We start from the raw sequence: 46,372 nt of genomic DNA, 5'->3' as shown, positions 1-46,372 counted from the left end.
CGGTGCCGAGCATCAGCGCTGCGGTCAGGGGCATGCCGAACAGGGCCAGGAGGACCCCGAGGATCAAGCCGGTGCACAGCACTTGCAGGCTGCCCAGGCCAAACACCACGTGGCGCAGGGCAAGCATCTTCGACAAGGAGAACTCCAGGCCCAGGGAGAACAGCAGGAATACCACCCCCAGTTCCGCCAGGTCGGGCAGGTCCTCACTGTCGTTGACCCAGTCCAGCGCAGTGGGGCCGACCATCAGGCCCACCGACAGATAGCCCAGCACCGGGGGCAGGCTCAGGCGCCGGAACAACGCAATCACCACCAGCGAGGAGGCAAGAATGATCAGCAGATTGGCAAACAACGGGCATCTCCGGACAGGGGGCGGGCAAGGCAAGCCTAGAGGCAAAAAAGGCGCGAGGATTACCCGGGCCGCAGAGAGTGACGCTGATTCAGGTCATTGTTTGTCGAGAATGTCTCATATTCATGAGCCTTCGCTATGCTCAGAAACTGTCGATAAAGGCGGTGCCCGGGTGACGGGGTTATCCACAGGACCCTGCCAGTGAGGTGTCGGAGAGGTGTATGGAGCGTCTGTATTCACTGCAAGGGTTGCGGGGCGCCGCGGTGTTGGGCGTGGTGCTGTTCCACATGATGTCGGTGGAAATCAAGTATTCGGGCGGTGACATCCTGCTGCCGGTCATGCTGAATTTCTTCCAGCTCGGGGTCGACCTGTTCTTTGTCATCAGCGGCTTCGTGATGGTCATCGTCAGTCGTGGGCGCTTTCAGAAAACCGTCGAGACCCAGCGCTTCCTGTTCAACCGCCTGTCCCGGATTTACCCCACCTACTGGCTGTATTTCTTCATCACCCTGGGGGTGTATCTGTGGCAGCCGGCGCTGGTGAACAGCTCCCACGGCGGCTCCAACCTGTGGATGTCCTTCCTGCTGCTGCCCAATGACCGGGTGCTGCTGGTGATGGTGGCCTGGTCGCTGCTGTTCGAGCTGTGGTTCTACCTGATGTTCACCCTGTTCCTGTTCTTCAAGGAAAAGCGCCTGCCGCTGATCCTGCTGCTGTGGGCGGTGGCGCTGGTGCTGTTCAACCTGCTGCAGAACTGGCAGGACTATTCCCCGGCGCTGAAGATCATCCTCCATCCCTACGCCCTGGAGTTCATTGCCGGCAGTGCCCTGGCGCTGTTCTTCTACGGACCCCATAGCGCCAGGGTGCCGACGGCGCTGGTCTGGGTCGCGCTGGCGGCGGCTCTGCTGGTGGGGTTTCCGCTGATCTACGCCTACCAGCTGTTCTTCACCGAGGGCTTGCCGAGGATGCTCGCGGTGGGCCTGACCTTCGGTACCCTGACCCTGTCCCTGGCCTTGCTGGAGCGGCGGCAACTGATCCGTATGCCAGGGTTTCTTACAGCCACCGGTGATATGTCCTACACCATCTATCTATCCCACTTACTGGTGCTGGGGGTCGTCGGCCGGGCCTGGCAGGTGATCGGCGCCTGGCCCGAGAGCTATGTGGATAACCTGGCCTTCATCGTGCTGATGATGACGGCGGTGGTCTGCTATGGCTGGGTTGGCTATCACTTTTATGAAAAGCCGATCCTCGATCGTGCCACGGCCTACTGCAAGCGCCGGTTCAGTACCGCCCCCCGTCGCAAACACTACGATCCGGTGTAGTCGTCCGGTCCTTCCTGCTTACTCGGGTAGCCATCGATGCCGAAAGTGCTCAACGCAAACCTCGACGCGCTGAAAGTCCTGCTGGCGGTGATGGTGGTGGCGCTGCACTGCAAGCTGCTGGGGGGCAATTACACCTGGGTCGGCTACTTGCTGTGCAACGGCCTGTTCCGGGTGGCGGTGCCGACGTTCTTCATCATCAACGGCTACTACCTCTTCCAGACCCTGGAGAGCGGCCACTCCTTCGCCCAGTGGTTCAAGCGCGGCCTTCTGCTCTACCTGTTCTGGATGCTGGTCTACAGCCCGCAGTACATCGACCCGAGCACGATCGCCAGCCTGGGCGGGGTGCTGGGGGTCGTGAAGAAGCTGCTGATCGGCTATTTCCACCTCTGGTACCTGGTGGGCATGCTCGGCGGCGCAGCGATGCTGCTGGTGCTGCGTCGCTGGCGTTCAAGTGCGCTGATCGGCCTGGCCCTGACGGCGTTCCTCATCGGTCTGGGCCTGCAGTACGCGCGGGTCTACTACGAACTGCCCAACGGCTTTCTCCAGCACTTCAATCAGAACGACTACACCGCGCGCAATTTCCTGTTCATGGGCTTCCCGTTCATGGCCATCGGCTTTCTTTGTGCCCGGCATCGCTTGGCAGAGCGGCTCAGCCGGCGCGGGGTGTGCTGCTGGCTAGTGCTGGGGTTGGGGCTGATCCTGGCCGAGGCGGCGCTGAACTTCGCCCTGCGCGCCGATGTAGAGCAGAATTTCGACTTCCTCGCCTCGTTGCTGGTTATTGCCCCGGCCCTGTTCCTGTTGCCCCAGGTGTACTTCCGGGCCTCCCGGAGCAACTTCGCGGCCAAGCTGTCTTCGGCGGTGTATTACGTGCATCCCTGGTTCATCTTCGGCGCCTTGTCCCTGGGCATGGCCTATGGCAACGGCATGGCCGGGCTGGTCCTGCTGCTGGCCTTTGGCGTTGCGCCGCTGTTGATCATGGCCAGTCGCCGGGTCCGTTTCATTCTCTGAGGGCGCTTGGTCGACGGCTTTTTCTCTCGGGCCTAGAATAGGCACCTGTTCTTTTTTGGTTGCCCAGTCATGCCCCCTGAATGCCAATTGTTCGGCACCCTTGGATGCCACCTGTGCGAACTGGCCGAGGCCGAGCTGATGCCCCTGGTGGAGCACGGCCTGATGGTCGAACTGGTGGATATCGCCGACAGCCAGCAACTGTTCGACAGCTACGGCCTGCGCATCCCGGTACTGCGCCGGGTGGATACCGGCGCCGAGCTGGGCTGGCCCTTCGACGCCGAGCAAGTGGTGGCCTTCCTGCGCTGATGCACCAGGGGGGGGGCGGGCAGGGTTTCCGCCCGTCGCTCATCGTGCGAATTCATTGGCGAGAGCTCTCGATTGGTTTACTGTATGCATATACAGCTATCGAGGAGTCTCGCCATGTCTCTCACTTTCCTGACCGGTACCGAACGCTCGCAACCGATGCCAGCCCGCTTTGCGCCGCTGGGTGACAGCGAGCCTGCCGCGTTGGCCGATGGTCCCAGCGGCAGCGGTTTTTCCCTCGACCGGACCCTGGGCCTGGGCGCGCCGCAGATCCATGGCCTGCTGGTGGACGATGACAACCTGCTGGGGTTCGGCATCTACCCCGGTGACCGGTTGATCGTCGACCGCTCGGCCACTCCGGCGGTCGACCAGTACCTGGTGGTTCGGGCCCAGGGCGCCAGCGAATACTCGCTGCGCCTGCTGGCGCCCGATCCTCGTGGCGGCTTGCTGCTCAAGGCGGCGCGCCCTTCAATCCCCTCCATCGTTCTGGATGACCTGGGCTCGATCGAGATCTGGGGCGTGGTGTTGTGGGTGGTCAGTTATGTGGGGCGCAAGCAGCCCTGATGAGTGTGGTGGACGCTTCAAACCGTTAAAGGAATAGATGATGGTCAATGTCGAACAACTGAAAAACAGCGTGAACAGCATGCCCACCGATGTGGTGCGTGAAGCGGTGCTTGAGCTGCGCCTGGACGGGTTGGTCACCGAAGGCAAGACGCCTTTCAACAAGCTGCACTTCAACACCTGCTTTGCCGAGATCGAAGCCTTGTTCCAGCGTGCGGGCTACCACCGGCAACTGGACGTGGTGGGTTATCAGGGGCTGTTGTACGCCCTCTACGATCCGGGCCGCTGGGAGGCGGTGGATGTATTGCGCTGGCTCAAGGAGTTCACCGAGGCCGCGGCCCAGGCCAAGCAGTCCTGCGCCTGAAACCTCGCAAACTGTTCCTAGGTTCCTTGTGGCGGCTGTTGGATAATGCCGCCCTGCATTGATCCTTCGAGCTTTTTGTATGTCATCCGCACCTTTTTCCGCTGCACAGCATCAGGCCAGTACCCTGTACCTGCCCCCGGGCTCCTGGGCGACGGTGCTGGATTGTCTGTGTGATCACTTCAAGGCCATCAGCCGCGAGCAGTGGCTGGACCGTATCGCCCGTGGCCGGGTGCTGGACGGGCAGGGCCAGCCCATCAGTCTGGAGCTGGCCTATCGCGAAGGCTTGAGGATTCACTACTTTCGCGAGGTGCCGGATGAAAAGGTGATTCCGGTCGAGGAAACCATCCTCTACGCCGATGAGCATCTGGTGGTGGCGGACAAGCCGCACTTTTTGCCGGTGACCCCGGCAGGAGAGTACGTCGAGCAGACGTTGCTGCGGCGCTTGATCCGGCGCCTGGGCAACCCGCACCTAGTGCCCCTGCATCGTATCGACCGGCATACGGCTGGGCTGGTGCTGTTCTCCGCGAACCCAGACAGTCGCTCGGCCTATCAGGCGCTGTTTCCCACCCGCAAGATAGAAAAACGCTACGAGGCGATTGCCGCTGCCTTGCCGCAGTTGAACTTTCCGCTGCTGCACAAGAGCCGGCTGGTGGACGGTGAGCCCTTCTTCCGCATGCAGGAAGCGCAGGGGCCAAGCAATACCGAAACAGCCATCGAGGTCAGGGAGAAACACGGCGAGCTGTGGCGTTACGCCCTGTACCCGGTCACGGGCAAGAAGCACCAACTGCGGGTGCATATGAATGCCCTGGGAGCGGCGATCTGCAACGATCCCTTTTATCCCGAGGTGCTCAAGGACATCGAGGACGACTATGCCCGGCCGCTGAAGCTGCTGGCCCAGGGGCTGCGTTTCATCGACCCGTTGAGCGGGCAGGAACGCGAGTTCGCGAGCCGCATCAGCCTGCAGTGGTGAATACCCCAGGCGCAGAAACAATAAAACCCGCACCAGGCGGGTTTTATTGTTTTCAGGTCGACAACCGTCAGGCTTACAGCTCTTTGACGGTACGGACCTGATCCTTGTTGATGCGAGTCTGCTTGCCGTCCAGCTGTTCAAACTCGTAGAAACCGGAATCCTTGTCGTATTTAGGGGTATCGACGGCCTGGATTTCGCGACCGTCATTCAAGGTGATCACTGTCGGCGAGGCGCAACCGGCGAGAGTGGCCAGGCCCAGTGCGAGCATGAGAGTGGCGAGGGTCCGTTGAGTCATTGTGTGTCTCCGAAATGAGTACTTTTGAGTGCTGGTCTTCAGACGTATACAACGTCTGCAAGTTCCTTGGCCAGGGACATTCTGCCACGTTGCCGGGCAGATCGCAGGCGTTCGCCGCGGCAGATTAGCCGAGTTCGCAACAGCGTCTACCCACTGGGGGCTATTGCCGAGGCCACAGCGGCGGCAGGCCGGAGCGCTGTGATATAACAACGGGCTGTTTCTCCTACCTTTGGATCGAGCCTATGAAAGCCAAGGCTGATGTACCTTTTGCGCCGCTGAACATTGCGGTACTGACTGTCAGTGATACCCGCACCCTGGAAACCGACACCTCCGGGCAGGTCTTTGTCGAGCGCCTGGGCGCCGCCGGCCATCGTCTGGCGGCACGGGTGCTGCTCAAGGACGATCTGTACAAGATCCGCGCCCAGGTCGCGACCTGGATTGCCGACGACGTGGTGCAGGTGGTGCTGATCACCGGCGGTACCGGCTTCACTGGCCGTGACAGCACCCCGGAAGCCGTGGCCTGCCTGCTTGACAAGCAGGTCGACGGCTTTGGCGAACTGTTCCGGCAGATATCGGTCGCCGATATCGGCACCTCCACTGTGCAATCCCGGGCACTGGCAGGGCTGGCCAATGGCACCCTGGTGTGCTGCCTGCCGGGTTCCACCAATGCGGTGCGCACCGGCTGGGACGGCATCCTCGCCGAACAGCTGGATTCGCGGCACCGGCCGTGCAATTTCGTTCCTCACCTGAAACAGGCGGCACCCTGTGAATCCCGCGGGTAAGCCGGGCAAGCAGGGCGCCCTGATGCCGGTGGAAGAGGCATTGGAGCGCCTGTTGGCGATGGCCGGTTCGGCCCCCATCCTCGAGCGTGAGCGCTTGCCGTTGGCGGCGGCTCAGGGCCGGGTGCTGGCCGAGGCGCTGATCTCCAGCCTGGACCTGCCGCCCTGGCCCAACAGCGCCATGGACGGTTACGCCCTGCGCCTGGAGGACTGGCGGGGGGAACCCCTGCCGGTCAGTCAGCGGATCTTTGCCGGTCAGGCGCCTGAGCCACTGCAGCCCGGGACCTGCGCGCGGATTTTCACCGGTGCGCCGGTGCCGGCCGGGGCGGACTGCGTCGAGATGCAGGAAAACGCCCAGGTCCAGGACGATCAGCGCGTGCTGTTTAGCGAACCTCTGCAACTGGGTCAGAACATTCGCCCTCAGGGCCAGGAAACTACGGTGGGCGAGCAGGTGCTCGCGGCTGGCACTCGCCTGGGACCGATCGAGCAAGGCTTGGCTGCCTCCCTGGGCTGCGCCGAGCTTGAAGTGGTGCGCCGGGTCCGGGTGGCGGTGCTGTCCACCGGTGACGAACTGGTGGAACCTGGCCAGCCCCTGGGGCCGGGCCAGATCTACAACAGTAACCGGGTGGTGCTGTGCAGTTGGTTGCAGCGCCTGGGCTGTGAGGTGCTGGATGCGGGAATCCTCCCTGACGATCTGGCCGCGACCCGCCAGCGCCTGGCGGAACTGGGGGAGGTCGACCTGATCCTGTCCACCGGTGGTGTCTCGGTGGGAGAGGCGGACTTCCTGGGCATCGCCCTGCGCGAAGAGGGCGAGTTGGCCCTGTGGAAGCTGGCGATCAAGCCCGGCAAGCCGTTGACCTTCGGCCATTTTCGCGGTGTGCCGGTGATCGGCCTGCCCGGCAATCCGGCATCGACCCTGGTGACCTTCGCCCTGCTGGCGCGCCCCTACCTGTTGCGTCGCCAGGGCGTACAGCAGGTGCAGCCCCTGAGCTTCCAGGTGCCGGCGGGTTTTGTCTGGCCCCAGCCCGGCAATCGCCGCGAATACCTGCGGGGGCGCCTGGAGAACGGGCAGGCGATTATCTACCGCAACCAGAGCTCGGGCGTGTTGCGCAGTGCGGCCTGGGCCGAAGGGCTGGTGGAGGTGCTTGAAGGGCGGACCCTGGTGCAGGGCGATCGGGTCAACTTCATTCCCCTGAGTGAAGTGCTGGATTGACCCCGGCAGCGTGGGCCCGGCTGCCACCGGCCCGCGCCGAGCGGTTTAGCGCAGCAGCAACAGCAGCAACAGGCCGAAGCGGCTGTGCAAACCCCAGGTCACCAGGCCCGCCAGCAGTGCAGCGGCCAGTACCGCCCTGGCCAGGCGCTTGAGCCACGACAGGTGCCGACAATGACGCGGCAGCGGCTGCGAGGAAAGAGGCAGGTCGAGCTCCCGGGGGGAGCGGGTGGCCCCCCAGGGCTGGCCCTGCAGATGCTTGAGCGGTGATCGCGCTTGCGGATAAAACTCCTTGTCTTTCATGACGGTGCACTTCCTTGTATGAGGCGTCAGTGCCTGACATGCACAGTCACTGATTGGCCCCGCAGGGTCAATTCAGGTGATTCTCTTTCTTCGGTCAGAAAATTCACTTTAGGCCTGGGGGCTCGGTTCAGGCATAGGGGCTGTCCCAATAGCGCTTGTACATGCCGAGCTTTCTTTTCAGGCCCAGGGGCAGGTAGCGCTCCTGCTGGCTGAGTTTGTAGGCGAAGAGCTTCACCGCGTTGCGCAGCAGCGACCCGGGCCACTGCCCCAGGCGTCCGGGGCCGAGGAAGCGCAGTTCGGACTGGACGTAGCGCAGGCCTTCGCCACCGGCGCCACCGAAGGCTTGGCGGATCCAGGGTTCCCGGGCATGGAATACGCCAATGTCGAAGTAGCGGCGGAACTCCTCCTTGAGGCTGTAGTTATGGGAGTGGCGGCAGCAGGCGCTGCCTTCATAGGCAACCTTCCAGCCGGCCAGCAGCATCTTCGCGCCCACATACATGTCCTCGGACAGGATCACGTGGTTGGGAAAGCCGCCGACCTGCATCAGCGCCTCGCGCCGGTAGGCGGAAAACGAGTTGGACATGAAGGCGGTCTTTATCCCCAGTGCCGGCACATCGGCCAGGCTTTTCACCTGGGAAGTCGGCGGGTAGTTGAACAACCGCGCATGGCTGGCCAGGGGGCTGGCATCGAGGTGCGGCAACTGGCGACCGCATACTGCTCCCACTTGCGGGTCGGCGAAGGGCGCGACGATGCGGGCGAGACCTTCGGCATCCTCCAGGTAGGCATCCTGGGTCATGAACACATAGAGGTCGTAATCGGCGTTGCGCTCCACCATCAGTTGCCGGGTGCCGCCGTGGTTGAAGTCGCGGCTGTCGATGCGCAGCACATTGGCGCAGCGTGCCAGCGCCAGCTCGTAGGTACCGTCGCTGGAGCTGGAGTCGACGATCAGGGTATCGAAGGGCGCGCTCTGGATTTCCAGAGAATCCAGCAGCCGCGCCAGGTCCTGGCAACCGTTGTAGGTGGGAATCACACAGGCCACGCGTAGTGTCGACATTGTCCAAGCCTCCGGTTCAGGTCAGGTTCTGGCGCCAGGGCCGCAGCCAGGCCGCGAGGATCAGCAACAGCAGCAGGCCGCAGGCGCTGCTCAGGCCCAGTTGCCACCAGATCGAGGTCAGCGGATGCAGGAACAGCGCCGCCAGGGCCATGCCACCCAGGCCGATCAGCCAATGACTGCGCCAAGGCACCAGCCCCAGCAACTGCTGGCGGCGCATCAGCAGCAGGCCGGTGAGGATCACCCCGCAGATCGCCGCCAGGGCGATGCCGATCAAACCGAGGAGATACGGCAGCGCCGCCAGCAGCAGGGCATTGAGCAGGCTGCCGGCCAGTTCGCAATTGAGCGGCATGCGGGTGTCGCCGGCGGCATAGGCGTAGCGCGCCAGCAGGGCGTTCCAGGCGCCGAACATCAGCGGTACCGAGAACCAGGCCAAGAGCTCCGGCAAGGGGCTGTCCGCCGCTTGATTGGGCAGCAGCAGGTGCACCAGCGCGGCGGCGGCGCCAATCAGCCCGACCACCGCAGGAATGGTCAGTAGGGTGGCGCTGCTCAGGCCTTTGCGCAGCAGGTCCAGGCGCTGTTCGCCGGAGCTGCCGCTCATCAGCCCGAGCAGCACCTGGTTGAGGCTCATCAGGGCGATCAGCGGCAGGTTGATCAGCTTGCGTGCCAGGTTGATCCAGGTAACCGCCCCTTCACCCAGCAATGAGGCCGCCATGCGCTCCAGCAGGGCCAGGCCCTGGCTGGCGAGGTTGCTGCTCAGCAGCGGGCCGATGCGTTGCAGCAACTCGCGCCCGGCCCCGGGCGCGGCCTGCATGCGCCAGGGCCGCCAGCCATCGCGCAGCAGGCTCGGCAACAGCACCGTTGGCATCAGCAGGCTGCCGAGCACACAGGCCGCGGCCAGCCCGGTGGGGGTGGCGGCATGGTGCAGGCTCGCCAGGTAGATCACTGGCGGCAGGTTGAACAGCAGCGAGCCCAGGCCCGCCAGGACAAAGCGGGCGCGAGCCTGCAGAGGGACGCAGAACAGGCCGTGGAGAATGAACCCCGGCGCGCACCAGGCCAGCCAGTGCAGGCCGCCGCTGGCCAGGGCATAACCGTCGCTGCCCAGGCCGGGGCCGATCAGGCGTACCCATAGCGGCGCGCCGAGGCTCAGCAGCAGCGCCAGCAGCAGCCCACACAGCAATAGGCGGGGGGCCAGGGCACTGAGCCAGGCCTGTTGCTCCCCGGCCGAGCGCTGCTGGTACAGCGGCAGCGCGGCGGCGCTCAGCAGGCCCGCAGCCAGGGCCATGCGCAGGGCCTCGGGCAGGAACATCGCCACCAGGAAACCATCGCTCTGGCCACCGGCGCCCCAGGCCGCCACCAGCAGCCATTCCCGGGCAAAGCCGGCGGCCAGCCCGGTCAGGGTGGCCAGGGTCAACCACAGCGTCGCGCCGAACATGGGCCGGGCTTAGTGGAACAAAGTGAACAGGCCTTTGCCGCCCACTTTGTAGTTGAGGTTGCGGCAGCGCTCGCCCTTGATCGCCGCGTCCGGCCCGCTGACGATGGCGTAGGGCGGTACCGGCTTGGACACCACGGTCTGCCCGCCGACCACCGCGCCTTCGCCGATCTCGGCGCCAAACGACAGCAGGGCGCGGCTGGCGATCCAGGCGTAGTCATGGATGTAGATCGGCCCGCCTACCGCCCAGAATTCCGGCTCCTTGAGGTCGTGGCCACCGGCGATGATCAGCACATGGGAGGCGATGGTCACATGGTCGCCAATGATCAGCCCGCCCCGGGCGTCCAACTGGCAGTGCCAGGCCACGGTACTGTCCTGGCCGATGCGCAGGCTGTCGACACCCAGCACCTCGGTATTGCGCCACACCGTGGAGCCCTTGCCGATCTTCGCGCCGCCAAGGCGCAGCCAGAACAGGCGCAGGGTGTGGCTGGGGATCTTGCAGATGAGGATGTTGTAGATCTGCTCCCAGACCCGCAGCATGCGGTCGCGCAGGGTCGGCCAGTTGATTCCGTACATGGGAATCAGCGCCCCCTTGAGTTCGCGGCCCAGCAGTTTGTAGAAGCGCCGGGGCAGGGGCGGCTCGATCTTCGATTCGATGTTCAGGTAGCTGATGTAGGTCAGCACGTTGCCCTTGAGCGGTTGCTCGAACACGACATCGTTCTCCAGCATCCACTGATAGGCCGCCTCCAGTTCTGCAAGGCTCACCCCCATTTTCTGCGCATAGTCAGGCAAGGCCTGTTTCAGGTTCTGCGAGTGGAAGAGGCGATGTTTCATGGCTGGATTCCTGAGGGTGGGGAGTCTGGAGTAACCCTGGGCGCCGCAGCGCCGGCCTTGAGTCGCAGGCGTCTGGCTTCATGCAGGTTCAGGCCCAGCAGCAGCCAGAACAGGGCGATCAACACCTGGGTGAAGCTGAAGTAATGGTCGAACAGGCCGCTGATCAGTGCGGCGCTGAGGCCGGCGCCGCTGCCCAGCCAGAGGGCGTTGTCCCGATTCAACTGGATGGCCACCCCGGGAACCCGGGTTTCCCGCCACCAGCTCCAGATCACCGCGACGAACAGCAGCATGCCGGGCACGCCGATCTTGTAGATGTAGTTCAGCCACAGGTTGGAAATCCCCCACAGGCCGGTGCCGGGCACGGGTGGGTCGACCTTGAAGCCGATGCCGAAGGGGAACATCGCCATGGCGGCGGGGAAATGCGAGTACTCGTCGACCCGCACGCTGGTGCTGGCATCGTTGGAGGTGAACAGGGTCAGCAGGCGGTCCTGCAAGGGCGGATAGGACATCAGCAGCAAGGCCCCGAGAACGAAGCCACCCATCAGCATGCGCCCGGTGTAGGGCACCCGCTGGCGGGCCATCCAGATCAGCACGATCAGCAGGCTGAGCAGGGCTCCGCGAGAACCGGAGAGCAGCAGCCCGGCGGCCCCCAGCAAGGCCACCGCCAGGCCGAGGTTACGCTGCCAGCCGCTGCGGGTCAGGCCGAAACAGAAGGCCAGGGGCAGCAGCAGGGCCATGGCGCCGCCGGTGACGTTGGGGTGCATCCACGGCGAGCCCATGCGATTGGCCAGGGCGCTGAGGCTGTCGCCCAGTACCGCGATGCCGCCGTAGCCGAGCTTTTCGAGGATCGGGGTCATGGCCGTGGCGCTGCCGTTCTTCAGAAACACCGGGATCGACAGCAGCAGGAGCAGCAGGGTCCCCAGCAACAGGCCACAGACCAGTTGCTCCCGGGCCTTGGCTTGCTGCAACAGGCGCCGCACCAGAAACAGCGCCGAGAGGTTGAGCAACCAGCGGACCCAGTTCACCGGGCCATTGCCATCGGCGTTCACCGTCACCTGGCCGATGATGAAGGGCAGGGCACTGAAGGCCATCAGGGCCAGCAGCAGCTTCTCGGTACGCAGCAGCCTGGGCGGCCGGGGCAGGTTGGAGAACAGCCCCTGGGCCAGGATGCTGGCCCAGACCAACAGCAGCAGGGCTTCGGAGACGGTGGTGCGCAGGCCGATCTGCACCGTCGAATAGGGCAGGAAGGTCGCCAGTACCGCGAACAGCAGCAGCCCGCGCATGGGCTGGCGGACCACGGTCACCGCCGCTGCGATGCCGACCATCAGCACCAGCACCTTGAGCGCTGGCAGCAACCAGATCAGCACGCCGAAAACCAGGCCGAAGATCAGCGCCAGCGGCAGGGCGATGGGCATTACTTGAGCTCCTCGAGCAATTCATTGAAGCGCTGGCGATAGGCATCCTCGGCGTAGCCGGCCGCCCAGGCCTTGAGGGGGGCGGGGTCTTCCGGCGGGGCGCTGGCCAGTTGCACCATCAACTGGCTCAGCGCGGCGCTGTCGGTGGGCGAGAAGCGTGGGCTGCCCGCCGGGGTGATCTCGTCCAGGGCCGAGCCGCTGGCCACCGCCACCGGAGTGCCGACACTCAGGGCCTCGATCACCGGCAGGCCGAAGCCCTCGGCGTAGGAGGGCTGCCACAGGCGCTGGGCCTGGCGGTACACCCCATGCAACTGGCTGTCGCTGAGGTCGCTGAGAAAGTGCAGGCCATGCACGGCGCGCAGCTCGCTGGGCAGGTGTTCCGGTGCGCCGATCAGCACCAGTTCCGGTACATCCGGGGATTGCTGGCGTGCGGCCTGCCAGGCAGCGACGAACCAGGGGATGTTCTTGCGCGGCTCGCGGGTGCCCACCGCCAGCCAGTAGCGCTCGGGCAGTTGCAGGTCGCGGATGTCGGCGGGTTCGCCCTGGAAACCGGTAACCAGGTTGGGCAGCACCCGGACCTTGTCCCGGGCCTGGGGAAAGAGCTTCACCAGTTCGTCGGCGGTGTACTGCGAAGGTGTCCAGATGCGGTCCGCCTGCTTCACCGAGTGGCCGATGGAGAGCTTGTCGGTGAGGCCATAGACCCGCTCCTTGAGCCGCGAGCCATGGCTGTTGGTCAGGGTCAGTTGGAACAGGTCATGCAGTTGCAATACATAGCGCAGGTTCTTAGGTTTCCTGCCCAGGGGCAGGCCCATGTTGAAGTTGCAGATGTACAGCTCCACCTCGGCCTCACGCAGGGCCTCGGGCAGAAAACCGCCCTCGAAGCGCAGCCGGTTCGGCAGGCGATGCACCCCCTGCAGTGGTGCGCCCCACCTGGGGCAATGCACCCGGCGGCGCAGCGGATGGTCTTCCGGGGCGACGCCGAACAATTGCAGGCTGACCTGCGGATTGGCGCGCAGGGCGTCTTCCAGTGCCAGGTTCTGCCGGCCGATACCACTGTTGCTGTAGCCCGCGGCGGGGCGGTAATCCAGACCTATGCGCATACGGACACTTCTTCTTTGTCAGAGGGGAGTTGGTGATAGACCGCTTCCAGCTGGGCCGCGGCGGCGCTCCAGTCATGGTGGGCCAGCACGTAGTCGCGCCCGGCGGCGCCGATGCGTTGCAGGCGCTCGGGGTCGGCCAGGGCCTGGGCGAGAATCTGCGCCAGGGCCCCGGGGTCTTCGCTGCCCAGGTAATGCTGGCCGTTCTCTACCTGCAGCCCGGAGCTGCCCTGGGCCGTGGTAACTACCGGCAGGCCGGCGGCCATGGCCTCCAGGACCTTGAGCTTGGAGCCGCCGCCCTGGCGCAGCGGGGCGAAGAACAGCGCGGAGCGCCGTTGCAGGTCCCGCAGGTCGGGGACAAAACCCTGCCACTCGATGCGCGGGTCGGTCCAGCGCTGGCGGAAACTGTCCGGCAGGGCGTAGCCGCAGATGGCGAAGTGCACCTCGGGGTTGATGGCCCACAGGCGCGGCAGTATCTCTTCCAGGGCCCATTGCACCGCATCCAGGTTGGGGCTGTATTCGTAGTTGCCGATAAACAGCAGGCGCTGGCTGCCAAGGTCCGGTTGCACCGCGGCGTAGTGCCCGCAGTCCACGCCGTTGACCACCACCGCGGCCGGTTTGCCACTCAGCCGGGCCAGGGTCAGGGCGTCCTGTTCGGTCACCGCGATGACCCGGGCCGCCTGCTGGAACACCCGGCGTTCCCAGCGCCGGTAGCGCCATTGGTCGTAACGGGTAAAGGGTTTCGACCAGGCCGGCAGGCGGTCGTAGCTGGCGGCACCGAGGGCCGACTCGACGTTGTGTTCGGTGAGGATGAACGGGCGCTGCAATTGCTTGAGCGGCTGTTCGAAGGGCTGGAAGCTGTAGCTGTGCTCGATCTGGATCACGTCCCAGGGTTCCTCCAACAGCTCGCGAAAACGCTGTTGCAGCGGCGCGGCCAAACCGTTGACGTCGGCCAGCATGGGGTAGGGCGCGAACAGCACCGAGAACAGGGTCTTGAGGCTGCGCAACGGCCGCCGCGGCAGCACGATCAGGCGTTCCAGCCAGGGCTCCAGGGCCGCGCGGGTGGCGTCGTCCAACGGGGTTTTCGATTGCACCAGCAAGGTGATGCGGTGCCCGCGGGCGGCCAGGGCCCGCAGCAGGTGGTATTGCCGGGTCTTGCCGCCGCTGGTGGCGGGCCAGGGCAGGTAGGGCAGGGTCCAGAGGATTTTCATGCTCACCACACCAACAGTTGCAGGCTGGTTTTCAACGGCACGCTCAGGCCCGCTTGCCCGCTCAGCTCGGTGCGGGTGCCGGTCAGCGGATCATGCAGCGTGGCCGCGTTGAGCCCGGGAACCTGCAGGCTGGCGCCGCTGGCGCTCCAGAACATCCAGACGTGGGAGCCGTCGGGCCGGGTCCAGGCGATGCTGTACAAGTCGCCCGGGGCGTTGCTCAGGCCGGGGGGATCAGCCGGGGCCAGGCTCGGCCCGGTGGTGTCGAGAAAATACTTGAGGGCGTTGTAGACCGGCTTGGGTTCGCCGGCCAGGTCCACCAGCCCGTAGGACTGGTCGCGGTTGCTGGCGCGGGCATCCAGGTCGCTGAGGTTGAACAGGAAGATCCGCTGGTAGTCCATGGCCGCCATCAGGGCCAGGCGGCGCAGGGTGTAGTCGGCCTGGCCGTTGACGCCGATCATCGCCTGCATTTCCCGGGCTCCGCTGGTGTAGCTCGACCAGCCCCACTCGGTGGCCCAGACCTGTTGCACGCCCTGGCTGTGCAGCGCGTTGTTGAGGAAGTTGCCGCGTACGAGGAAATCCTGGGCCGCGGCATCGTCGCCTTCCGGGAGCTCGGAATAGGGGTGGTAGGCGGCAATCAGGTTTTCCGTGCCCAGGCCCTGTTGCAGCAGGTCTTCGAGCATCAGCCCCGGGGTGCTGCGCATCTGGCTGTAGTAGGCCATGCCCGCGGTCGCTACAGGCTTGTCGGGAATCGCCGCGCGAATGGCGCTGGTGGTGGTCGTGAGCAACTGGTCGTAGGCGTCGGGGTCTTCCTTGGGCAGCCAGACGATGTTGGGTTCGTTCCACACCTGCCAGGTGTTCACCTGGGGATAACGCTGGGCGAGCATTTTCATGCGCTGGGCGAAGACGTTGAAGTCCTTGGGCGGGTACTGGTCGGAAGGGGGCGAGCCGCTGGGCACGTTGGCGGCGAAGGGCGCCGAACCCACCATGTAGGCCAGGACCCGGTACTGGCGACCCTGCATGGCGTTCATTGCGGCGTCCAGGGTGTCCAGCTGCAGGTCATTCTCGCTGGGTTCGATCATGGCCCAGTGAATGGCCAGGCGGACCCAGCTCAGGCCCAGGGCATCGAGCCGGTCCATTTGCTTCTGGTAGACGCCGGGGGTGAAGTACTGGAACTGCGCGTTGACCCCGAGAAAATCCTTCCACACCACCGCTCGCGGCGCGCGCAGGGTGGTATCCGCCAGGGCGTTCCAGGACAGGCAGGCGAGCACCAGCAGGGCAATCGCCGAGCTACGTCGCATAGGCATGGGCCGGGCCTCCACAGGCATCGCTGAACACCCGGGCAAAGCGCTCGGCGGTATGGCTCCAGACCCGCCGGGAGCCGATCACCGCGGCGTGCTCGGCCCAGCGCTCCACCCGTTCCGGGCTGGCGCACAAGTGGCTGAGTTCGGCGGCCAGGGCGGCGACGTTGCCCTGGGGAAAGATCACGCCGTTGTCCTGGGCCACCTCTTCGGCGAAGGAGCGGGCGTCGGAGGTGATGGCGCCGCGACCGCAGGCCACCGCCCAGGACAGGGCGCCGCTGGTCCCCCGCAGCGTGCCCAGGAGCTTGAGCTTGCTCGACTCGCGGTAGGGCAGGACCATCACGTGGTGGGCCTGGATCACCTTGGGAATGTCCGTGGCCGGCAGGTCCAGTTGCCAGTCGATGCTGTCCTGCAGGTTCAGGCGCTGGATGTGCTGGCGCAACTGGTCGAGGTAGCTGCCGGCGCTACCGAAGGCCATTTCCGGTTCACTGCCCCCGGCCAGGGTCAGGCGCATGCGCTCGCGCATTGCCGGTTGCTGGGCGAAGGCCATGGCCAGTGCATCCAGCAGATCCTCGATGCCCTTGCCGCGGTAGATGAAGCCGAAATACAGCAGCCTCAACGGGCTCAGCGGCGGCAGCGGCCGGGCGGGGATGGCCAGGTTGCCGTGGGGGATCACCACCATCTGCTCCGCACGCAACCCCATGCGCTGGCGCAGGCAGGCGCCGCCGGCGTGGGTCAGGGTGATCAGCCGGGTGAGGCTGCGGGCCAGCTGCTTTTCTTCGTGCAGGCACAAGGGGTCGGTCAGTACCGTGGCGATCTGTGGCAGCGGTGAGGGCAGCCGCGTGGCCAGGGACAGCGGCCAGGGCAGGCTGGCCCGGCGCCAGACCAGGCGTTCGGGGTCGTGCACCGTGGCGCTCAGCGGCAGGCTGGGGAAACGCTCGCGCAACGCCTTGAGGGCATGAAACTCCGCCAGCCGGCCACCGCCCAGCTCGGCGTGCACCAGGTCGATCCCCTTCCAGTCACTGTGCGCCACCCGCTCAATGGCGCGTTGCGGGTCGTTGCCCAGCCCGGCCAGGGGCGTGCTGACTTTCAGCCCCAGGCCTTCCAGGGCGGCGCGCAGGTGCGCGGCGTAGTCGGCAATGCCGTTCTGCTCGGGAGGCATGGGTGCCAGCAGGGCAATGTGCATCAGTGGGGGCTCCTGATCCGCGCCAGGAAGTTCAGCACGTTCTCCGGGATGCCGAAGCGCCGGCGGTTGATGATGATGCCGTCGACCCGCTTGAAGGCGGTGGTGAGAATCGACAGGGCGTTTTGCAGCACGGGCACCGTGGTGGTTTCGGCTTCGACGATCAGGGCGATCAGGTCGGCCTCGCGCAGGCTGACGAAGGCTTCCTGGTTGGAGAAGAAGCCCGAGGCTTCCAGCAGGACGATTTCGCCGGGCACCGCGTTGGGTGCGCCATTGACCCGCACCACGTGCCCGCGCTCCTGGAGCAGGTCGCGCAGGTGCGCGGTGACGAAGCTCACGCCTTCGCCTCGGCGTGCCGAGGTCAGGCCGATCACCAGCCCCTGCAGTGCCACCTGCTTGAGGGGCAGGATGCCGTACAGGCGGTAGAGGCTGGCGGTGAAGGCGCTGTTGCGTTGCGGCAGGTGGCTGTCGAGGTCCTGCAGGCTGGTCCAGACCTTGACCCCGAAGCGCTCCTCGATCTGGTCGCCGTCATGGATGCGCTGGTCCAGCAGATAGAAGAAGTACAGCGCCAGCAGGCCCACCGCCAGGCTCAGGGGGATGGCGGCGAGCAGCATGCTCAGGCTTTTGGGAAAGACCCGGCTGGGTTTGAAGGTGGCTTCTTCGATCACCGCGATGTTGCTGATCTGGCTCTGGTCCAGCTCGCGGTCGATGCGGGCTTTCTCGGTGCTGTCGCTGTACAGCGCGAAGCTTTTCTCCGCCGCGCTCAGTTCCCGTTGCAGGCGTGCCAGTTCAGGTTCCACGGCCAGCGCCTGGCGCCGTTCCTGTTCGAGCTTGAGCAACTGGGTTTCCTGCTGGGCGGCCTGGGTCTGCAGGCGGCTGAGGCTGGCCTGCTGGTCGGCGAAGCTGTTCTGCAGGCGGGTATAGACCGGGTTCGGGGCCAGGTTTTCGCTGCGTTGCACAGTGCCGCTTTCCGATTTCAGCAAGGCTTGCAGGTTGGCGATTGCCGCATCCATGGCGCGGACCGGAGGGGCGCCTTCCTTGAAGGTGCGGAGCATTTCCTGACGCTCGATCTGCTTAGCGTTGATCCGCTGCTGCAGGTCCTGGCGGTCCGGGTTGAGGCTCATCTGGCGGCCGATGCTGATTTCTTTCTTCATGCTGTTGAGCTGCTTCTGGATGGTCTCCAGGCCGCTGCGAGTGGACGCCACTGCTCGGGTGGTATTGAGGTGTTCGCCCTTGAGGTTGTTGAGGTTGCGCGAGATATCGTTCAGGCGCTCCTCGATGCTCACCGCCCCCAGTTGGTTCAGGTAGTCGGCGATCTGCTTCTTGTAGCCGAGGATGCGCTGGTTGGTGGCGCCACTTTCGGTTTCATAGAAGGCGTACAGGCTTTTGCGCCCGAGGGTTTGCGCGCGTTCCTGCTGGTACTGCTCGATCCAGCTCTTGACCACTGTCTGGGCCACTTTGGGGTCGTTCCAGGTAAAGCTCACTTCCATCACCGAGGAGCCTGCGGCGTGGGTCACGCTGAAGCTTTTCAACATGCGTTCGGTCAGGCGTTCCACCGGGGTCTGCTTCTCCACCAGGCCCACCAGTTGCAGGGCCCCGCGCAGCAGGTCGACGATGCCTTCCACCGCGCCTTTCACTGCGTTCTTGAGGGTGGCCAGGGCACCACTTGGTTGGGGCTGGCGGGACAGGTCGTCGAGGTACTTTTCCGCCACTTTGCGGGCGATGGGCTCGCCGCCGAGGATGCGCTCCTCATCGATGATCGGATCACGCTGGGCGCTGGGAATCACCACAGCCTGGCGATCGGCGATCTCGATCGGCAGGGTGCTGGTGTCGCGTCCGGGCTTGACCAGCAGCAGGGCGGTGGATTCGAAGCGGTTGGGCAGCAAGAAAGCCCCCAGCACGATGATGATGAAGGTCACCAGGACGGTGATCTTGACCTCGCGCTTGAAGATGAAGAACAACCGCAGCAGATCGCGAAAGGAACGGATATTGATCATAAGTGCTGTCCTTGGCGATCAGTTGGCCGACTGGCGATTGATTTCGTAACTCGCCCCGATGCCGATCGACTTGGTGAACGGAATCAACTGGTTGAGGTACACATCCACCCATTCAATGCCGTTGCCGACGCTGGACTTGGGCACGAACACCACGTCGCCGCGTTGCAGCAGCACCGGCGCGGCTCCGGCGTTGCCGGCGATCATGAATTTTCGGTAGTCGAAAAAGTAGGTCTTGTAGCGACCGTCCTCGCCCTCGCGCAGCAGGGCGATATTGCGGCTGTCGCCCACCGACAGCAGGCCGCCAGCGCCGACGATCGCCTGCTCCAGGGTGGTGGTCACGGTCACCGGCAGGGACGCCGGGTTGCGTACCGAGCCGCCGACGAACACGGTGTTGCCCGGTGCCTGGTTGATGTTCACGGTCAGTGCCGAGTCCTGGTAGATGTTCTTCAGCTTGTTTTCCAGGACCTGGGTCAGTTGCTGCGGAGTCAGCCCCGCGGCCTTGACCTGCCCGGCATAGGGATAGGCGAAGGTGCCATCGTTGAGCACGGTGAACAGCGTGAGTTCGTAGATCGAGTTGGCGGTGAAGGCCGAGATCGATGGCGCCTCACCCGTGTTGCGGACGATGCGCAGGGTGTCCCCCGGGCGAATCCGCTGGGGCGGCAACGGCTGGCCGGCCAGGGCATCACCGGCCCGATGGGCGGCCTCCAGGTCCTGGCTGGGCGGCAGTTCCACCTTTGCCGGAATGGAGCAGGCGCAGAGCATGAGAACACTGGAAATCAGCAGGAGTCTTTTCATCGAGCGGTCTTCCTGGCGTGCATAGTCACAACTCCCTGTCGGGCCAGATTGCTGCTTGGAGCGTCAGTTCAGGTCTTGGCGGCTTCGGCGGGAGCCCGCCCGTAAATGTCGTTGAAGCGCACAATGTCGTCTTCGCCGAGGTACTCCCCGCTCTGTACTTCGATCATCACCAGGTCGATCACCCCGGGATTGACCAGGCGGTGAGTGCGGCCGGGCTTGATGAAGGTCGACTCGTTGGTATTGAGCAGGAATTCGTCCTCGCCATTGGTGACCAGGGCCATGCCGCTGACCACGATCCAGTGTTCGCTGCGGTGGTGGTGCATCTGCAGCGACAGCGAGGCATTGGGCTTGACCATGATGCGTTTGATCTTGAAGCGCGGCCCTTCCTCGAGCACGGTGTAGGTGCCCCAGGGACGGGTCACGGTGCGGTGCAGCTTGTAGGCGTCGTGGCCCAGGCGCTTGAGTTCCTGGGCGATCAGCCTGACGTCCTGGCTGCGGTTGCCGTCGGCCACCAGCAGGGCGTCCGGAGTGTCGATGATGATCAGGTTGTTCAGCCCGACCCCGCCCACCAGGCGCTTGCGCGAGTCGATATAGCAGTTGCTGACATCGTGCAGCACGGTCTCGCCGTTGCACTGGTTGCCATGTTCGTCCGCCGGGGTCAGCTCGCGCACTGCCTGCCAGGAGCCGATGTCGCTCCAGCCCAGCTGGCAGGGCACCACGGCGACTTTCTTCGAGCGCTCCATCACCGCGTAGTCGATGGAGATGTCCGGGGCCTGGGCAAAGCTGTCGCCATCCAGCTCCACTTGCAGTTCGTGCTTGCCCTCCTTGCGGTGGCTCTGCTCCAGGCAGTGTTCGACGGCGCTGACCACCTCGGGCACGAACTCGCGCAGTTCCTGCAGGATCACGTCGGCACGCATGCAGAACATCCCGCCGTTCCACAGGTGCAGGCCGCCATCGACATAACGCTGGGCGGTGGCGGCGTCGGGTTTTTCGACGAAGCGGCTGACCTGGAAGCTGTCCTTGTTCAGGCCCTGGCCTTTCTCGATATAGCCAAAGCCGGTCTCGGCGTGGGTGGGCACCAGGCCGAAGGTCACCAGCCAGCCTTGCTCGGCCAATTGCCGGGCGCTGTCCACGGCGTTGGCGAAAGCCTGCACATCCTTGATCAGGTGGTCGGCGGGCAGCACCAGCAGCTGTGCATCATCGCCATACAGGCGGCTCACGTGCAGGGCGGCGGCAGCGATGGCCGGTGCGGTGTTGCGCCCGAACGGCTCAAGGATGAAGTCCAGCTCCACCCTGGCCTTGTTCAGCAGGCGATAGTCGTCGAGGGTGCGAAAGAACACCTCGCGGTTGGTCACCGTCAACAGGCGGCCGACGTCCTTGAGCGCGGTGGCGCGCACGAAGGTTTTCTGCAGCAGGCTTTCGCCGTCTGGCAGGCGCATGAAGGGCTTGGGCATCGCCTCGCGGGATACCGGCCACAGGCGGGTGCCGGCGCCGCCAGCAATGATGCAGGGAATGAGTGTGCTCATTCAGAAGGCCTCGCGGGTCATGATCACGGACGGAACAGTGCGGAAGAGGATGTACAGGTCGAACCAGACCGACCAGTTTTCAATGTATTCCAGGTCGAACTCGACACGTTTCTCGATTTTTTCCAGGGTATCGGTTTCGCCCCGATAGCCGTTGATCTGCGCCAGGCCGGTGATCCCCGGCTTGACCCGGTGGCGCGAGGTGTACTCCTTGACCGCCTCTTCGAAGAGAATGCCGGCGGCCTTGGTCGCGGTGGCATGGGGGCGCGGCCCGACCATGGACATGCTGCCGCCGAACACATTGAACAGCTGGGGTAGTTCATCGAGGCTGGTCTTGCGAATGAAGCGCCCGACCCGGGTGATGCGCGGGTCGCCCCGGGTGGTCTGCTTTTCGGCATGGGCGTCGGCCATGTGCTGGTGCATCGAGCGGAACTTGTAGACCTCGATCAGCCGGTTGTTGTAGCCGTAGCGCTTCTGCTTGAACAGCACCGGGCCGCTGGAGTCCAGCTTGATCGCCAGTGCCACCAGCAGCATCACCGGCGACAGCAGCACCAGGGCGATGCTCGACAGCACCATGTCTTCCAGGCGCTTGAAGAACGGCGACCAGCCCCGCAACGGCACTTCGGAGGCGTTGAACATCGGCAGGTTGGCGACTTCGGTGATGCGGTTGTGGGCGTGCCGGAAGGCCACCATGTCGGGCACCAGCAGCACGTTCACCGGCAGCCTTCGCAGCTCGCGGATGACATAGGCCATGCGGTTTTCCGCCGACCAGGGCAGCGCCACCAGGACCTGGGTAACCTTTTCCTCGCGGATCAGCCGTTCCAGGTCGCTGGAGTTGCCCAGCAGCGGCAGGTTGCACAGGGTCTTGGGCAGGCGGCCGATGCGGTCGTCGATGAAACCGGTCACTCCGGAGCGGATGTCCTGATGCTGGGCCAGGTATTCGGCCAGGCGCTGGCCGTTTTCCGTGGCGCCGAGAATCACCGCGTTCTGCAGGAACACGCCGCGCTGCATCAACTGCTGGAACAGGGTCAGCAGCACCAGGCGCTCGATGCCGAACAGCACGAAGCTGCCGGCAAACCAGCCGAACAGCTCGGGGTTGCCGATGGTGTTGAACATCTGCATCGAGTGATGCATGAACAGCAGCACGCAAAAGGACGAGGCCCAGGCGAAGAGGGTCAGCTGGAAGCGCAGCTGGTTGCTGAAGATGGATTCGGCGTACACCCCCAGGGCCTGGAAGATCAGCACGCTGATGAGGGCGAAGAACACCAGCAGGGTCAGGTCGCTTTTCAAGGCTTCCTGGCTGTTGTTGGACAGCAGGATCAGCAACAGCCCGGGAAGGATTGCAGTCAGCCCATGAACCACACGGATGCCGAACAGGAAGTACTCGACCATGCTGGGGCGAGTCAGTAACAGGCTGTCTACAGGTTGCAACCGCATAAGATCAATTCCCTCGACCTAAGGCACACCGGTTGACTGGAGAGATCGCGAGGAAGTTCGCAATGTTTGCGACTTCCCATCGTCTGGTCCCGGCACCGAAAAAAGCCACGTCCCTTCATCCCCAGGCGTGGTCGGCATTCAAGTGGGAAAACCGTGCCCTCTGCGTATTCAGGTGGGGCCCCCGGCGCCGGTCAAGGTGATGACCTGCACTTCCTCATCTAAACGACAGGGGTCAGTAAAGCTCATGAAACAACGACCCGCTAATTGAAAGCCGGACCGTGCCGGACGAATCCCTGCCTCCCTGCGGCTAAGCTGCCGGATTGCCGGGGGGCCATGGCCAGACTGCTTCCGGCAAAAAAAAATAAATTCCGACGACAGACTTTTTCTGCGGGCGGCAGGGTCAACATCCTTCATGGAATCCATAACCGGAGTCAGGGCTGATGAGTGAGCGCAAGGCATTGTTGATACTGCACGGCAAACAGGCCCTCAACGAGGAGGTGCGCGCGGCCGTCGAGGCCCGGCGCGCCGCCGGCTGGGACTTGCAGGTGCGCCTGACCTGGGAGGCGGGGGATGCCCAGCGCCTGGTGCAGGAGGCATTGGCTGCCGGCCATACCCGGCTGATTGCCGGCGGCGGCGACGGCACCCTGCGGGACATCGCCGAAGCCCTGGCCAATGCCGACGCCCCGGCCAGCCTGGTGCTGTTGCCGCTGGGCACGGCCAACGACTTTGCCCGGGCTGCCGGCGTGCCGCTGACCCCGGCGGCGGCCCTGGACCTGCTGGATGTGCCGGCGCGGGCGATCGACCTGGGGGAGGTCGGCGGGCAGATGTTCCTCAACATGGCCACGGGCGGCTTTGGCAGCCAGGTCACCGCCAACACCTCGGAGGATTTGAAGAAGGTCCTGGGGGGCGCGGCCTACCTGTTCACCGGTCTGTCACGTTTTGCCGAGCTGAGCGCGGCCTATGGCGAGTTGCAGGGGCCGGGTTTCCACTGGCATGGCGAACTTCTGGCCCTGGGCATCGGCAACGGCCGTCAAGCGGGCGGCGGGCACGAGTTGTGCCCGGGGGCCCTGGCCGATGACGGCTTGCTGGATATCAGCATCCTGCCGGCGCCCCAGGAACTGGTCGGCACGCTGAAGAACCTGCTGGCGGGCGGGTTGGGGATCGACAATCTGTTTGTCCGGGCACGCCTGCCCTGGGTCGAGATCAAGGCGTCCCGAGGCCTGGACATCAACCTCGACGGCGAGCCGCTGCAGGGCGATACCTTGCGTTTCACCGCCCGTCCTGGCGCGTTGCGGGTGCATCTGCCCGAGGATTCGCCGCTGCTGGGAGGCGCCCGCTGAGTCAGTCGTCGAGGCTGATGATGCGTTCGCGCACGGCGAACAGCACCAGCCCGGCAACGTCGAAGATCTGCAGGCGCTTCATGATCTGCGAGCGGTGGGTTTCCACGGTCTTGATGCTCAGGCCCAGGCCCAGGGCGATCTCCCGGGTGGATTTGCCGCGCACGATCAGCCGCAGGATTTCCAGCTGGCGGGCCGTCAGGTTGTGGTTCTGCTCCGGTGGCGGAGGTTGCTTCTGAGCCCGGGTCAGGGCCTGGTTGATCACCGTGTGGGCGATGGCCGGGCTCAGGTAGCGTTCATTGTTGCGCAGGGCCTGGAGGGCATGCTCGAGTTCTGTGGCGGTGGTGTCCTTGAGCAGGTAGCCGTGGGCGCCGCATTCCAGGGCCTGCATGATCAGGGCCGGGTCGGTGTGCATCGACAGGATCAGCACCTTGCTCTGCGGGTGGAGCGCCTTGAGCCGGCGCAGGGCGTCGAGGCCGCCGGTGTGTTTCATCGACAGGTCCAGCAGGATGATGTCCGGATGCAGCCTTTCGACCATTTCCAGCAGGAACGAGCCGTCATCCGCTTCACCGATCACCGCGTATCCGGGAATGTCCATGACCAGGGCACGCACGCCAGCCCTGATGAGCGAGTGGTCATCCACCAAGAGTAAATTACAGGTCAATGTAAAACCTTATTCGTGCTGGCCCGCTCCAGAGTGCGAGGGGCCCAGGGAAAGAGTGCTTCGATCTGTGTGCCTTGGTCGGCCTCGCTGGTGACCTTCAACAGGCCGCCCAACTGACTGATTCGTTCCTGCATTCCGGCCATGCCGCGCTGGCCCTGGGCGCCCGGGTCGCTGGCCGGGGCGAAACCCTGGCCATCATCGCTGATGAACAGCGACAGGCCTTCGGGCAGTCGTTGCAGGCGTACCAGCAGGTTTTTCGCCTGGGCGTGGCGCAGGATGTTGGTCACTGCTTCCTGGGTGATGCGAAACGCTGCGACGGCCATTTCCTCGGGAATGCCCGCCAGGCGCTGGTGGCACTCCAGGCTCCAGTGCACCGAGGTGTTTTCCAGGGTCTTGAGCAGGTGGGCGCGCAGGCTGGCTTCCAGCCCGAGGCTGGCCAGTTGCCGCGGGTTGAGGATGGCGGAGACGTCCCGCACCTTGGCCAGGGTCTCTTCCAGGGTGGTGCCCAGCACCGCGCAATGTTCTTGCAGCTCGTCCGGCAGGCGGCGCTTGAGCCAGTCGGTCTGCAGCTTGGCGGCGGTCAGCAGTTGGCCGATGTCGTCATGCAGTTCACGGCTCAAACGGTGCCGTTCGTTTTCCTTGACCTCCAGCAGGCGTTCGGCGAGTTCCTGGGGCTGGAAGCGGATGGATTTGCGCGAATAACCGTATTGCATCCAGATGCAGGCCAGCGCCGCCACGTTGATGACCAGCAACCCCAGAGGCAGAGGCCGGCCCAGCCAGTAGACCAGCACACTGGCCAGGGTCGAGCAGGAGCACAGCAACAGGCTGAGCCAGCGCAGGTGATCACGGGAGGGGGGCCAAGAGAAGAATGACTTGAGGCTGGCGTACATAGCGGATGGAGCCAATGGATGTTCGCTGCGAAGAGCCCGGTCAAGTATGGATGACGAGGCTTGTTTGGGAAACGGTGCTCTTTGAATACCCGGTTTCAATCAACGCTGTCTGTTCGTGTTGTACAGGCTGAGTAGTAACTGCCGCCATTGGAATCAATGTGCCATTAACTGTGTCCGTTTATGCGCCGCATAATACCACCGAAGATACCGTCGGTCGCGTTTATACGCTCAGTCATATAGGACTTCAGAGTCAGGAACTGGAGGGTATCGGTACGTCGGTACCATTGGCGCCACGTGCGCCCGAACATCGCGCAAAGTGTGCTGGGGAGCGGGTTTGCCCGCATGCACAGCGCGTTGAACAGCAAGTCCTGGTGACCTTGCTAGTTGGCTTTATGGAGTGATTGATGTCGCTCTTGGGTATGAATTAATCAATAACGACGGGGTGCTTGGCAGTTGGCCCGATATTTTGTCGATGTTGTGCAGTAGGGCGGTGATCGGCGAGAGTTTTATCCGCTGCCCCGCCGGATAAATACAACTTCAGTGGCTGCAAGATGGATATGTGCAGTTACAGTTTTGTCCCACTTGCTCTGTCAGTTCTTCGATCAGCATGACTTGTTCGCTGTCGTCCAGATTGAGCTGGCCGTTGCGCGGGTCGATCAGTTCCAGTTGCCAGGCCATCAGCGTCAGGCAGCTCTTCAAGGCATCGAGGATCGGATCGTTGAGGTCCAGGGGATGGGGGGGGCGCTTGAGCACGCCATGAATATGCAGGGAGAATTCGGCCAGCGGGCTGACTGCGTGGCGGGCCGCGGCCTGGGCCAGGCTCAGCAGGCTGGCGAGCAGGCAGTTGATGGCTTCTTCATCGTTTCTGATCAGGTGCAGGTGGCTCAGGCAGTCTTCCGATCTGGCCAGCAGGGCCTGGGCTTCAAGCAGGAACTCGGGCAGCGGTGTGGCGCACTCGTGGCCGTCCTTTAGCATGCTTATCTCCATGACTGCGTGTCCGATGGCTTGATAGGGCGTTGGCTGAACGGTTTGCAAGTTGGACGCGATAGGTGCAGCTGGATTGACGTTATAGCTGAATGCTTGCCTGCGGTCGCAGCCTGCCGAGCGAGTCGAGTGGCCTCGAACCCGGTCCGTGCGCGCATGCCGGCCACAGCAAGGCGGCGCAAGCGCGCTGGGGCAGGATGAGCGAGGGTAGTGGGGCTTGAAAGGGGGCCAAGCCACCTTTCTGCGATCAAAAACAAAAGCCTGACTCCGTTCATGCAATGAGAATGGCGTCACATTAATGGCTATTGGATATCGCGAATATCAGGCTGGTCCTGATTGTTGATAGGGGATTCCCCTAGGCACGGGAACCTTGCACCGAAATAGAGGTCTGGCCGGCGCAGAGGGTGGTGCTGAATTGACCGCGCCAGTAAAGCATGATGTTAATGTGACATCAACGGCTTTGTGTGGCAATTTGCATGCGGGTCAAGATACGGCAGACCCGGCCGATATCTGTCTTTAGTGAATTCATCAGAACAAGCCCAGGAGTCATTAATGGCCGGCATTCTCGACACGGTAGATCAACGCACGCAACTGGTGGGTGAGAATCGCCTGGAAATCCTCATGTTCCGCCTGGCCGGCCGGCAACTGTTCGCGATCAACGTGTTCAAGGTCCAGGAAGTGCTGCAACTGCCGAAGCTGACGCTGATGCCTCAGCGCCATCCCTTTGTCTGTGGGGTGGTCAATCTGCGCGGGCAGACCCTGCCGGTCATCGATCTGTCCCAGGCCATTGGCATGCGCCCGCTGGTCCCGGGCCCCAACAGCACCATCATCGTTACCGAGTACAACCGCTCGGTGCAGGCGTTCCTGGTCGGTGGCGTGGACCGCATCGTCAACATGAACTGGGAAGCCATCATGCCCCCGCCCACCAGCGCCGGGCGCCAGCATTACCTGACCGCCATCAGCAAGGTCGATGACCAGTTGGTGGAAATCATCGACGTGGAAAAGGTCCTGGCGGAAATCGTGCCCTACAACGCCAAGGTTTCCCGGGACAAGCTGGAAGATCCGGTGCTGGAGCGTGCCCGTGGCCGCGAAGTGCTGCTGGTGGACGACTCCAACGTGGCCCTCTCGCAATTGCGCGACACCCTCGGCCAGCTCGGGGTCAAGATGCACATCGCCAGTGATGGCCTCAAGGCCCTGAACATGCTCAAGGCCTGGGCCGACACCGACGTGGTGATGACCGACAAGCTGCTGATGGTGTTCACCGATGCGGAAATGCCGGAAATGGACGGCTACCGCCTGACCACCGAGATCCGCAACGATCCGCGTTTGCGCGGGCTTTATGTGGTGCTGCACACGTCCTTGTCCGGCAGCTTCAACGAATCGATGGTGAAGAAGGTCGGTTGCGACAACTTCCTGTCCAAGTTCCAGCCGGACAAGCTGGTGGACGTGGTCCGCCAACGGCTGATGCTGGACGAAGCCGACGCCTGACACGGGCCTTGCGCCGGCGCTCCTTTGTTTCGGCTAAATGCTGGTATAGGGTGAGCGCTTTTGCCCATACAGGGAGCTGGACATGCGTCTTAGCGCGCTTTACCGATACCCGTTGAAATCCGCCAGGGGCGAGACCCTGCAACAGATCGGCCTGGACAAGCTCGGGCTGCAAGGGGATCGCCGCTGGATGCTGGTGGATGAGGCCAGCGGGCGTTTCCTGACCCAGCGCGCCGTAGCGCGGATGAGTCAGCTGTCGGCCTTGTGGAATGACCAGGGTGGCCTGACCCTGAGCGCCCCAGGCCACTCCACCCTTGAAGTAGCGCTGCCGGGTGCGGATGCACCGTTGCGCGGCGTGACCATCTGGCAGGACACCTTGCGGGTTCCCGATGCGGGGGACGAAGCCGCGGCCTGGGTCAGCGAATTCATCGGCAAGCCCAGCCGCCTGGTGCAGGTTCCTGCGCAGCGGGCACGGAGCACCGCCGCCGGTTATGGGAGGGACGATGATCAGGTGGCCTTCGCCGATGGTTTTCCCCTGCTGCTGATTGGCCAGGCCTCCCTGGATGATCTGGTCGCTCGCGTGGGCCGGCCCCTGGAGATGCTGCGGTTCCGACCGAACCTGGTGGTCGAGGGCAGTGCGGCCTTTGCCGAGGACGACTGGAAACGCGTGCGTATCGGCGATGTCGAGTTCCGTGTGGTCAAGCCATGCTCGCGCTGCATTCTCACCACCATCGATCCGCAGACCGGCGAGCGCAGTGCCGACCGCGAACCTCTGGCCACCTTGCAGAAGTACCGGGCCCAGGCCGATGGGGCGATGTTCGGCCAGAACCTGGTCAATGATGGCAACGGTCGCTTGCAGGTAGGGATGGCGGTGACGGTCATCGAATAACCGGTGCCACCTCGAAAAATGCCCGTCTCCTGGGAGACGGGCATTTTTTATTCCGGGGTAACGCCGCGATGCTCGATCAGCCGCGGTATTCGCACAGGTAGGCGGTGTCCACTGCGACTTTGAGCTGGAACTTGCTGTTGGCCGGAACGTTGAACTGGCTACCGGCCGGGAAGGTTTCCCAGTCTGCGCTGTCTGGCAGGCGCACGGTCAGGGCGCCGGAGACCACGTGCATGATTTCCCGTTGTGCGGTGCCGAACTCGTATTCGCCCGGGGCCATGACGCCAATGGTGGCTGGGCCTTCGGCCGTGCCGAAGGCAATCGACTTGACGGTGCCGTCGAAGTACTCGTTGACTTTAAACATGGGCGATTCCTCAAGAAAGGGTCAAAAAGGGCGGCCAGTATGCACAAGGCCTTCAGGGCCGTCACCTGCCGCCGTCAAGGAAGAATCAGCGGTAATAAGCGTGCTGTATTGCGCGCATCTTCCAGGGCCCGATGCTGCTGGCCGGTAAACTGCATGCCGGCCAGTTGCAGGGCTGCATTGAGCCCCAGGGGCCGCTCCAGGCGCCGGGCCTTGGCGAAGCGCTGCTTGAGGTTCATGTGCGGCACCTCATTGAGCAGGCTGTGCAGCTGTTGGTTGTGCCATTCCAGCTGCAACTGCTTGCGGTCGTAGTCGCCCCAGCTGGCCCAGCCTTCCAGGCGCGGCTGATGCTGGCCGAGCCAGCGCTCGAACAGGCCCCAGACCTCGCTCAGGGGCGCGGCGCTGTCGATATTGGCCTGGGTGATGTGGGTCAGTTCGCGGCAGAACGGCGTCAGCATGGGGCGCCGCAAGGGGCGGACGAAACGCTGGAAGTGGTCCTGTTCCCGGCCCTGACGGTTGACCAGGGTGGCGCCGATCTCAATGATTTCCATCTCGCTCACCGGCCAGCCCCCTTCATCCGTCGTGGCTTCCAGATCTATTACCAGCCAGTGGGGCATCACGAATTCCAGCCTTGAAACATCCTGAAGAGGCTTGAGCGTAGCCAAAGCCGAGGCATCCGCCTAGGGGGACGGCTGCTTGAGCGCATCGAGGGGGCATCGTCCCGACCGATGCCCCGTCTGCCTGGATCTGCTGGAAGGTGCCCGGGCTACTCCACCTCCACCAGTACCTGGCGGTTTTTCACCTGGTCCCCGAGGTTGACCTGGACCCGGGTGATCACTCCGTCGATCCCGGCCTTGAGCGGGTGCTCCATCTTCATCGCCTCCAGCACCAGCAGCAATTGGCCCTTGCTTACGTGCATGCCCTCACTGACCAGTACATCGACGATCGCCCCGTCCATGGGCGCCTTGAGCGTACCGCTGGAGGCGGTGTTCTGGCCCTGGGCCGGGGCATGGGTACGATCCACCAGGTGCAGGCTGCCCTTGGCGTTGCTCAGCCACAGCTCCCCGCCCTCCAGCCGATAGGCGCACGGGCGGCGAATGCCGTTGATCTCCAGGCTGGCCCGCCGGCCATCGGCGCTGCGCACCTTGAGCTCCAGCAGCCCATCGCCCTGGCGCACCTGCACGGCGCCCGAGGGCAGTGCGTTCAGGTGCAGCGACCATTGTCGGTCCTGCACCCCGAGCCGGTAGTCCAGGGGCACCCCGGCGTTGTTGCTCCAGGCATTGAGCGCCGGGCCATGGGCGCTGGCGCTGTGGTGGTGGAACAGCGCAGCGGCGATGGCCAGTTCCTCGGCAGTGGGCTCCTGGGGTTGCAGGCTCGGGTCCTGGGCAAAATGCTCGGCAATGAAGGCGGTGCTGAAGTGGCCGCTGGCGAACACCGGGTGGCGCAGCAGGTTGGCCAGCAGCCGGCGGTTGCTTTCCAGCCCCAGCAGCACGCAATCCTCGACGCCACGCAGCAGCTTGCGCCGCGCCTCTTCGCGGGTAGCACCGTGGGCGATCAGCTTGCCCAGCATCGGGTCGTAGAACGGGCTGACCCATTGACCTTCCTGCAAGCCATGGTCGGTGCGGATCCCCGGTGCCGGCTCCCAGCGCAGGATCTGGCCGGTCTGCGGCAGGAAGTTCTGTGCCGGGTCCTCGGCATACAGCCGCACTTCAATGGCGTGGCCGTCGAGGCGCACCTGCTCCTGGCCCAGGGGCAGCGGCTCGCCGGCCGCCACTTGCAGTTGCAGGGCCACCAGGTCCAGGCCCGTTACCAGTTCGGTGACCGGGTGCTCCACCTGCAGCCGGGTATTCATTTCCAGGAAATAGAACTGCCCGCTCGCATCCAGGAGGAATTCCACGGTACCGGCGCCCACATAGTTCACCGCCCGCCCGGCCTTGAGCGCTGCCTCGCCCATGGCCTGGCGCAGCTCCGGGGTCATGACCGGGCAGGGTGCCTCTTCGATGACCTTCTGATGGCGGCGCTGGATCGAGCAATCCCGCTCACCCAGGTAGATCAACTGGCCATGCTCGTCGCCGAACAGCTGCACCTCCACGTGCCGCGGCTCGATCAGCGCCTGCTCCAGGATCAGTTCGTCGCTGCCGAAGGCGTGCAGGGCTTCGGAGCGGGCCGTGCGGATCTGCTCCAGCAACTGGCCGGCCTGGTGTACCAGGCGCATGCCACGCCCGCCACCGCCGGCGCTGGCCTTGATCATCAGCGGATAGCCGATGCGCTGGGCTTCGCGCTGCAAGGTGGCGTCGTCCTGTTCCGCCCCCTGATAGCCCTGGATGCACGGCACGCCGGCTTCGAGCATGGCGTTCTTCGAGCGACGCTTGCTGCCCATCAGCTCGATGGCGGCAGCGCTGGGGCCGATGAACACCAGGCCGGCGCTTTCACAGGCGGCGGCGAACTCGGCATTTTCCGAAAGAAAGCCGTAGCCCGGGTGAATGGCGTCGGCACCGGTGCGCCGTGCCGCTTCCAGCAGCGCGGCGCCGTCGAGGTAGGACTGCTGTACCGCGGACGGGCCGATATGCACCGCTTCGTCAGCCAGTTGCACATGCAGGGCCTCGGCATCGGCATCGCTGAACACGGCCACGGTGCGATAGCCCAGGGCCTGGGCGGTACGCTGGATGCGGCAGGCGATTTCGCCACGGTTGGCGATCAGGATCTTGTTGAAATTGGGCATACAGGCTCCCGGGAATCGGTGGGGGGCGTTCGCCGGCAAGCCGGCTCCTACAAGGGCTCAGTTGGCCCAGGCCGGTTTGCGTTTCTGCACGAAGGCCAGGGTGCCCTCGACCCCTTCCTCACCCAGGACTGCATTGGCGAAGTCGTTGGCGGCCTGGTCCAGCAATGGCCCCTGCGGTTGGTCGACACTCGCCAGGAGCAAGGCCTTGGTCGCCGCGTTGGCCCCCGGGGCGCAGCGCAGCACCAGGGAAAGCTGCTGCTCCAGGCGTTCCTGCAGGGCCTTGGCATCGTTCTCGACAAAGTGCACCAGGCCCAGGCCCAGGGCTTGGGCGCCATCGAAACGGGCGGCGGTCAGGGCCAGGCGCCGGGCCTGGGCCAGGCCGATGCGCTGCACCACGAACGGGGCAATTTGCGCGGGCAGCAGGCCCAGGCTGGTTTCCGGCATGCCGAACTGGGCCGAGTGCTCGGCGATGGCGATGTCGCTGACACAGGCCAGGCCGAAACCGCCCCCCAGCACCGCGCCCTGCAGCACACACACCAGCACCTGGGGCAGGTGCTGCGCTTCTTCCAGCAGGGCGCCGAAGGCGCGGTTCAGTTCACGGTAGGCGGCGCTGCCATGGGCACGGGCGCCGGCCATGTCCTTGAGGTCGCCACCGGCACAGAAGTGCTCGCCGGTGCCGCGCAGCACCAGGGCACGGATGCTGCGCCGGTCACGGACCGCGGCCATCACCGTGCGCAGTTCGGCGACCATCTGCAGGCTCATGGCATTGCGGTTTTGCGGGCGATTGAGGCTGATGAACAGCACGCCGTTGCGCGGCTCCAGCAGCAGGGTCTGGCAGGCAGGGAGCGGGTTCATTTCTTTTTCCCCGGCAGGATGCCCATGAGCTTGCAGATGATCCCCAGCATGATCTCGTCGGCACCGCCGCCGATGGACACCAGGCGCACATCGCGATAGGCCCGGGCCACCGGGTTGTCCCACATGAAGCCCATGCCGCCCCAGTATTGCAGGCAACTGTCGCTGACCTCGCGGCCCAGGCGCCCGGCCTTGAGCTTGGCCATGGAAGCCAGCCGGGTCACGTCCTGGCCGCGTACATACTGCTCGGTGGCCTGGTAGACCAGGGCCCGCAGGCACTCGATCTCGGTGGACAGCTCGGCCAGGCGGAAGTGGATCACCTGGTTGTCGATCAGCGGGCTGCCGAAGGTCTTGCGTTCCTTGCAGTACTCGATGGTGCTGTCCACGCAGTACTCCAGGCCCTTGATCATGTTCGCCGCGCCGAACAGCCGTTCCTCCTGGAACTGCAGCATCTGCATCATGAAACCGGCGCCTTCGTGGCCGATGCGGTTGCGTTGAGGCACTCGCACATTGTCGAAGAACACCTGGGCGGTTTCCGAGCTGCGCATGCCGAGCTTGTCCAGATGCGAGCTGAGGCTGATGCCCGGGGTGTTCATCGGCACCATGATCAGCGACTTGTTGACGTGGGGCTTGTCGTCCGAGGTGTTGGCCAGCAGGCAGATGAAGTCGGCGCTGGGGGAGTTGGTAATCCACATCTTGCTGCCGTTGATCACGTAGTCGTCGCCGTCCTTGCGGGCGTGGGTCTTGAGCCCGGCCACATCGGAACCGGCGCCGACTTCGGAGACGCCGATGCAGCCGACCTGCTCGCCCGTGATGGCCGGCCGCAGAAACTCGTCGCGCAGTTCATCGGAGCCGAAGCGCGCCAGGGCCGGGGTGCACATGTCGGTCTGCACGCCGATGGACATGGGAATGCCACCGCAATGGATGGTGCCGAACTCCTCGGCGGCGACGATGGAGTAGCTGTAGTCCAGGCCCATGCCGCCGAATTTTTCCGGCTTGGAGATGCCCAGCAGCCCCAGTTCACCGGCCTTGCGGAAAATCTCGTGGATGGGAAAGCGCCCGGCCTTTTCCCATTCCTCGACGTGGGGGTTGATCTCGCGGTCTACAAATTGGCGCACCGTGCGCCGCAGTTCTTCGTGTTCCTGGGTGAAGATCATTGTTGTTCTCCTCAAGTGGGGTCAGACCGCGAAATGTCCTGTCAAAACCGCGCCACGCCAAAGCTGTTGGGCGCCAGCTCGCGCACCTGCGCCTCATGGCAGATGTCCAGCAGGTAGCCCAGCAGAGTGCGGGTATCGCGGGGGTCGATCAGCCCGTCGTCCCACAGGTTGGCGCTGCCGTAGAGCGCCGTGGACTGGCTGTCGAGCTTCTGCGCGGTGACCTGTTCCAGCATGTCGAGCATCTTCGGGTCGGCTTCCTGGCCGTTCTTCGCATGCTTGGCCTCGGTGACGATGCGCAGCACCTTGCCGGCCTGGGCGCCGCCCATCACCGCGGTGCGGCTGTTGGGCCAGGCGAAGATGAAGCGTGGGTCCAGGCCACGGCCGCACATCGCATAGTTGCCGGCGCCGTAGGAGCCACCGACCACGATGGTCAGCTTCGGCACTCGGGCATTGGCCACTGCCTGGATCATCTTCGCCCCGTGCTTGATCACCCCCTGCTGCTCGGATTCGGTGCCCACCATGAAGCCGGTGGTGTTGTGGAAGAACAGCAGCGGGGTCTGGCTCTGGTCACAGAGCTGGATGAATTGCGCGGCCTTGCTCGCGCCCTGGGGCGTGATCGGGCCGTTGTTGCCGATAAAGCCGCAGGGCCGGCCCTGGATCTGCAAGTGGCCGCAGAGGGTCTGGGCATCGAACTCGCCCTTGAACTCCAGGAACTGCGAGCCGTCTGCCAGGCGGGCGATGATTTCCCGGGCGTCGTAGGGCTTCTTCGGATCGTCGGGAATCAGCCCGAGCAACTCGTCGATGGGGTACAGCGGCTCGTTCCAGGTCCTGGCGGGCTGCACTGGCAGTCGGGCGTTCCACGGCAACAGGTTGACGATCTCGCGGACGATGCGGATGCCGTCGGCGTCGTTTTCCGCCAGGTATTCGGCGGTGCCGGCCACCTGGGCGTGCATCTCGGCGCCCCCCAGTTCTTCATCGGTGGCCACTTCACCGGTGGCGGCCTTGAGCAGCGGCGGGCCGGCGAGAAACAGCTTGGCCTCGCCACGCACCACCACCACGTAGTCCGAGAGTCCGGGCTGGTAGGCGCCGCCGGCGGTGGCCGAGCCGTGGACCACGGTGATCTGCGGCAGGCCCATGGCCGACATCCGCGCCTGATTGGCGAAGCTGCGTGCACCTTCGACGAAGATTTCCGCAGCGTAGTTGAGGTTGGCGCCACCGCTTTGCGCCAGGGTCACCACTGGCAGTTTGTTCTCCATGGCGATCTGTTGCAGGCGCAGGGATTTCTTCAGGCCGCTGGGGGAGATGGTCCCGCCCTTGATCGCGCAGTTGTTGGCCACCACCAGCATGCGCACGCCGCACACATAGCCGATGCCGGCAATCAGGCCGCCGCCGGCCTGGGTACCGTCCTTGTCGTCGTGCAGCTTGTAGCCGGCCAGGCTGGCCAGCTCAAGAAACGGCGCGCCCGGGTCCAGCAGCAGGTTGAGGCGTTCGCGGGGCAGCAGTTGGCCGCGCCGGTCGAACTTGGCCTTGGCTTCGGCGGCCTTGGCCAGCAGGTTCTGCTGCAGTTCCTGCAACTGTTGCAGGCCCGCCAGCATGGCTGCGCGGTTTTGTGCGAACTGCGGGCCGTGGGGGTCGAGTTGGGACTGGATCACCGGCATGGCTTATTCCTCGCCCTTGAGTACGTCGGGCAGGTAGGCGCGATGGAAGCCGTTGTAGGACTCGCTGTTGCGTGCCTTGCCCAGGGGCCAGGCACGGCTGCCCAGGCTGGCGGCGCCGTCGATGCGCAGGGTGCTGCCGCTGATGAAGGCCGCGCCGGGGCTGAGCAAGAAAACGATGGCGGCGCTGACTTCCGATTCGCTACCGATGCGCTTGAGCGGCACGTGTTCACGCAGGGTAGGGATCACTGCCTTGAACGCGCCTTCATAGGTGTCCATGCCGCTGGAGGCGATCCAGCCCGGCGCCACCGCGTTGACCCGCACCCCGGCGTGCCCCCATTCATAGGCGGCGGTCTTGGTGAAATTGTCCATTCCCGAGCGCGCCGCACCGGAGTGGCCCATGCCGGGCATGCCGCCCCACATGTCGGCGAGCATGTTGACGATGCTGCCGCCGTGGCGGCTCATGGACTGGTTGAACACTTCCCGGGCCATGAGGAAGCCGCCCACCAGATTGGTACGCAGCACGGTTTCGAAACCCTTCTGGTTGATCGAGGCCAGGGGCGCCGGGTACTGGCCGCCGGCATTGTTCACCAGGCCATGGATCGGACCAAAGCGCTCCATCAGCCGGGCCACCAGGGCCTTGACCGCTTCCTCGTCGCGGATGTCGCAGGCCTGCCAGTCGGCCTTACCGCCGTCCTCGGCAATTTCGCCGGCGACCTTCTGCAGTTTTTCCGCCTTGCGCCCCACCAGCAGCACCTGGGCCCCCAGGGCCGCCAGTTCGTGGGCAGTGCAGCGGCCGATACCGCTGCCGCCGCCGGTGACGATGATGGTCTGGCCGGCGAACAATTGCGCTTTGAAAATCGAGTCGTACACCACGGCAGCTCCTTTAATTGACGGCGTCGGCGATGCTCTGCGGCACCGGGATCTGGATTTCCAGCAACTGCTGGGCAAAGGCCTTGCCTTGCGGGTCGATGCGCAGGCTGGCGACGCCGCCGCCGCCCAGGGCGTTCTCCAGCAGGAAGTTGAGGCTATGGGTGCCCGGCAGGTACCAACGCTGGACCCGGCCATGCACCGGGTCCAGCACATGGCCCATCCAGTCCACCAGCACCTCGGGGGTCAGGGCTTCGGCGATCCACGGCAGGTAGTCGGGGTGGCGCGCCATGACCCCGATATTGCTGTGGTTGCCCTTGTCGCCGGAGCGTGCCACCGCCAGCTTCACCAGCGCCACGCTGGCATCGGCGCGGCCGCGGGGGGCGGGCAGGGAATGGGGGGCGGGCAGGGCTGCCGGGTCCAGGCGGTCGGTGTGCGGCAGGGCGCAAGGGTGACGCTGGCCGGCAAGGTCGATCTCCAGCCGGCAGGCGTCCTTGTCCAGCAGGAAGGAGAACAGGCGGATCACCGGGTACACCGTCGGCCGGCCACCGACGATGCCGGTGAGCCCCGGGGCCATGCCGGTGGCGGCCTGGGCGATTTCCCGGGAGAACAGCACCAGCGCCGCCTTGTTCGGGTGGCGCACCGCCAGCTTGATCACCACCTCGCGGCTGTCCTGGCGCTGGCCGTGGGGGCCGTAGGTGGCCTCGCTGCCCAGCAGTTCGATGTTCACTTCGCTGTAGGGCCCCCAGCCGCGCTGGGCGAACATCTCGCTGGTCTTGTCGATGATCGCCTGGCTGACCCGGTGCGCCTTGGCGACCGCGTCGATCCCGGCCATCAGGCAACTGGCGGTGCAGCGGAAGCCGTCCGGGTAGGTGGCGCTGACCTTGTACTGGTGGCTGGGGGGCAGGCCCCTGGCACCCTGTACATGAACCCTTTCCGGGCCCTGTTGCCGCAGTTCCACCTGAGAGAAATCGCACACCACATCCGGAAGCAGATAAGCCCTGGGGTTGCCAATTTCGTACAGCAGTTGTTCGCCCACCGTCAGCGGGCTCACCAGCCCTCCGGTACCGGGTGCCTTGCCGACCACAAACTGGCCGTCAGCGCCGACCTCGACGATGGGAAAGCCGATATGTTCGTAGTCCGGCACCTGGCGCCAGTCGGTGAAATTGCCGCCGGTGCACTGCGCGCCACATTCGATGATGTGCCCGGCCAGGGCGGCCTGGGCCAGGCGGTCGTAATCCTGCCAGGACCAGTTGAACTCGTGGACCAGGGCGGCGCTGACCACCGCGCTGTCGACGCCGCGGCCGGTGATCACGATATCCGCCCCCAGGCGCAGCGCTTCGACGATGCCGGGGGCACCGAGGTAGGCATTGGTGGAGACGCACATTGGCGGCAGGGGCGCGCCGCTGAACATCTCCACAATGGCGGCGTCGCTCAACTGCTTGAACTGCGGTTGCAGGTCGTCCCCCAGCAGCACGGCGATCTTCAGCGTCACCCCGGCCTGTTCGCAGGCGGCCTGCAAGGCACTGGCACAGGCCTGCGGGTTGACCCCGCCGGCGTTGCTGATGACCCGGATGCCCTGTTCGCGGATCGAGCCCAGCAAGGGTTTGAGCACCTCGACGAAATCCGTGGCGTAGCCCGCCGTCGGGTCCTTCATGCGCGCCCCGGCCATGATCGACAGGGTGATCTCTGCCAGATAGTCGAACACCAGGTAGTCCAGGCGGCCGCCTTGCACCAACTGCGCTGCGGCGCTGCTGGTGTCGCCCCAGAAGGCACTGGCGCAGCCGATTCTTACGGTCTTGGTCATGACAGGGCTCTCGAATGAAGAACTGCGAGGAGGCTACCAAGCAAGCGCTTGGTTTGTAAATACGTTGGCCTATTCTTCTGGCCAAGCGCTTGCTTGGTAACCGGCAGAGGCTTAAATTGCGCGCGCCGCGCCCGGATTTGCCGGGTTACGCTGAGCTATTGATGACGTGAAGGTAGGAGAACACCGGTGGACGAGCAAAAAGCCCTGCAGGTAGTACGCGAGCTGATCGCCAGTGGCCAGGTGACCGACCCCGAGAGCGCCCGGGGCAAGCTGCTGCAAACCGCAGCGCACCTGTTTCGCAACAAGGGTTACGAGCGCACCACCGTGCGTGACCTGGCCAGCGCGGTGGGCATCCAGTCGGGCAGCATCTTTCATCACTTCAAGAGCAAGGACGACATCCTGCGGGCGGTGATGCAGGAAACCATCCACTACAACACCGCCTTGATGCGCGCTGAACTGGCCGAGGCCGGCAGCGTGCGCGAACGGGTGCTGGCGCTGATCCGCTGTGAACTGCAGTCGATCATGGGCGGCAGCGGTGAAGCCATGGCAGTGCTGGTGTACGAGTGGCGCTCACTGTCCCCGGAAGGCCAGGCAGCCGTCCTGGCGCTGCGCGACATCTACGAACAGATCTGGCTGCAGGTGCTGGGGGAGGCCAAGGAGGCGGGGTTCATCAAGGGCGATGTGTTCATTACCCGGCGCTTTCTCACCGGCGCCCTGTCCTGGACCACCACCTGGTTTCGTGCCGAGGGCAGCATGACTCTGGAACAGCTGGCCCAGGAGGCCCTGCTGCTGGTGCTCAAGGATCATTGAGCGGCTGGCTAATTGTGCGTGGCAACGTTGTCGAAGTGGCTGAAAACGCCTAGCTTTAGCTCATTCATTTTCATTTCCTTGAGGTGTGTTGCCTTGATGTCCTTGCCGCTGCGGTCAGCCTTGCGAATGCTCTTGCTGGCGCTGGCAACACTTTGGGTCTGTCCGGCCTCCTCGGCGCAGCTGGTGCGGGTCGCGGCGGCGCATTTCCCGCCTTATACCGTCCGTCCAGAAACCGGTGCCGACACCGGTTTGCTGCCGCAACTGGTGGAAGCCCTCAACCAGTCCCAGAGCGACTATCAGTTCGTCCTGGTGCCCACCTCGATTCCCCGGCGTTTCCGCGATTTCGAGCAGGGCCGGGTGGACCTGGCGATCTTCGAGAACCCGGCCTGGGGCTGGCAGAACATTGCCCACACCAGTGTCGACATGGGCCTGGAAGACGCGGAAATTTTCGTCGCCCAGCGTCAGGGCGGGCGCCAGCAGGACTATTTCGCCAACCTGAAGGGCAAGCGCCTGGCCCTGTTCAGCGGTTATCACTACGCCTTCGCCCAGTTCAACGCCGACCCCAAGTTCCTGGCCGACACCTACAACGCCACCCTGACCTATTCCCATGACAGCAACCTGCTGATGGTCCTGCGGGGCAGGGCGGACATCGCCCTGGTGACCCGCTCCTACCTCAGCGACTTCCTGGCGCGCAATGCCGAAAGCACGGAGCAGTTGCTGGTTTCCGAACGCATCGATCAGGTCTACCACCATTACGCCCTGATCCGGCCCAAGGCGCCGATCACGGCCGAAGACTTTTCCGGGCTCCTGCAAAAACTGCGGGACAACGGCCAGATGCACAAGATCTTCGATCCCTATCGCATTGTGGTGATGAGCGTGCCCCACGCCTGACATCACGCAGCGACCGGCCCGGCCCGCGACGGGCTAAATTTCCGGCGGCGGCCCACGTCACTTGGTTGAATGCCCAACCGACGGTGAGCGCTGCCATGTCCTCTGTTGATCCGCTGAATGTTGCAGCCCTGCCCACTAGCCAGCTCACGGGAATCGATGAGGTCATCGCCCGCCAAAGGCTGTTCGAGTCTCTGCGGGGCCGGGGGCAGGCGCCCGTGCCGGTGGATGCCCAGGCAGCCGAGGCGGCGCGCCAGGATCGGCTGGCTTTCTGGCTGTCGGCCCAGGTACATGCCCTGTATCTGGACCCGCCAGGTGCGCAGCGGCCGGCGCCAGGCGCCCACGCGCCGCCCTGTGCTGCGCATGACCGTTGTCGGTTCTGCCAGCAGGAGTTCGATCTGTTGCATAAACGTGCAGCGTTACTGGTGCTTGGCCGCAGTGGCCTGCTTGAGGTGTAGGCACCCTTCAAGCCGGGTCATGCAGGGCGCCAGTCAGCGACGGGCGAAGGTATCGGGGCGGTTGCCCGAGACTTTGCGGCAATGCACCAGGGCATCGCGAATCATGAAGTTGACCAGGGTCGGCGATACCCCCAGCTCCTTGGCGATGTCCTTTTGCGGGACGCCATGCAGGCGGTACATCTCGAAGGCGTAGCGCGTGCGGCTGGGCAGCTCGGTCAGGGCTTCGGCGATGTTTTCCAGGGTGGAAAAGTTCATGTGGGAGGTTTCAGGTGAAGCGCCATGAATAACCACATTCAAGCCTTCCTCTTCAGTACCCGAGTACTTCTGCTCCAGCGCCTGCTTGCGGTAGTGGTCGATGGCCAGGTTGCGCACGATCTGGAACAGGTAACTGAGCTGGGCCTTGAACGAGGAGGTGATCTGCGGCGCCGACTGCAGGCGGAAAAACGCATCTTGAACCACGTCTTCAGCCCGGGATCGGCAGCCGGTAATGCGGGCTGCAATCTTCACCAGGATCAGACGGTTGTCGACAAAAGCCTGGAGTAACGGTGAATCGCACCTGCTTGTGGATACTTGTTCCGTCATGGAAATCACCTTGTTGCAAAGAGGTTAGTGGGACGTCAGAAAAATCTGACCCGTCCTACACATCGAGCGACAAATTAGGCTGAATGATAATGATTGTCAATTGAGAAAAAGAACTAATGCTCTCTGTCAGTGCAGATTGCGAACGGCTGCTCGTCAGTGGGCTGGATCAGGCCTTGAAGGGCAGGATGCGGACTAATTATTTCAAGACGTCATCCGTTCTCATTGGAGAAAGATTCCGGGTAGCAGACCCGGCCACGGCGCCCTCCGGATGCCCACGACTTTCTTATAACTATTTGATTTATAGATAGTTATTAAAGTTATGGGAGAGCAGGGCCCGCTCTCCATTGCAAGCACAATCCTGGCAGGAAACCCCATGACGGACGCGTTCGAACTCCCCAGCACCCTGGCCCAAGCCCTTCAACGCCGGGCAGTCCTGGCACCTGATCAAGTGGCGTTGCGCTTTCTCGCCGAAGAGCAGGATCAGAGCGTGGTCCTCAGTTACCGGGACCTGGACCTTCGTGCGCGCACCATTGCTGCGGCTCTGCAAGCCAACGCCGAATTCGGCGATCGCGCGGTATTGCTGTTTCCCAGCGGCCCGGACTACGTTGCGGCGTTCTTCGGTTGCCTGTACGCCGGGGTGATCGCGGTGCCGGCCTATCCGCCGGAGTCCACCCGTCGTCATCACCAGGAGCGCCTGATTTCCATCATGGCCGACGCCGAGCCACGGTTGCTGCTGACCAGCGCCGGGCTGCGGGATTCACTGTTGCAGATGGACGAACTCAAGGCCGCGGGCGCGCCGCAACTGCTGTGTGTGGACACCCTGCAAGCCGGGCTGGCCGAAGACTGGCAGGCCGTGGCGCTGCAGGACGACGACATCGCCTTCCTGCAATACACCTCGGGCTCCACCGCGCTGCCCAAGGGCGTGCAGGTGAGCCATGGCAACCTGGTGGCCAACGAACTGCTGATCCGTCGCGGCTTTGGTATCGACCTCAACCCGGACGACGTGATCGTCAGCTGGCTGCCGCTGTACCACGACATGGGCTTAATTGGCGGCCTGCTGCAACCGATTTTCAGCGGCGTGCCCTGTGTGCTGATGTCACCGGCCTACTTCCTGGCGCGGCCCGTACGCTGGCTGGAAGCGATCAGCGAATACGGCGGCACCATCAGCGGCGGCCCGGATTTCGCCTACCGCCTGTGCAGCGAACGGGTCAGCGAGTCGGCCCTGGAGCGCCTCGACCTCAGCGGCTGGCGCGTGGCCTATTCGGGGTCCGAGCCGATCCGCCTGGACACCCTGGAGCGTTTCGCCGAGAAGTTCAGTGCCTGCGGTTTCAGCCATGAAAACTTCCTCGCCTCCTACGGCCTGGCCGAAGCCACCCTGTTCGTGGCCGGTGGCGTGCGCGGCCAGGGCATCCCGGCCCTGCACCTGGACGACCAGGCCCTGGCGCAGAACCGCGCCGAGCCGGGGCAGGGCAGCGCGATGATGAGCTGCGGCTTCAGCCAGCCGGAACACGCCGTGCTGGTAATGGATCCTCAGCAACTCAGCGAATTACCTGACAACCGCATCGGCGAAGTCTGGGCCGTCGGGCCGAGCATTGCCCATGGCTACTGGCGCAATCCTGAAGCCACCGCCAAGACCTTCGTCCAGCATGCCGGTCGTACCTGGTTGCGCACCGGTGACCTGGGCTTTATCCGCGATGGCGAGCTGTTCATCACCGGGCGCCTGAAGGACCTGCTGATCGTGCGCGGGCACAACCTGTATCCCCAGGACATCGAAAAGACCATCGAGCGCGAAGTGGAAGTGGTGCGCAAGGGCCGGGTGGCAGCGTTCGCGGTCAGCGACCAGGGGCAGGAAGGTATCGGCATCGCTGCGGAAATCAGCCGCAGCGTGCAGAAGATCCTGCCCCCCGAAGCGCTGATCAAGGCCATCCGCCAGGCCGTGGCCGAAGCCTGCCAGGAAGCGCCCAGCGTGGTGGTGTTGCTCAACCCCGGGGCCCTGCCGAAAACCTCCAGCGGCAAGTTGCAGCGCTCCGCCTGCCGCACCCGGCTGGCCGATGGCAGCCTGGATTACTACGCGCTGTTCCCGCAGGCCGGCAGCGCAACGGCTGACGCCGCAGACAGCGCCGGTGACGCGCTGCAAACCCTGATCGGGCGCATCTGGCAGGAGCAATTGCAATGCGCTTCAGTGGCCGCCGACGATCACTTCTTCCTCCTGGGGGGCAACTCGATTGCCGCTACCCAGGTGATCGCCCGCCTGCGTGAAGAGCTGGGGCTGGAACTGGGCTTGCGCCTGCTGTTCGAGGCTCCGACCCTGGGTGCCTTCAGCGCTGCCGTGGCGCGCCAGCAGCAGGACGGCGGCGTGGCCCAGGGCAGTATCAATGCCCTGTCGCGCCAGCAGCCGCTGCCCCAATCCCTGGCGCAGAACCGCCTGTGGATCACCTGGCAACTGGACCCGCAGAGCAGCGCCTACAACATTCCCGGCGGCCTGCGCTTGCGTGGCGAGCTGGATGAAGAGGCCCTGCGCGCCAGCTTCCAGCAACTGATCCAGCGCCACGAAGCGCTGCGCACGCGCTTCTTCGAGCGTGACGGCCAGGCCCTGCAACAGGTGGATGCCGCCGGCGAATTCAACCTGCAGGTGATCGATATCAGCGACCTGCCACCGGCCGAGCGTGAAGCCCGGGCGCGGCAGATCCGCGAAGACGAGGCCCGGACCCAGTTCGATCTGGAGAAGGGGCCGCTGTACTGGGCGACCCTGGTGCGCCTGGATGACGAAGAACACCAACTGCTGCTGACCCTGCACCACATCATCGCCGACGGCTGGTCGCTGAATGTGCTGATCGACGAGTTCTCGCGGCTCTATGCCGCCGCGGCCCAGGGCCAGAGCCTGGAGCTGGCGCCCCTGGCCCTGCAATACGCCGACTACGGCAGCTGGCAGCGCCAGTGGCTGGCCCAGGGCGAAGGCCAGCGCCAGCTGGACTACTGGAAACAGCAGTTGGCGGACGAAGCCCCGGTGTTGAACCTCGCCACCGACCACCCGCGCTCGGCCCAGGTCCGCCACAGCGCCGCGCGCCATGACCTGCGCCTGAGCGCGAGCCTCAGTGAAGCCGTGCGCCAGACCGCCCAGGCTCGGCAGGCCACGCCGTTCATGCTGTTGCTGGCGGCGTTCCAGACCCTGCTGCACCGCTACAGCGGGCAGAGCGATATCCGCATCGGTGTGCCCAACGCCAACCGCCCGCGCCTGGAGACCCAGAGCCTTCTGGGCTTTTTCATCAACACCCAGGTATTGCGCGGGCAGTTGGATTCTCGCCAGTCCTTCGCCGACCTGCTACAGCAGACCCGCCGCACCGCCCTGGAGGCCCAGGCCCACCAGGACCTGCCTTTCGAACAATTGCTCGAAGCCTTTCCCGAAGCCCGTGAGCAGGGCCTGTTCCAGGTCATGTTCAACCACCAGCAGCGCGACCTCAGTGCCTTGCGCCGTCTGCCGGGGCTGCTGGCCGAAGAGCTGCCGTGGCACAGCCGCGAGGCCAAGTTCGACCTGCAACTGCACAGCGAAGAGGACCGCAACGGCCGCCTGAGCCTGGCCTTCGACTACGCCGACGAGCTGTTCGACGCGGCCAGCATCCAGCGTCTGGCCGGGCATTTCATCAGCCTGCTGGAGCATGCCTGCCTGCAACCGGACTGCGCCCTGGGCGACTTGCCGTTGCTCGGCAACGCCGAAGCGGCGCAACTGCAGCAATGGAGCGTGGCCCCCTGTGCGCCCGCCGAGCGTTGGTTGCCGGAGCGCCTGCAGGAACAACTGCAGCAGACCCCGGAGCGCACCGCGCTGGTCTGGGACGGCGGGCAACTGGGCTTTGCCGAACTGCACGCCCAGGCCAACCGCCTGGCCCACTACCTGCGGGACAAGGGCGTCGGGCCGGACGTGTGCGTGGCCATCGCCGCCGAACGTTCGCCGCAACTGCTGATCGGCCTTCTGGCAATCATCAAGGCCGGTGGCGCCTACGTGCCCCTGGACCCGGACTACCCTGCCGAACGCCTGGCCTACATGCTCGAAGACAGCGGCGTGGGCCTGCTGCTGACCCAGACCCATCTGCTGGGCCGGATGCCCGAAGCCCCGGGTATCAGCGCCATCGCCATGGACAGCCTCAAGCTCGACAGCTGGCCGAGCCACGCGCCGGGCCTGCACCTGCACGGCGAACACCTGGCCTACGTGATCTACACCTCCGGTTCCACCGGCCAGCCCAAGGGCGTCGGCAACACCCACCGCGCGCTGATGGAGCGCCTGCAATGGATGCAGGACAGCTATCAGCTGCACGCCGACGATGTGCTGATGCAGAAGGCTCCCATCAGCTTCGACGTGTCGGTGTGGGAGTGCTTCTGGCCGCTGATCAGCGGCTGCCGGCTGCTGATCGCCGCTCCCGGCGAGCACCGCGATCCCCATCGCATCGCCCAGCTGGTGCAGGAGTACGGCGTCACCACGCTGCACTTCGTGCCGCCGCTGTTGCAGTTGTTCGTCGATGAGCCGCTGAGCGCCGAATGCCACAGCCTGCGCCGGGTGTTCTCCGGTGGCGAAGCCCTGCCGGCCGAGCTGCGCAATCGCCTGTTGCAGCAGTTGCCCAATGCGCAACTGCACAACCGCTATGGCCCGACCGAAACCGCGATCAACGTCACCCATTGGCATTGTTCAGTCGATGACGGCGAGCGTTCGCCCATTGGCCGGCCCCTGGGCAACGTGGTGTGCCGGGTGCTGGACGCGGACCTCAATCCGTTGCCGGCGGGAGTTCCGGGTGAGCTGTGCATCAGCGGCCAGGGCCTGGCCCGGGGTTACCTGGGACGCCCGGCGCTGACCGCAGAACGCTTTGTGGTCGACCCCCTGAGTGAGGAGGGCGCGCGCCTGTACCGCACCGGTGACCGCGTACGCTGGTGCGCCGACGGCGTGCTGGAATACCTCGGTCGCCTCGACCAGCAGGTCAAGCTGCGGGGCTTTCGGGTCGAGCCGCAGGAAATCGAAGCGCGGCTACTGGCCCAGGACGGCGTGGCCCAGGCCGCGGTGCTGGTGCGCGACACCCTGGCCGGCCCGCAGTTGATCGGCTACTACACGCCCAATGCGCACGATGAAGATGAACAGCAGCAAAGCGCCCGGCTGAAAACCGCCCTGGCCGCCGAGCTGCCGGAATACATGGTGCCGGCGCAACTGCTGCGGCTGGACGCCATGCCTCTGAGCCCCAGTGGCAAGCTCGAC

At 64.6% G+C, this 46,372-nt stretch carries 42 protein-coding genes; 15 read left to right on the top strand and 27 right to left on the bottom strand.

Annotated features, from left to right (window positions below; genetic code table 11):
* A partial coding sequence (locus tag F6S12_RS13085; RefSeq protein WP_315868962.1) for a cation:proton antiporter occupies nucleotides 1-349 on the bottom strand: 349 nt, incomplete at its 3' end.
* Between the two features lie 218 nt (nucleotides 350-567).
* Between F6S12_RS13085 and F6S12_RS13080 the strand changes: the two genes are divergently transcribed.
* The 6 genes from F6S12_RS13080 to F6S12_RS13055 all read left to right on the top strand — a co-directional run bounded on the left by F6S12_RS13080 (nucleotide 568) and on the right by F6S12_RS13055 (nucleotide 4,868).
* Nucleotides 568-1,662 carry an acyltransferase family protein gene (locus tag F6S12_RS13080; RefSeq protein ID WP_015636519.1) on the top strand — a complete coding sequence of 365 codons (1,095 nt, stop codon included), beginning with the start codon at nucleotides 568-570 and terminating at the stop codon, nucleotides 1,660-1,662.
* A gap of 36 nt (nucleotides 1,663-1,698) precedes the next feature.
* Nucleotides 1,699-2,670, top strand: a complete 972-nt coding sequence (locus tag F6S12_RS13075; RefSeq protein ID WP_053153057.1) for an acyltransferase family protein — start codon at nucleotides 1,699-1,701, stop codon at nucleotides 2,668-2,670.
* Nucleotides 2,671-2,739: 69 nt separating this feature from the next.
* On the top strand, nucleotides 2,740-2,976 hold the full coding sequence (locus F6S12_RS13070) for a glutaredoxin family protein (protein WP_011062501.1): 237 nt from the start codon (nucleotides 2,740-2,742) through the stop codon (nucleotides 2,974-2,976).
* Between the two features lie 114 nt (nucleotides 2,977-3,090).
* Nucleotides 3,091-3,537, top strand: a complete 447-nt coding sequence (locus F6S12_RS13065; RefSeq protein ID WP_011062500.1) for a S24 family peptidase — start codon at nucleotides 3,091-3,093, stop codon at nucleotides 3,535-3,537.
* Between the two features lie 40 nt (nucleotides 3,538-3,577).
* Nucleotides 3,578-3,898, top strand: coding sequence for a hypothetical protein (locus tag F6S12_RS13060; RefSeq protein ID WP_011062499.1), 321 nt, complete (start codon nucleotides 3,578-3,580; stop codon nucleotides 3,896-3,898).
* A gap of 79 nt (nucleotides 3,899-3,977) precedes the next feature.
* The gene (locus F6S12_RS13055) at nucleotides 3,978-4,868 is read left to right on the top strand and encodes a pseudouridine synthase (protein WP_015636516.1); all 891 of its coding nucleotides are present in this window, start codon (nucleotides 3,978-3,980) and stop codon (nucleotides 4,866-4,868) included.
* 73 nt (nucleotides 4,869-4,941) lie between these two features.
* Here F6S12_RS13055 and F6S12_RS13050 read toward each other — a convergent pair whose 3' ends face one another.
* A complete protein-coding gene (locus F6S12_RS13050) occupies nucleotides 4,942-5,163 on the bottom strand; it encodes a YgdI/YgdR family lipoprotein (RefSeq protein WP_015636515.1) in 222 nt (73 codons plus the stop codon).
* Between the two features lie 242 nt (nucleotides 5,164-5,405).
* Here F6S12_RS13050 and moaB point away from each other — a divergent pair, with 242 nt between their 5' ends.
* Complete coding sequence (gene moaB / locus F6S12_RS13045) at nucleotides 5,406-5,945, top strand: molybdenum cofactor biosynthesis protein B (RefSeq protein WP_015636514.1); 540 nt, start codon at nucleotides 5,406-5,408, stop codon at nucleotides 5,943-5,945.
* A 22-nt stretch (nucleotides 5,946-5,967) separates the two neighbouring features.
* Nucleotides 5,968-7,155 carry a gephyrin-like molybdotransferase Glp gene (glp, locus tag F6S12_RS13040; RefSeq protein WP_172682020.1) on the top strand — a complete coding sequence of 396 codons (1,188 nt, stop codon included), beginning with the start codon at nucleotides 5,968-5,970 and terminating at the stop codon, nucleotides 7,153-7,155.
* Between the two features lie 45 nt (nucleotides 7,156-7,200).
* Here the strand turns inward: glp and F6S12_RS13035 are convergent, their stop codons facing one another.
* The 13 genes from F6S12_RS13035 to F6S12_RS12975 all read right to left on the bottom strand — a co-directional run bounded on the left by F6S12_RS13035 (nucleotide 7,201) and on the right by F6S12_RS12975 (nucleotide 22,728).
* Entirely contained in the window at nucleotides 7,201-7,455 is a 255-nt protein-coding gene (locus tag F6S12_RS13035; protein WP_011062495.1) for a hypothetical protein, read from the bottom strand.
* A gap of 127 nt (nucleotides 7,456-7,582) precedes the next feature.
* A complete protein-coding gene (locus F6S12_RS13030) occupies nucleotides 7,583-8,509 on the bottom strand; it encodes a glycosyltransferase (RefSeq protein ID WP_011062494.1) in 927 nt (308 codons plus the stop codon).
* Nucleotides 8,510-8,525: 16 nt separating this feature from the next.
* Nucleotides 8,526-9,941 carry a lipid II flippase MurJ gene (locus F6S12_RS13025; protein WP_315868961.1) on the bottom strand — a complete coding sequence of 472 codons (1,416 nt, stop codon included), beginning with the start codon at nucleotides 9,939-9,941 and terminating at the stop codon, nucleotides 8,526-8,528.
* A 9-nt stretch (nucleotides 9,942-9,950) separates the two neighbouring features.
* Entirely contained in the window at nucleotides 9,951-10,772 is an 822-nt protein-coding gene (locus F6S12_RS13020; protein ID WP_015636510.1) for an acyltransferase, read from the bottom strand.
* On the bottom strand, nucleotides 10,769-12,187 hold the full coding sequence (locus F6S12_RS13015) for an O-antigen ligase family protein (RefSeq protein WP_015636509.1): 1,419 nt from the start codon (nucleotides 12,185-12,187) through the stop codon (nucleotides 10,769-10,771). The genes F6S12_RS13020 and F6S12_RS13015 overlap by 4 nt, the downstream gene beginning before the upstream one ends.
* Nucleotides 12,187-13,287, bottom strand: coding sequence for a glycosyltransferase family 4 protein (locus tag F6S12_RS13010; protein ID WP_041119357.1), 1,101 nt, complete (start codon nucleotides 13,285-13,287; stop codon nucleotides 12,187-12,189). The genes F6S12_RS13015 and F6S12_RS13010 overlap by 1 nt, the downstream gene beginning before the upstream one ends.
* A complete protein-coding gene (locus F6S12_RS13005) occupies nucleotides 13,278-14,495 on the bottom strand; it encodes a glycosyltransferase family 4 protein (RefSeq protein WP_015636507.1) in 1,218 nt (405 codons plus the stop codon). Before F6S12_RS13005 ends, F6S12_RS13010 begins: the two co-directional genes overlap by 10 nt.
* A 2-nt stretch (nucleotides 14,496-14,497) precedes the next feature.
* Nucleotides 14,498-15,793, bottom strand: a complete 1,296-nt coding sequence (locus tag F6S12_RS13000) for a cellulase family glycosylhydrolase (protein WP_315868963.1) — start codon at nucleotides 15,791-15,793, stop codon at nucleotides 14,498-14,500.
* Nucleotides 15,783-16,979, bottom strand: coding sequence for a glycosyltransferase (locus tag F6S12_RS12995; protein ID WP_315868960.1), 1,197 nt, complete (start codon nucleotides 16,977-16,979; stop codon nucleotides 15,783-15,785). The genes F6S12_RS13000 and F6S12_RS12995 overlap by 11 nt, the downstream gene beginning before the upstream one ends.
* Nucleotides 16,979-18,973, bottom strand: coding sequence for an LPS biosynthesis protein (locus F6S12_RS12990; RefSeq protein ID WP_011062486.1), 1,995 nt, complete (start codon nucleotides 18,971-18,973; stop codon nucleotides 16,979-16,981). Before F6S12_RS12990 ends, F6S12_RS12995 begins: the two co-directional genes overlap by 1 nt.
* Nucleotides 18,974-18,991: 18 nt before the next feature.
* Entirely contained in the window at nucleotides 18,992-19,768 is a 777-nt protein-coding gene (locus tag F6S12_RS12985) for a polysaccharide biosynthesis/export family protein (RefSeq protein ID WP_011062485.1), read from the bottom strand.
* 68 nt (nucleotides 19,769-19,836) lie between these two features.
* On the bottom strand, nucleotides 19,837-21,294 hold the full coding sequence (locus tag F6S12_RS12980; RefSeq protein ID WP_053153037.1) for a mannose-1-phosphate guanylyltransferase/mannose-6-phosphate isomerase: 1,458 nt from the start codon (nucleotides 21,292-21,294) through the stop codon (nucleotides 19,837-19,839).
* Nucleotides 21,295-22,728, bottom strand: a complete 1,434-nt coding sequence (locus F6S12_RS12975; RefSeq protein ID WP_011062483.1) for an undecaprenyl-phosphate glucose phosphotransferase — start codon at nucleotides 22,726-22,728, stop codon at nucleotides 21,295-21,297. It lies immediately after the preceding gene.
* A gap of 440 nt (nucleotides 22,729-23,168) precedes the next feature.
* Between F6S12_RS12975 and yegS the strand changes: the two genes are divergently transcribed.
* Nucleotides 23,169-24,068: a lipid kinase YegS gene (yegS, locus tag F6S12_RS12970; protein WP_011062482.1), complete on the top strand. Its 900-nt coding sequence runs from the start codon at nucleotides 23,169-23,171 to the stop codon at nucleotides 24,066-24,068.
* A gap of 1 nt (nucleotide 24,069) precedes the next feature.
* Here yegS and F6S12_RS12965 read toward each other — a convergent pair whose 3' ends face one another.
* The 3 genes from F6S12_RS12965 to F6S12_RS12955 all read right to left on the bottom strand — a co-directional run bounded on the left by F6S12_RS12965 (nucleotide 24,070) and on the right by F6S12_RS12955 (nucleotide 26,594).
* Nucleotides 24,070-24,729, bottom strand: a complete 660-nt coding sequence (locus F6S12_RS12965; protein WP_011062481.1) for a response regulator transcription factor — start codon at nucleotides 24,727-24,729, stop codon at nucleotides 24,070-24,072.
* Nucleotides 24,726-25,619: a sensor histidine kinase gene (locus F6S12_RS12960; RefSeq protein WP_011062480.1), complete on the bottom strand. Its 894-nt coding sequence runs from the start codon at nucleotides 25,617-25,619 to the stop codon at nucleotides 24,726-24,728. Before F6S12_RS12960 ends, F6S12_RS12965 begins: the two co-directional genes overlap by 4 nt.
* Before the next feature lie 537 nt (nucleotides 25,620-26,156).
* A complete protein-coding gene (locus tag F6S12_RS12955; protein WP_053153034.1) occupies nucleotides 26,157-26,594 on the bottom strand; it encodes a hypothetical protein in 438 nt (145 codons plus the stop codon).
* Nucleotides 26,595-27,155: 561 nt separating this feature from the next.
* Here F6S12_RS12955 and F6S12_RS12950 point away from each other — a divergent pair.
* Both F6S12_RS12950 and F6S12_RS12945 read left to right on the top strand, forming a co-directional pair.
* A complete protein-coding gene (locus F6S12_RS12950; RefSeq protein WP_011062478.1) occupies nucleotides 27,156-28,091 on the top strand; it encodes a chemotaxis protein CheV in 936 nt (311 codons plus the stop codon).
* Nucleotides 28,092-28,173: 82 nt separating this feature from the next.
* On the top strand, nucleotides 28,174-28,977 hold the full coding sequence (locus F6S12_RS12945) for an MOSC domain-containing protein (protein ID WP_011062477.1): 804 nt from the start codon (nucleotides 28,174-28,176) through the stop codon (nucleotides 28,975-28,977).
* 76 nt (nucleotides 28,978-29,053) lie between these two features.
* On the opposite strand, the gene F6S12_RS12940 is transcribed toward F6S12_RS12945, so the two are convergent.
* The 8 genes from F6S12_RS12940 to F6S12_RS12905 form a co-directional block, all read right to left on the bottom strand.
* The gene (locus F6S12_RS12940) at nucleotides 29,054-29,338 is read right to left on the bottom strand and encodes a pyrimidine/purine nucleoside phosphorylase (RefSeq protein ID WP_011062476.1); all 285 of its coding nucleotides are present in this window, start codon (nucleotides 29,336-29,338) and stop codon (nucleotides 29,054-29,056) included.
* A gap of 74 nt (nucleotides 29,339-29,412) precedes the next feature.
* Nucleotides 29,413-29,952 (bottom strand): exonuclease domain-containing protein, encoded by a 540-nt coding sequence (locus F6S12_RS12935; RefSeq protein ID WP_011062475.1) that lies wholly within the window; start codon nucleotides 29,950-29,952, stop codon nucleotides 29,413-29,415.
* A 149-nt stretch (nucleotides 29,953-30,101) separates the two neighbouring features.
* Complete coding sequence (locus F6S12_RS12930; RefSeq protein WP_315868959.1) at nucleotides 30,102-32,057, bottom strand: acetyl/propionyl/methylcrotonyl-CoA carboxylase subunit alpha; 1,956 nt, start codon at nucleotides 32,055-32,057, stop codon at nucleotides 30,102-30,104.
* Nucleotides 32,058-32,114: 57 nt separating this feature from the next.
* A complete protein-coding gene (locus F6S12_RS12925; RefSeq protein ID WP_125063824.1) occupies nucleotides 32,115-32,912 on the bottom strand; it encodes an enoyl-CoA hydratase/isomerase family protein in 798 nt (265 codons plus the stop codon).
* Entirely contained in the window at nucleotides 32,909-34,066 is a 1,158-nt protein-coding gene (atuD, locus tag F6S12_RS12920) for a citronellyl-CoA dehydrogenase (RefSeq protein WP_011062472.1), read from the bottom strand. Before atuD ends, F6S12_RS12925 begins: the two co-directional genes overlap by 4 nt.
* A 41-nt stretch (nucleotides 34,067-34,107) precedes the next feature.
* Nucleotides 34,108-35,724 carry a geranyl-CoA carboxylase subunit beta gene (atuC, locus tag F6S12_RS12915; RefSeq protein WP_315868958.1) on the bottom strand — a complete coding sequence of 539 codons (1,617 nt, stop codon included), beginning with the start codon at nucleotides 35,722-35,724 and terminating at the stop codon, nucleotides 34,108-34,110.
* Between the two features lie 3 nt (nucleotides 35,725-35,727).
* The gene (locus tag F6S12_RS12910; protein WP_019095082.1) at nucleotides 35,728-36,597 is read right to left on the bottom strand and encodes an SDR family oxidoreductase; all 870 of its coding nucleotides are present in this window, start codon (nucleotides 36,595-36,597) and stop codon (nucleotides 35,728-35,730) included.
* Nucleotides 36,598-36,607: 10 nt separating this feature from the next.
* Entirely contained in the window at nucleotides 36,608-38,398 is a 1,791-nt protein-coding gene (locus F6S12_RS12905; protein ID WP_053153022.1) for an acyclic terpene utilization AtuA family protein, read from the bottom strand.
* A gap of 186 nt (nucleotides 38,399-38,584) precedes the next feature.
* Between F6S12_RS12905 and F6S12_RS12900 the strand changes: the two genes are divergently transcribed.
* The 3 genes from F6S12_RS12900 to F6S12_RS12890 all read left to right on the top strand — a co-directional run bounded on the left by F6S12_RS12900 (nucleotide 38,585) and on the right by F6S12_RS12890 (nucleotide 40,554).
* A complete protein-coding gene (locus tag F6S12_RS12900) occupies nucleotides 38,585-39,208 on the top strand; it encodes a TetR/AcrR family transcriptional regulator (RefSeq protein ID WP_015636493.1) in 624 nt (207 codons plus the stop codon).
* 96 nt (nucleotides 39,209-39,304) lie between these two features.
* Complete coding sequence (locus F6S12_RS12895; RefSeq protein ID WP_019095084.1) at nucleotides 39,305-40,099, top strand: substrate-binding periplasmic protein; 795 nt, start codon at nucleotides 39,305-39,307, stop codon at nucleotides 40,097-40,099.
* 95 nt (nucleotides 40,100-40,194) lie between these two features.
* Complete coding sequence (locus F6S12_RS12890) at nucleotides 40,195-40,554, top strand: hypothetical protein (RefSeq protein WP_019095085.1); 360 nt, start codon at nucleotides 40,195-40,197, stop codon at nucleotides 40,552-40,554.
* A 33-nt stretch (nucleotides 40,555-40,587) separates the two neighbouring features.
* Here the strand turns inward: F6S12_RS12890 and F6S12_RS12885 are convergent, their stop codons facing one another.
* Complete coding sequence (locus tag F6S12_RS12885) at nucleotides 40,588-41,136, bottom strand: RNA polymerase factor sigma-70 (protein ID WP_011062465.1); 549 nt, start codon at nucleotides 41,134-41,136, stop codon at nucleotides 40,588-40,590.
* A gap of 373 nt (nucleotides 41,137-41,509) precedes the next feature.
* Between F6S12_RS12885 and F6S12_RS12880 the strand changes: the two genes are divergently transcribed.
* A partial coding sequence (locus F6S12_RS12880) for a non-ribosomal peptide synthetase (protein WP_315868957.1) occupies nucleotides 41,510-46,372 on the top strand: 4,863 nt, incomplete at its 3' end.

The sequence above is a fragment of the Pseudomonas sp. JV245A genome, assembly GCF_032424515.1.
GTDB classification, from domain to species: domain Bacteria; phylum Pseudomonadota; class Gammaproteobacteria; order Pseudomonadales; family Pseudomonadaceae; genus Aquipseudomonas; species Aquipseudomonas protegens.
Note: the sequence above shows the minus strand (reverse complement) of the source record. Positions and strands in the feature narration are given on the sequence as shown.

Coding starts and splice junctions, on each gene's coding strand:
- moaB (WP_015636514.1), top strand. CDS start 5,406: ATGAAAGCCAAGGCTGATGTACCTTTTGCGCCGCTGAACATTGCGGTA.
- F6S12_RS12975 (WP_011062483.1), bottom strand. CDS start 22,728: ATGCGGTTGCAACCTGTAGACAGCCTGTTACTGACTCGCCCCAGCATG.
- F6S12_RS12925 (WP_125063824.1), bottom strand. CDS start 32,912: ATGAACCCGCTCCCTGCCTGCCAGACCCTGCTGCTGGAGCCGCGCAAC.
- F6S12_RS13075 (WP_053153057.1), top strand. CDS start 1,699: ATGCCGAAAGTGCTCAACGCAAACCTCGACGCGCTGAAAGTCCTGCTG.
- F6S12_RS12950 (WP_011062478.1), top strand. CDS start 27,156: ATGGCCGGCATTCTCGACACGGTAGATCAACGCACGCAACTGGTGGGT.
- F6S12_RS13015 (WP_015636509.1), bottom strand. CDS start 12,187: ATGCCCATCGCCCTGCCGCTGGCGCTGATCTTCGGCCTGGTTTTCGGC.
- F6S12_RS12905 (WP_053153022.1), bottom strand. CDS start 38,398: ATGACCAAGACCGTAAGAATCGGCTGCGCCAGTGCCTTCTGGGGCGAC.
- F6S12_RS13070 (WP_011062501.1), top strand. CDS start 2,740: ATGCCCCCTGAATGCCAATTGTTCGGCACCCTTGGATGCCACCTGTGC.
- F6S12_RS13050 (WP_015636515.1), bottom strand. CDS start 5,163: ATGACTCAACGGACCCTCGCCACTCTCATGCTCGCACTGGGCCTGGCC.
- F6S12_RS12885 (WP_011062465.1), bottom strand. CDS start 41,136: ATGACGGAACAAGTATCCACAAGCAGGTGCGATTCACCGTTACTCCAG.
- F6S12_RS12890 (WP_019095085.1), top strand. CDS start 40,195: ATGTCCTCTGTTGATCCGCTGAATGTTGCAGCCCTGCCCACTAGCCAG.
- F6S12_RS12960 (WP_011062480.1), bottom strand. CDS start 25,619: ATGTACGCCAGCCTCAAGTCATTCTTCTCTTGGCCCCCCTCCCGTGAT.
- F6S12_RS12895 (WP_019095084.1), top strand. CDS start 39,305: ATGTCCTTGCCGCTGCGGTCAGCCTTGCGAATGCTCTTGCTGGCGCTG.
- F6S12_RS12980 (WP_053153037.1), bottom strand. CDS start 21,294: ATGAGCACACTCATTCCCTGCATCATTGCTGGCGGCGCCGGCACCCGC.
- F6S12_RS13080 (WP_015636519.1), top strand. CDS start 568: ATGGAGCGTCTGTATTCACTGCAAGGGTTGCGGGGCGCCGCGGTGTTG.
- F6S12_RS13060 (WP_011062499.1), top strand. CDS start 3,578: ATGGTCAATGTCGAACAACTGAAAAACAGCGTGAACAGCATGCCCACC.
- glp (WP_172682020.1), top strand. CDS start 5,968: ATGCCGGTGGAAGAGGCATTGGAGCGCCTGTTGGCGATGGCCGGTTCG.
- F6S12_RS12945 (WP_011062477.1), top strand. CDS start 28,174: ATGCGTCTTAGCGCGCTTTACCGATACCCGTTGAAATCCGCCAGGGGC.
- F6S12_RS12940 (WP_011062476.1), bottom strand. CDS start 29,338: ATGTTTAAAGTCAACGAGTACTTCGACGGCACCGTCAAGTCGATTGCC.
- F6S12_RS13025 (WP_315868961.1), bottom strand. CDS start 9,941: ATGTTCGGCGCGACGCTGTGGTTGACCCTGGCCACCCTGACCGGGCTG.
- F6S12_RS13020 (WP_015636510.1), bottom strand. CDS start 10,772: ATGAAACATCGCCTCTTCCACTCGCAGAACCTGAAACAGGCCTTGCCT.
- F6S12_RS13055 (WP_015636516.1), top strand. CDS start 3,978: ATGTCATCCGCACCTTTTTCCGCTGCACAGCATCAGGCCAGTACCCTG.
- F6S12_RS12995 (WP_315868960.1), bottom strand. CDS start 16,979: ATGCACATTGCCCTGCTGGCACCCATGCCTCCCGAGCAGAACGGCATT.
- F6S12_RS13010 (WP_041119357.1), bottom strand. CDS start 13,287: ATGCGCATAGGTCTGGATTACCGCCCCGCCGCGGGCTACAGCAACAGT.
- F6S12_RS13030 (WP_011062494.1), bottom strand. CDS start 8,509: ATGTCGACACTACGCGTGGCCTGTGTGATTCCCACCTACAACGGTTGC.
- yegS (WP_011062482.1), top strand. CDS start 23,169: ATGAGTGAGCGCAAGGCATTGTTGATACTGCACGGCAAACAGGCCCTC.
- F6S12_RS12935 (WP_011062475.1), bottom strand. CDS start 29,952: ATGCCCCACTGGCTGGTAATAGATCTGGAAGCCACGACGGATGAAGGG.
- atuD (WP_011062472.1), bottom strand. CDS start 34,066: ATGATCTTCACCCAGGAACACGAAGAACTGCGGCGCACGGTGCGCCAA.
- F6S12_RS13005 (WP_015636507.1), bottom strand. CDS start 14,495: ATGAAAATCCTCTGGACCCTGCCCTACCTGCCCTGGCCCGCCACCAGC.
- F6S12_RS13000 (WP_315868963.1), bottom strand. CDS start 15,793: ATGCGACGTAGCTCGGCGATTGCCCTGCTGGTGCTCGCCTGCCTGTCC.
- F6S12_RS13065 (WP_011062500.1), top strand. CDS start 3,091: ATGTCTCTCACTTTCCTGACCGGTACCGAACGCTCGCAACCGATGCCA.
- atuC (WP_315868958.1), bottom strand. CDS start 35,724: ATGCCGGTGATCCAGTCCCAACTCGACCCCCACGGCCCGCAGTTCGCA.
- F6S12_RS12990 (WP_011062486.1), bottom strand. CDS start 18,973: ATGATCAATATCCGTTCCTTTCGCGATCTGCTGCGGTTGTTCTTCATC.
- F6S12_RS13035 (WP_011062495.1), bottom strand. CDS start 7,455: ATGAAAGACAAGGAGTTTTATCCGCAAGCGCGATCACCGCTCAAGCAT.
- F6S12_RS12930 (WP_315868959.1), bottom strand. CDS start 32,057: ATGCCCAATTTCAACAAGATCCTGATCGCCAACCGTGGCGAAATCGCC.
- F6S12_RS12985 (WP_011062485.1), bottom strand. CDS start 19,768: ATGAAAAGACTCCTGCTGATTTCCAGTGTTCTCATGCTCTGCGCCTGC.
- F6S12_RS12955 (WP_053153034.1), bottom strand. CDS start 26,594: ATGCTAAAGGACGGCCACGAGTGCGCCACACCGCTGCCCGAGTTCCTG.